Raw genomic sequence first — 57,671 nt, forward strand, 5'->3', positions numbered from 1 at the left:
ATTTTATCACCTAATTTCACACTTCGAGGCAAGTCTAAGTATGAAGGTTCTTTATATTTATATTTTAATATAAATTTGTTAACAATTTCTTCGTTTAAATATGGTTCTTTAAAAATAAGATTTAATTCTTTCAATTCATCTAAGTTTTTATTATCTTCTTTTTCTAATTCATTTTCTAATAAATTTAACAGTAATTTAAGCTTAGATTCTTCTAACTCAAAAGTTTTTGTTTTATCTTTTATATTTTCATTCATCATATAACACTCCTCTTCTATTTTGAATAATTCATTTCAATTTATGTAACAACTATCTTTTTTAGTGTCTATAGATATAGACTAGTTCATCATTTATGTTTTTATTATAATCATCTAAGACATTAATAAATAAATTAATAAAATTATCATCTAATAAATTTTTTATAGGCAAATAGAAATACGTAAATACTCTATACTCGTCATATTCGTTTGGATTATCCTCTTTCATTAATATGCCTAAATTTTTAATAGACTTTTTAAAATTATTTAGTTTATCAATATAAAATTCCTTTTCTTTAAATACACTTGCATCATTATATTTGTCCATATTTGCTATAAAATTTCGATAACATGGTATAAAGTCTTCGATAGATGCAAATTCAGCCATTTTTTCTTTTTCATATTTAACTGAGTATATTCTATTATTCAACATTATACTTTGTGAATCTTGTGTATATTTATCATATTTATATTTTAATATAAACTTCTCAACAATTTCTTCATTTGCATTTGGTTCTTTAAAAATAAGTTCTAGTTCTTTTAGCTCTTTATTATTTTCTTTTTTAGTAGACTCTAGTATAGACAAAAGTAATTTAATTTTAGATTCGTCTAATTTAAAAGTGAACATTTTTTCTTTTCTTCTTAATGTAGATTCTTTTACATTTCTTATCATATTTTATACCTCCATTTAATTTATATATTAATTATAACAACACTTGATGAACTATACTTGTCGCAAGTCAAAATTTTTCTATATATTATTTATATTTTCAAATTTAATACCTTTTAATTTTCCATCTTTTATAATAAAATAAATACCCTTTTCACTTAATTCTTTTGCTTCTTCTAAACTTATATTATTTATATCTTTTATATATCTTATCATATTTTATACCTCCTCATCGAAATAAGTGTTTATACAACTTCTTAAATCATCTATATTATCTAATGTTAAGTACCAGTCACCCATACAAGAAGGATAAAAGTAATATTTATTATCCTGTTTTATATAAACAATTGAACTTCCATCGCTTAGAAACACTTTAATGTTTCCATCGTTATTTAACTTATTAACCACATATGTTTTACTTGAATGACTTATATTGCTAGATAATTCTTTGTAAGTATTAATTGCTCTGTCCAATTCTTTTTTATTATCAAAGCTATAGTTCCAATCACCTAAGCAAGCAGGATAGAAATTATAAACTTTTTCTTTAGTATCATACAGAATTACACTTTCATCTTCCAACACTTCAATAACGCTATCTGTAGTCTCAACATAAAAATTATCTAATTCGGCAGCCTCAACTTTTTTTGCTCCAACAACTCCTGCAATAATTAAACCTAACAACATTCCTATAATTATACTTTTTAAATTTTTCATCTCAATAGCCTCCTAGTTTATAATTATGAACTCGTACAAGCTTGTATAAGCTCTTTGAATAACTTCTTAATGTATTTATACCTTTGCATTTTTATACTTTTTAAAATCCTTTTATCAAATTACTATCATTATCATTTAAGTTTTAGAATTATAGTAATTTGATAACTCATATATCCTATTAAAAATATAATTTTAAACACTTTATTACTTCATATTTTATATTAAAGATATGACACTCTTTTATATAAAACATAATCTTCATCTATATAAAAATCATCGTCATTAATCTCATCATCAACATATATCATTGTAAATGCTTCAAACAAATAACTTTCACTTTCTTGCATTGTCATATTATTAAATTCTTTTAAAACATTTTCTTTTAATTCTTCAATCATTAAATTAAATTTATTTTCTAATACTTTATAATTTTCCTCGTCATAATCTGTGTGTTGTAATTCATTTTGTATAGCTATAGTTTCATAAAGAATTGTATCATCATTATTGTAAAATAATTTATGGTCACTATTTGCTCTTATAACTCCTTCAAGAAATCTATCTTTATTACGAATATTTATATAATTATTATTGTAAAGACCAATTGAATAATTTTCTAATGAGTTTCTAAAATAATCTAGTGTTTGACTTACTATGTACATTTGATTTTCTTCATAATCTTTTCTTATATGCTCTCTTAACTTACTATTTGTTTTATAAACTCTTTTTAACTCTTCTCTATTTAAATCAATTATTTTTTTATTCATTTTTATACTCTCCTCATATTTTTTATTTTATATAATCTTCCAAATATTTAATTATAGTGTCCTCATATTCATAAATGTCTTTTATATCATAATCCTTCCAATCTCCATCTTTGGCACTATCTATGCTAATATATTTATACTCACCATTTGTTCTTACATATATATTAGTGTCATTATCCAGAATAATAAGAACACTATTACTTATTTCTCCACTCCATGTTTTTTCCAAACAAAGATATTCATTTATATTTACATAATCATCTTCTACCATGATTTTTTTTATTAGTTCAACTATTACATTTACCTTATTTTTAAATTCATTCATTTTTACACACTCCTAATATAATAATTTTCATTTCTTTATCAAACCAATATCATTATCAATTGATTTATAGTATTATATCTATAATGATGGTAGTTTGATAAACTGTTTATCTTATTAAAATCATTCTTTTATTTACTTATATGGAATTATTCCTCTGTCATTTGCTCTCACTATGCCATTGTCCCAGTCTGAGAAGAAAACATCTTCTATATGTTTAAATAATTCATTTTTATACTTAAAATAATTACCTTCAATTTGTATTGTATAATGATTCTTAGTTGTAACCATTTTATGTCTTGCTAATTCCTTACACGTCTTACCTCCTTTACCTTTTTCATAATCTTCCATTATTTGAACCACTGTCATTTTATTTCCCTCCAATTATATTAATTCATATATGCCATAACCATTATTTTTTGTATTATTTACTTCTTCAAGTATCCAAGATTGTACCATTGTCATATCTTTACCTTTTATTTTATTAGTATATGCTATTAAAGCATCTATATTTTTTTTATCCTTTTTTGCTTCTATTAAAACTTTCTTAGAATTACTATTTTGCCATGCTGATATTATCATTAATCAAACCTCCCTATTATATTAAAATTAATATTTTATTTAGTCTTGTTTAGTTATTATTGACTCCCAGTTATTTTGAATTTTAACTAACATATCGTAAAAATCTTCCATATCCACATTTTCTATACTTTCCTCATACTCTGTTAAGAGTTTACACATTTCATCATATACTATATTTTTCATCATCTCATACCCTCTCTGTATATTTTACCTATTAAAAGTTGAATTTTATTTATATCTCTTTTAATATTTTTTGATAATTACTATGAAGTAATATTGTTCTACATTTTTCATTATATGTTCTTATATAAACATCGCCATCTATTGTTAAAGTATCATAATCTTCGTATCCAATTTGATTTTGTCTAGTTAGTAAATTGTATATTTCTTTTCTTTTACACCATCCTGTTCCTATATAAAATAATTCTCTCTCTGTTTTAGAATTACTTTCTCTTTTACTTTTTTTGATATCTAACTTTTTAATTAATATATCATAGTCTATATCAAGATTAAGTTTTAATTTATAATGTCCTGTTTTTGATATAGTAAAAATTATCCAACTAGAGCTATCATATATTCTCCCATCACTTAAATTAATATTATTTATATTTCTTTTAATAAAACTATCAACCAATTTAAAAATTCTATTTTGTCTAGTATATTTTTTTACATTTCTTACAAGTATTTGGAAAACTGGATATCCTTCTTCATCATAAAATACAACTATTTTATTCATGTTATTACCTCCTATTATCTTAAAATTGGATTTTATACTATCAATAACTTTGATTGATTAACCAATCCATAGTTCTTTTAAAACCATTTTGGGCTTTTCGTTTATAAACTTCCTCAAAATTGTTTTCTATATTTTTAAACATATTAATATATTTTATATACTTATAAATTATGTCGATAGAAACAATTTCATAAAATAATTCGTTTTCTATTATGTATTTTACGCTATATAAATTGTATTCTTTTACATTTTCAAAGAACATTTTAGTTAGAGCTGATAGACTGTTATCCTCTTTTATACGTTTTATCATTTTTATTCTTTGTGCATTTCTCTGTAATGTATTCCCATCAAATTTCTTTGAAGATTTTATTATACTCATATTTAATACCCCCTAATTATTCCAATTATATATGTCTTCCATACTCTTTATTTTATCTATCATAGTATGTACTTCATTAAATTTAGTGATAGGTATATCCTCCCATTTTGTTACATCATATTTTGAAAATAATCTTGTCACTACAGTTCTGTAAATATAGCTATATGCATTAATATTATGCCCTTCCATTTCTGATAATTTTAGTTTTAATAATTTTGATAACATCATAGTATTTTTAGTTTTAAATCCTACCATATTTTTTATCTCTTCATATTGATTATTTTGTTTCTCATACTTCTTATCTAATTTATCCTCTATTTGATTGAACTTATCTTCTATTTTCTTCTCATTTTCGATTGATAATTGTTCAAACCCTGCCAACATGCCATTTAGCATCACTGGCATTAATACCTCTTTTATATTTTCACTATTAATATTGAATGAACCAGTTTTTCTTATACTTGGTAATACTCCATCTGTTACCCAATCTTGAAACTTCTCTGCCTTTTTCTTTTTAGACGCAAATATCAACTTATATACTCCACTTTCTGTTAAAAAATTTTCTCCTGTATTATGCAATTTTCTAAAGTCCTTATCTCGGACATTAGAGTTTCTTAACAATACTACTTGTTTATCATTCATTTTAGACAAATGATTTCTTGTTGCACTTTCACTTAATTCTAAACACTCTGCTACATGTCTTGGATTAAATAAAATCTTCCCATCAAATTCAAATATTTCTACTTCTTTACCTTCAAATACCATTAAATTATTCATATTAATCCTCCTATAAATTGACTATTTCTCTTCTTATATTATTTAAAATTCTTTATATTGAATTTTATTTTCATTATCTAAATACATCATATTATTAATATTTCGTATTAATTGATGTCTTAGTTCCTCTCCTTTTAAAGACCACTCTAAGCCGATTAAATTGCTCAGTCTAGTATTTAAAGAATTATAAGTTCCTGCTTCTCCTATTATTTTACCTTCTAAAAGGTCACATATATTTATTAAATCTGTTGCCGTCATATATTCAGAATAATTCATCATGTTACATCCTCCTTATAATTTATTAGCTTGTTTTAATAGTTCTAATTGATTACTAGTTCCATACTTTGAGATTTTTCATAAAACTTTTCCTTTTTTAAAACATCTAAATCTGTTTCTAATTCAAGAAATATAGTTATTGAAATTCTTTTTGATTTAGTTGGCATTTCCACTCCCTCGTCACCAGTGGTGAACTTCTTCATATTCTTATTATAGGTGAACTGGTGAACTATGTCAATGCTTTTTTATTATCTTTTTATTTTTTATATTTACACCATTTCACCACTGGTGTATAATACACTTAAGGTGAGGTGATGTTATGGCTACTCAAAAACCAAGGTTCACAATAACAGTTGATGACGAACTTTTAAAAGAAATTGATGATTTTAGGTTTGATAAAAGATTCTCTACAAGAACACAAGCCACTATTGAATTAATCAAATTAGGTTTAGAAAAATTAAATGCTGAAAAATGTAAAGAAACAAAAGAATAAGTCCTCTTTTGGGCTTATTCGCCTTCTGGTATACGAAGCGTTGTTTTCTCATATTTCAATCCAATCATCTCTGTTTGAATATTCTGTATTTAATTTTTAATGTTCAAAACTACTTAAAGCTTTTTCTAAAACTAGTATTACATTTTAATAATGTTTGAAATTAGGCACTTACATATATTTATTAGCTTGTTTCAATAACCCTAATTGATTACTAGTTCCATACTTCGAGATAACACTTTCCGTATTACTCCAATAGCTACTATCTAAATCTTTTTTAAACAACGATTTTATTTTGATTATTAATTTCTTCATAACTTATTCCCCTTTCAAATTTTTTATTGGAAGTGGCGTTTTTAAAGAACGCCCTAAAACTTTTTATTTAGTTATTTGATGATAGTATTAATAGAATATCTTTTCCATACTTGTCATAGTCAAAATATCTTTCAAGTACTTCTTTAGCTAAGTATTTAATATTTTCTGATTCTCCAATGTAAAGTTTAGCAAATTCAATAGTATCCATATTGTTGTAGTATTCTATTTCATCTCCATCTATATAGTCATCAATTATTCTGCTTTTGTAAGGCTCTAAATCTCTTGCAAAAGCTTCTAAATCAAAATAACAATAAAGGTTTTTCATTTTTATATCTCCCTTTCATTTGTTCTGTCCGAATGATTTGTTAAATTTTTTTATCTGTTTGGATATTTTTATTATAATGCATTCTGTCCGAATGAGTCAAGTGTTTTTTTGAGTAGATTTTACATCTACTCAGTTATTTTTTCTATTATTATTTTTTCCCCATCAAAAGTTAGTGTAACTTCCCTATCTAATTTAGTTATATCCATTTGTTTAATCCAATTAGTAGGAATTGTTATTCTATTTGTGACTGAACCTTTACTTGCAGTTCCTCCACTTGTAGTAAATAATACTTTTGCTTTTCTCTGTTCATACATTCATCGTACCTCCAATGATATTATTGTTTAATAATACCATACTAAAGAGTTATATAAAAGACACTCAATAGCTCAAGTATCTTTTTATGTACTACTATTTAACTGATTTAAGTTTTTTTAATTCTTTTAAGTCATTTAGATTACATGTTGTTGTGACTTGTACATCTCCTAAATCTTCTCTTATTTCTGTTATATTTTCAGCCGTTGCAATAGCTTGATTATATAAAATATCTTGTTTCTTTTCAATGACATCAAGTCTATTTTCAATACCATCAAATCGCCTGTCCATACTATCAAATCGCTTGTCCATACCATCTAGTCTAGTATTGATTCCTTTTATTTCTCCTTGCATCTCATTAATACTACTATCCATTTTCTGTAATAATTCTAGTATCTTATTTTCCATAATAACCACACTCCTTTTATTATTATAACATGAATGTAAGTACTATATTCAAGTACTTATTAAAACAATCAATAGATTACTCTAATAAATACTTGATGTGTTTTTGATAACGCAGTATCTCACAACTGCTATGTCATATTAAGTTTTCAATGTGCATTTTATGGTCGATTTTACGACTTTTATTTTTAAACTTTTCCTTTCTATGTTTTAATTATATAATATCGGTCGCTAATTGTCAACGATTTTACGATCGATATTATATAAAAATTATTCTTTTTCTTTTATATCTAGTAATTCCAAAGGGTTAATATTTAAAAAATTAATAATATTTTCTAATTCCTCAACCTTAAATTTTCTTTTACCAGATTCTTTGTCTTTGTATGTTGTAGTTGCCAAACCGATATAAGTAGCAAATTGTTGCATACTATAACCATGCTCTTCTCTTAATTCTTTTAGCCTCTCTAAATTCATTTTATACCCTCCAAGTATTATCATAGAATAATAATACCATACTAAGAGCTTATATAAAAGACACTCAATATTCAAGTGTCTTTTTATGTACTACTATTTAATTGATTTTAACTTTGCTATTTCATTCCAATTTTTAGATGTAGCCATTTCTACAAAGTTCATGTCATTTTTTAAAGTGTCTATTTTTTCGCTAACTTCTGTTATACCTTCCATATTTCTAGCAACTTGATTATAAGTTAAGTCTAGTTTATTTTTGATTTCTTCTTGTCCTTCTTTTAAATCGCTAAGTTGGTTTTCAATCCCATCAAAACGACCATCCATACTATCTAGTCTGTTTTCGATTCTGTCAAATCTACTATCCATTTTTTGTAATAATTCTAATATTTTTTCATCCATTAATACCACACTCCTACTTAATTGCTTTAAGTGTTGCTATGTCATTTAGATTATAATTAGTAATAGTTTCTATTTTATTAATGTCTAATTGCATAAGTTTTATACTTCTTTTTGTATCCTCTGTTTTTAAATCTAATTTTATTATATCGCCTTTTATTTCTTTTAAGTCGTCTTTAATTTCATTCTGTCCAACTTTCAAATCACTGATATCTTGTTTCATTCCTTTAATATCCTTTTGCATTTCTTGTAATAGCTCTAATATTTTTTCATCCATACCGTTCACACTCCTATATATTATTATAACATAATTTAAGTGTTATATTCTAACACTTACTAAAATAATCTAATATAAATAGCTTAAATTATCTTAGTAAATATTAGATAGTTTATAACCATATAGGTGTTAAGCAGTACAAACTATAATTTTAATGCTTAATCTTTAGTACTTTTGATAACGCAGTATCTCACAACTGCTATGTCGTATTAAATTGTATTGAGTGCCATTATAGGAGCAACCATTGTTGATACCTCAATTTTTTATAGGCTTTAACTGGAAACCTTTATTAATTTTATTTACTTAATATTATTTATAGCTTTAGAGATTTAAGAAGGTTCTTAACCTGTTACTTCATTTGAGAGGTGGCTCTGTGTTTTCTTGTTCTCTCTTGCTATGATTTAATTATACGACATTAAGAACAAAAAATCAAGTAAAAATGTTCTAAAAAATATAAAAAATATTGGAATTTACTCTAAATCAAGTAATTCCAATGGTTCTACATTTAAAAATTTTAAGATGTTTTCAACTTCTGAAATAGAAAATTCTCTTTTTCCTGCTTCTTTATAGCTATATGCTCTTTGAGATATATTTATATAAGTAGCAAATTGTTGTTGACTATATCCTCTTTCTATTCTTAATTCTTTTAATTTATCAAGTTTCATCTTATCACACCCTTTTTGTTGTATATATTATATAATATTTTAATAATAGAATTTTGTCAAACATGATATATAAAGAAAAGAAGTGGGAAAATGGTAATAGAAAAATAGATATAGATAAATTAGTTGAGTTGTCAAATATATACAATGTAAGTATAGATTATATATTGTGTAAAACAGATTTAAAAGAAAACATAAAACTTGAAGAAGAAGAAGTTAAACTATTAGATAATTATAGAGAGTTAGATAGTAAGAGTAAAACAATAGTACAAGAACAAATTAATACATTAAAGAAACTACTGTAAGCTAGATATATATGTCTAGCTTATTTTTTATATTCGATTCTAAAATTCAAAGGTACAAACATAAGACGAATGTATTACAATACCCTTAAAATGGATTTAAATAGCTTGTATTGTATATTATATTGTATAAATATACTATTATATAGTTCTTTCAAAAAATCCGATAGGTTACATACTTATATAAATATATATATCATTATGCAACCTGTCGGAAAAATCATAAAAATATAAAAGTACTTAACAAAATGTCAAGTACTTTTTATGTATTATTGTAATTTTATTTTTATTTCTTCTAACTGTTCCATATTTCTAGCTACTTGGTCAGTCGCTCCATTTAGCTTTCTATTAATCTTAATTACTCTAGTTTCTATTGCATTTAACTTAATGTCAACTACATCAAAGTTATCTTTAATAGAAGTTATTTCCTCAGCTGTTGAAATAGATTGATTATATAGTATATCTTGTTTCTTTTCAATACTATCAAATCTGGTATTCATATCTGTTTTTACTTCTTTTATTTCATTTTCAATTCCATTAAGTCTATTATCTATTTTCTGTAATAGTTCTAATATTTTTTCATTCATTCCTTTTATACTCCTACTTGATTGCTTTAAGTTTAGTTATATCTTTCCAATTGTCTATTGTAACAGTCTCTAAAGTATTTAGCTTGTTACTTATCTCTTGTATATTTTCTTTTGTTTCAGTCATATCACCTTGAACACGTGATATATCAAAAGACATTTTATCATGTTCTGCTTTGCTTACATCTGCTTTATGTTCTAGTGCTTTAAGAATTTGAGTATTCTCTTTTAATTGAGATTCTACTATATCAAATCTGTTGTTAGTTTCAACTTGTCCAGTTTTTAAGTCTTTAATATCATGCTCCATGCCATCAAGTCTAGTATTGATTCCTTTGATTTCACCTTGTATACCTTTGATGTTACCTTGCATTTCTTTGATACTGCCTTGCATTTCTTGTAATAATTCTAGTATCTTATTTTCCATCACGACCACGCTCCTATTTTATTATTATAACATAATTCTAATGTTATATTCAATCAATCGTAATATTCTAATCAACTCGTGTCATCGTAAGTATTCATTTGTCATATCTCCTTTTCATTTTATTTAGTTGATGATTATATAATACATTACTTTACAATATTTGTCAATATATTCTATGATATTTATATATTTTATTTAGTTATTGTTCATATAAAAATATTGCTTAACATGTTGATATTACTAGCTTACGAGTACATAATTGTGTGAAATATTTTTTATATCTACTATAATATGTAAATTTGATTGATGATTAAGAAAATAAATGTTAGTGTGATGAGTGATGTAATGATTGTGTGATAGTAGTAGATATGTCATGATTCTATAATGTCGTAATGTCATAATGTCGTAATGTCATAATGTAAGAGTTCTACTTCTACAAGCATTTTTATTTAACAATGAACACAAAAAAATAATAACTTATATCATCATCTTTAAAACAAGATGTATTATCATTTCTAATAAAAAGTATGATTTCGTACCTTTTCTTAGTTTTCAGCAAAGTAATTTCTTTTCTTAACATATATTAAAAACGTCGCATAATAAGATGATTATGCGACGTTAACACTAATTCAGCAAAAAAGGGGGCTATTTTCATACTTTGTTATCAAATAATAATCATTATCAGTTTATAGTCCTTTTTCTTCTACATCCCATTTTTAATTTACCCTTTAAAATAAGCACTTAGACAAAATTACACTCCTAACTTAAATTTTCAAACATACACTCCTAAGCAATCTTAAACCGTCTCCCACTACTGTAAAATAGTATTAATTCAATATTCATGTTTTACTATTCACAATAAAAAAATAGCATTATCTCTATTTTAAGACTATATTATAAGGTTAAAGCGTCAACAGGGGGTGTATGTTTTATTTTGGTTATATATAAACTATATAAAATACATATTTTTAACTGTAATTAAGTTATAATTATCATAAAATAATTTTAAATAGTGTATGTTTTAAATTTGAATATCTCAAAATCATATAGACAAAATTTTAATTCTATCAAGTTATCATTTTTTACTTAAAATTCAATACAATGCAAACAAAATATACTTCATGCAATTTATTCAAGATTAAAACATATAAATATGCCTATTTTATAGAAAAATATATAGTAATTCATATAATTTTTCATATCAATTTTCGTAGACACTATACTCCAGAGAGTCAATCTAAAATGATAAATTTTATAAAATAATTTTCAAATTTAGGGAGTGTATGTATGATTTTTATAAAAATTATTAATATTTAATATGCAATTGTATATTAATTGTATTAAAATTTATAATTAAATATAAAACAAATTGTAATATAATTTTCTTTACGATTGTAGTATATATAGTATTACAATTATAGTTTAATTGTATATATAATTTATATTAAATTTACATTGTAATTATATACCAATTGAAATATAATTAAACTAAATGAGCTATAAAAGGAGGGGATTTTTATAAAAAAGGATACTTATAATTTACAGATACCTATTCCAATAGAATTGGCTGATAAATTAAAATCACTAGCCGAAAAAGATGAAAGAAGCTTAAGATTGTATTGTAAAAGAGTACTACAATTACATGCAGATGAAATTTATAATAATAATATTGATATTGACGAAGCTAATACTAATAATCAAAATGAAACAGCTAAAAAAAGAAAAGTAGGAGCTTTAAAGCCACAAAAATAATTTAGGGGGATTTACTTATGAAAAAAGAAAAAGTAAAAGTTGCAGTAGACTTAGGTAATAGTATGCTTAATTCAGCAGCATATATTGAAAAAGAATTAATTTTAAAAAAGTTACCAAATAAACTTCAATTTGAAAAAACAATATCACCAAAAGCACGTGTTATGAAAAAAGATGGTAAGGTAATCTATCTAGGTGTGGGAGATTTAAATAATAATGTTCTTAAACATACTAGAAAAAATTTATTAGAACAAGTTTTAGTCATGATCCATGAAATATTTCCTGATGAGGATAGTCTTTCTGTGGAATTGATAACTGGATTACCACCAACTCAAATGTTTAATGAAAAATATTTGAAATTATTTCAAGATATTTTTATTCAACCTGGAGAGATAAAAATTACTATTGATGGAAAACAAAAAACCTTTGAAATACTTAATGTTGATGTTAAAGCAGAAGGATATTCAGGATTTATTTCACTCGTAGACAAGATTACTACTAAACAGAATATTTTAGGAATAGATGTTGGAGGCAGTACTACAGATTTATGTAACTATGAATATGATTACGAGGATGATATGTACTATCCTAATGTAACAGACACTATAGAAAAAGGAATTATAGACTTTGAAACAGCAATAGCAAATAAATTTAATAGTAAAAATGGTGCAGATATAAAAATAAGTCAAATAGATGTAATATTAAGAAATGATATTGATGTTATAGAGTATGAGGGTTCTAAATACAAATTAGATGATTATATTGATGCCATGTACCCTATTATTGATGATATGATTAATAAAATCACTAATAAATTTGGTCAGCTAGATGGATATTATGTTGTTGGTATTGGAGGGGGCTATAAAACATTTAATAAATATGCTAGTCAATTTATAAGTAAACAACTAGAAGTGGACGATGATTCTCGTTTCTATGCAAATGTAATTGGATACCTTGAACAATAATACTAAAAATATTTAATGAGAGCCATTTTAAGATGGTTGCATGCCCGTCCATGATAATTTATTCATATTCAGAAATAAAATCGCTTAAAATAGATTTAAAAAGGTCACTATCTCAGTGACCTTTTCTTATTTCTTTTGTTGTTTTTTTGTTATCTCTCTTGCTGTATTTGCAGTTTGTTTAATTTCTTCTTCTGACATAGAATATATCTCTATTTCAGTAAATCCACTTTCTTTTAATACTTGAACATCTTTTTCTTTTTGTGCTATAATATTGTTATTATAAATTTTGTTTAAAATTTTTTCTTTCATGTCACTTGTTGAAGGTGCTACTTCTTCAGGTGACTTTTCATTTTTTTTGTCATCTTTGTGATTATTATTTGTGTTATTTTTTATTTGTGATTTAGACATTACAATTTCATATACATTATTCTTATACAAATTGTCCTCATTTTGAATTCGATAAACTCTGATAAAACCTTTTTCTTTTAAAATCTTTAAATATTTATTTAGTGTTGACCTATTAACATTTAAATCTTTACAAATAGTTTCTATTGTTGGATGGCAATATTTCTTGTTACCTGTGTATGAAGCTAAATATGCATATATTGCTTTGCTTTGAATTGGAATTTCAGGATTTTTCATTAAGTATTTTGGCGATATCCCATACCCGTCAGACAAAATACTATCGTTTTCAATTTGAATATCAATTGAATCATTAGAGTTGAGTTTTAAGATATCAGTCATATTAATTCAATTTGTATTGATATTCAAATTTGCCTTTTTCCAAAACTCTGTTTACTTCAAGGTATCCATTCTCTTTTAATTCATTCCACGCCATCCTAAAAGAATGTCTTTTTACATCCAAATGTTCAAATAGAAATTTCTTAGAAAAACATGGGTCATCTTTAAAAAACAAAATTGTTCCATATAATCCTTTTGCTCTTAAACTTATGCTTGTATCTTCAAAAATATTTTTTTTCTTCGTATTCAAAATTTCAACCCCCTTTCGATAAGATTATTGTAATTTATTATTCGGGTTTTTTCAAGCCTTTTTTTCTTTTCTAAATAAATAAATACAAAAACAAAGATATTAAAACCTTGTTATTATTAATAGCCTATTCTGTCAACTGTCGAAAACATCAGCAGTCTATTTTTCCGACTATGGAAGTTTTAATATATCGGAATAATGTCTAAATTTCAATATTTTTTCGATTATTTACTCGATAACCTATTTTATCCTTGGTCGAAAAAACGTAACACGGATAAAAAATAATAAATTTAGATTTATACATGCAAATAAAAAGCAATCTGTGGATAAAATTATATGTTATCCACAGATTATTAACAGCTTATCAACAACTTATCAACAGTGAGATAAACTAAATAAAATACTAAATTGACAAAAATATTATAAAATGTTAATATATAATTATAGATAAAATAGAGATAATTATTAAATTAATAGGAGGAAATTTATATATGAAAAATAACTAACAACTAAATAAAATTAAAAATAAAAAATAAAATGGAGGTTGAGATATGAAGAAAATTAAAGAATACAAAAGGATGAAAGGACTAGAAAATGGTAAACAAAAATATAAAAATATTAAGAGAGGATTATAGTGAATTTTTAGATGACTGGAATATAATTGGGAAAAGAAATATGTATAAATGTCCAGAATGCCAATATCATGGTAATAAATGTGATAGACATAATAATGATGAGGGGGTGGCCTATGGCTTTAGTAAATGGCGATTTCAAAGGGAAAATAGATAATAAAAGTATTTGGAATTATATATCTAAATTGAATGCTAAATTAGAAACATTAGAAGAAAGAAAAGAGTTTATTAATGAGTTATTAAATTTAAAAGATATAGAAGGTCTTAAATTCAGCGATGATAAATTCTGGCAAGAAATATTTGATAGAGGAATATGTAAAGCTAATTTAAACACAACAGATGTATTATGGTCAAACACTAATATAAGTCATTTTTTAGAAAGACTAGGTACATATTTATTAGCAAAAGATAACAAAAACAAAGAAAAGGAAAATGTAAAAATATATACATCTTTAACAGAATTCAAAAGAATAACTCAGCAAGAAAAAAAGATACGAAAACATGGAGAAGTAGTAGAATACGAGAATGGAAATAACGAATATTCAAAAGGAAAACCAATAAGAATATTAAAAAATCAAAAAAATTTCAAATTAGCTCCAGATATAAAAATAACTAAAAAAGATAGAGTAAAGTATCCAGAAATAGAAAATTATTATAAGTATAAACAGTATTTATTAAATTTAAAAAATAGTAAAGAGCTTAGAGAAAAGTTAGCAAAAGATAAAAATATAAATAATAAAGAACTCAAAATTACAAAAGGTGGCGATGTTTATAAATTTGCATTGAGACAAATGGCTATGGTTACAGATGATATGTTACAAGTAAAATTACAAAAAGATAAAAATATAGTATGGAAAGCTCCATTAAAAGATAGTGGTAATAATAATATTATGGATTGTGATTTAATAGATTTGTTTGACCCAGTACATGTAAAAGCATTATTACAAATTCCTTACAATGAAAACTTAATAGATGAGATAGCATTAAGTAAGCAAGATATATTAAATAAAATAGAATTAACTGATACACAAAAAATTATATTGTCATCATGGGAGAAGGGAATTACTCAAAATGAAATAGCCAAGCAATTAGGTATAGCACAAAAAAATGTAAATTTACATATTGATAGAATAGTAAATAAATTTATAGATAAATATACTGAAATATATGAAGATGAATATTATTATGTTTATTTAGTAAAAGGAAAATATAAAAAATGTAGCAAATGTGGGGAAATCAAGCTAATACAAAGGTTTGATAGAAATGGAAAAGGAAGATACCGTTCAAACTGTAAAGATTGTAATAAATAAGTGGGGGAAAATAGGGTATAAAATCGGCTGGAAAAGACATTAATATATGTAGGGGTAATTAATATTTCTACAAATAAATAAAATGTATAATAAAAGTCGAGGAGAGATTGAGAATGAGAAAAAATGAGTACGTAAAATTATTTCGAGAGAAACTAAAAGAAGAAGGATTAGAATTAACACGAGAAAAAGTAGAAATGATATTAGATATATTCAAAGAATTAGTTGTAGATATATTTAAATCAGGTGAAGACGCTACTATAGGTGGATTTCTAAAAATAGGAAGAAAAGAGATAGAAGCATGTGAGAAAACACATACTTTACCAGGAAAAGAAGGAGAAAAATATATTGTACCAGCCAGTACTAAACCAACAGTTAAATTTATAACTTCTTTTGTAAAAGAACATATGATATTAAAATAGTTAATAACTAAATAAAATGCAAAACAAAATAGATAAGTCTTGCTTAGGCTTATCATTATGGAGATATAGGAGATTATTAATGGTTCGATTCCATTAATCTCCATTTTTAAATAAAAAGAAAGCACATGTCGTGAGATAGCAGTAAGTATTTCTTTTTCTTTTTATTAAGAAAGAGAGGATAAATGAAAAAAAAATATTTAAATGAAATATTTAAAAACAAAAAGTTTAATAAAAATAGCTTAATAATAAGCCCTACTGGTTCGGGTAAAACACATTATATTATTAACTATTTATGTAAGAATAAAAAAGTATTGTATTTATGCGATAATAGTAATTTAGAAGAACAAATATTATTAGAAAATAACACAAGGAGCTTAAAAAATAATTTACCTAAAAAGGGCTTTGAAAAAACAGATATAACTGTAATGACATATAAAGCATTTGGATACAAAATTAAATATGATTTAGATAACAAATACATAAATCAATTTGAATTAATAATAGCAGATGAAATACATAATCTTATTGATTATCAAACTTTTTCTAATGATGCAGATTTATCCCATGCAATCAGAGCATTAATGAAAAAATATAATAAAACAATAATATTAATGTTTACTGCTACGCCTTATTATATAAATGATTTAAAAAGCAGATATAATGATATAGGTAAATACTTTGATACAATTGATTACTCAACTAGTAAAGAAATTAAAAGATATATTAATAAAAGAGAATCATATATAAATCATATTTCTCAAATACAATTTCAATTGGATGAGTATAAACAATCATTTGAATATGCAGATATGAAATGTCTTATATATACAACAAGTATAAGTAACATGCAATTCATAGAACAAATGTGTATAGACAAAGGATTAAACCCAATATGTATATGGTCTAACAATAATAAAGATTATGAAATGACAGAAGAACAACTAAAAGTAAGAAAGTATTTAATAGAAAATGGAGAATTAAAATTTCCATATAATGTACTAATAATTAATAGAGCTACAGAAACAGGTGTTAACATATATGATAAAGATATGCAATTAGTCATAGTTAATACTACAAATTTAACTCAACAAGTTCAGGCTAGAGGTAGAGTAAGACATGATGTTGACTTATTAGTAGTTAGAACTGATGATGATAAAAAAGTAGATGTAATTACTATAAGAGATGAATACTTAAATCAATGGTTATTAAAAGTAGAACTAGAAAATTTAGTAAAAGAATATGGATTAAAAGATGACAGAGGAAGACTAATCTCAGTTAATAAATTTATTAATTATTTAAAAATACATTCTTATCAAATTGAAAAAATTAGAAAAAGAATAAACAAAAAGCAAGAAACATTATATAAAATAAATAAAATATAACTGTGCAAAAAATGGATGTTTTTGAATGAGGACATCCGAAAAATGCACACTCATACTATATGAATATAATAATAAATCACAAGGCTTTAGCCGAAGTGATACCAAAGAACGCTAGTGATGCGGTAGCTATTGCTAACGCCTTCACTCCGTTCAGTTGTTATCCTCAGCTAAAGCTTTCGGATTTATTATTTTTAATTTAATACATATGGGTTAAAAACCCCTTCATATGGTGACATATGATAGCAAACATAGAATATGCTAAAAGTTAATACAATTAGCAGAGATAGCTCATTTGAGAAGCTCTGGTGACTAATAATAGGTATCTTAAAATATAGGATGATGATGTCACTAAAATATTAAACTACAACGTGAAATTTGTGGGATAATTACTCACCATTTCAGAACTGGAAGAAAGCACATGTCGTGAGATAGCAGTAAGTCTTTCTTTTTCTTTTTATTAAATACTAAAAGGGAGATTTGATAAAATGAATGGTGAAAAACTTATAGAAAATAAAGAATTAAGAGATAGAAATATAGATAGAGTAGATGTATTGGAGCATGTAAAAGAAATATTGACTTTAGGAAATACGGATTTCAGTACAGTAGAACTTGTTTCTAATTATTATGAAGTTAAAGAATCTACAGTTCAAGAATGCATAAGATTAAACAAAGAGGAACTAAAGAATGATGGACTAAAGAAATATAAGAAAAATGAGATAATATCTATATTTAAACGAAATCCAATTAATTTGGAAAACGTAAAAAATGAAAGAACAAAATCAATAGTAACATTTAAAAACAATGAAAGTGTATCTATAAATAATACGGGATTAATTTTAATACCAAAAAGAGCAATTCTCAGAATAGGTATGTTGCTTAGAGATTCGGAAGTTGCTAAAGAAGTTAGAACTAGATTATTAGATATCATACATGATGCAGAAGAACAAACTAAAATTGTAGATGATGTAATAGAAGAAATTAGAACTGAACAAAATATAAGATAAGATATGCTTGAAGCGATAATTTCTGGCGACCATAATAAATTATCTGTACTACAGACTGAGCTAATAGGCTTGAAAAATAAAAGAATATCTCATTTAGAAGATGTTGTAACTAATTCAGTTACTATAACAGAAAGTAAAGCTGTTATTAATAAATGTATTAGGACAATATCCGTTAAAAAATTTAATTGTATGTTTGGTAAAGCATGGGATGAATTTTATAGATTCATTAATTATAAACTTGGCATTAATATTAGAAATCGAAAAGGTAAAGGATTAGCTAGATTTTCAGATGAAGAAATATTGGAAATGGAGAAGATAGCTAAAAGTTGGTTGGAGGAAAATGATATAGATTTTAAATTGGTAATATAATTTAAATTTGTTTTCAAAAGGGATATAGTTAAGGTGGTTAGAGTATTTGGTTCATACTGAAAGGTCATAGGTTCTATTCCTATTATTCCTACAATTAAACTAAATAATATTTAATAAGTATATTTAAAGAAAATTAGATGTGTTTAATTGGTAAAGCAACAGTCTCTAAAACTTTTGTATTATACTATGAAAGTTCGAGTCTTTTGCTTTGCCAAATATGGAGAGGTACTCAAGTGGTAAAGAGGATAGTTTGCTAAACTATTAGGTCAATTAATTTGATACGAGGGTTCAAATCCCTTCCTCTCTTCCAATAGAAAAAGTTTGTTGTTTTTAAATAATATTTTAATTAAAAGGGAGATGTTTTTATGGTTAAATATAATGTTCATAAAGCTTTAGCAGAAAAAAAGTTATTAGAAGATAAGATAGACAGATGTATTGATAATTTTAGAATTGTAGGTACTAAAAAAGGTTCTGATAAAAATGTATATGAAACAAAAACAAGCGTAGAAGATTTTAATGTAGAAGTTTCAAGTAAATACCAGCAAATAGAAGATTTAATATATAATTATAATGCATTAGATAAAGCAATTAATATCTCTAATGCTATAACAAATGTTCAAATTGGTAATAAAAATTATACAGTTTTAGAAGCAATAAAAAGAAAAAATAGTATAGAATTAGATAAATCTTTATTGAGACAAATGGTTAGTAATTATGATTGTATGATGTCTGAAGTAAATCGTAAAAATGAAGAGGTGCAAAGAAATACAGATAAAATGTTTGAGGAAAAAGAAAAAAGTAAAGATGGAGTGGAACTTATTTCATTTTATAAAAAACAACAGGAATGGTCTTTAGTAGACCCTTTAAAAGTAAGAGAGAAAATAGAAAAGTTAAGAGATGAAATAGAAGAATTTGAAAAAGAAGTTGATTTTGCATTGAGTACATCAAATGCACTTACAATTATAGATGTAGATTTAAAATAGCCTTTAATTAGGCTATTTTTTAATTTGCAGGTTAGGCGAATAACATAAATTATAAGTTCCCACTGATTTTGGGTTAAAAATCAAACTGCTTATATAAAAAGTGATGGGTACATACAAACAAAACGATTGTAATGTATAAAAGAGAACAATAGATATAAAGCTTAAAGTTAAAAATTCAAATGTAAAATCTCAAGGATAAAAGATTAAATTATTAAAATAGTAAAAATAAAATAAAAAAGTTATATAAAATCCTTGATAAATGCTAAATGCGTTAACTTATATTAGCTATTGTTAGCTACAAGGCTGCCTAATTTGCAAATAAATATATTCCCAGTAGAGTTATAAATAATATAAAAATAAAGGAGAAAATATATGAAGAATAATAAAGGAACAGTATTAGAAAAATGTGAAATAGTAAAACAAGAAGATGGTAGTTATAAATTTGTAGAACATTTAAAAGATGGAGACAATGAAGTATTACTTAGTGAACTTTTAGATAAATATACTGGTGATACAGATTTAAATATAACAATTAGATTAAGTGAAACAATAGTCAAATAAATCAATATTAGGCTATTTATTTTTTATTAATATTAGGGAGATATTATCACATTAAACTATAGCAGATAAAGAAGAAGAGTATGCTTTATCCTCTTCGTTATTATTTCAATGAATTTTCTATAATTCTTCTTATAGCTTTTTTGTCTTCCTTGTCTAGTCTCATATACATTTTTATTGTTTCTTTAATATCTTCATCAGAGTTAATTAAATCAATATATTCATCTAAAGATCTAAATTTTTCCTTTGGAATTTTAATTGATTCATATGAAGCTAAAGAATCAATGATTGATTGAATTTTTGTTTTGTCTGTATCAACTGAATAATTAGCTTTAGTATGACCTAGAAGATAATCTGTAGTGACATTAAAGTATTCAGCTAATTTAACTATAGATTCTGCTGGTGGTGTTCTTTGGTCATTTTCATACATGCCTATAGTACTTTGTGATACATTTAATATTTCAGCTAATTCATATTGCTTTAATCCAAACTTGACTCTAAGTTCTTTTAATCTTTCTCCGAACATTTTTTCACCTCCAAGTATCCTTATAGTTATTATATCACATAAAGTAATAAAATATTATACTTGACATTACTTTATGTGGAGTGTATTATAAAAATACAAATTACTTTAAGTGATAAAATTACTTTGAGTAATTAAAAAGAAGACTTACAAACTTTAGACAAAGAGTGAGGTTTCTTATAAAAAATACAAATGTCAATATAAGGAGGTTGGGTATGAGTATAATCAATACTGTAGGAAGATTTCAGGGGATACATTAGAAAAAAATGAGCAAAGAGTTGAAATGATAAGGTTTGTAAAACAAGATATTGATTTATCAGTTATAATTAATAAGTTTTTAGATAATGTAAGAGATTATAATTTGAAGAATGTGAGATACATAATAGAAAATGAGTTATTCTTTGAGAGAGTTTCTATTGATATCATATGTAGATATATGGATTTATTGAATAGATATGCTTATGTAGAAGGTGACTTTGAAGAAGTTTATAAATTGAAGGCAGAAGTAGGCTTTAGAAGGACTATGGATTGGTTATTTAGACAAGTACATTGATGTGTATATATTGTATAAAATAAAATGGTATAAATAAAGGATTTTAAATTCTAAATACATTAAAGTTAGGACTAAGAAGAAATGATAAAAACACATAGAGTTAAATTAAAATTAACTAAATCACAATTTGAACTAGTAAGAGAGAAGCAAAGGGAATCAGCAAATTGTTGGAATTACATAATTAATTTATCAAAAAATTACTACTTTGAACATAAACAATGGATTTCTAATTATGATATTCAAAAACTAATTAAAGGTAAATTTAATTTATCAGGACAAACAATTCAGGCTATATCAACAAAGTTTTGCGCTAATAGAAAGACTATTGCAGAACTTAGAAAAAAAGGTAACACTAAAGCCAAATATCCATATAAAGAAAAGAAGTTTTATATAATACCATTTAAGAACCAAGATATAAGGACTAATAAACAAGGTAATTTAAAAATAACATTAAGTGCAGGTAGATATTTAGAATTAAATTTCAATATTCCAAATATAAAAACTGCTGAAATAGTTTGGAGAAATGGATATTATTTATATTATACATTTGATGACAGAATCATTAATCCAACACCGAAAGGTAACAACACCATAGGTGTAGATTTAGGAGAAATACACTCAATAGCCAGTGTAACTAATGAAGGTATAGGACTTATAATATCTAATAGAGAAGGCAGAAGTATTAAGCAATTTAGAAATAAAATGTATGCTTATATTTCTAAAAGGTTAAGTAGATGTAAAACAGGTAGTAGACAATCAAGGAAGTTATGGAAATTAAAAAATGAAATAAGGACTAAGACAGATAATCAATTAATGAATTTATATCACCAAACAACGAAAAAGTTTATAGACTTTTGTGTAGAGCAACAAGTATGTGAAATAGTTTTAGGTGATATAAAAGGAATTGAAAAGAATACTAAGAAAAAGAAAAAACTAAATAGAGTAAATAGACAAAAAATATCTCAAATGGAGTATGGTCGCATTAAAGACTATATAAAATATAAAGCTAAAGAGCAAGGTATCGAAGTTAAGTTGGTTAAAGAAAACTACACTTCTCAAACTTGCCCAAAGTGTTCCAAAAAACACAAACCACAAGGTAGAACTTATAACTGTACTTGTGGCTATTCAACTCATAGAGATATAGTTGGTGCATGGAATATTCTAAATAAAAAACATAAATATAATTTAGTTGATTTTAAAATAAACCACAACCAACCAATTAATTTAAAAGTATCTACTATATAAGGTAGTAGTGGCGAAGACACCGTCCAAGTAGCTTGGCTTTGTAATCACCTCTGTTGTACTGTTTAAGTATAAATAAGTGAGTTAGTCACCAAGAATCCCCATAGATAAATCTAGGGGAGAGTGTCAAATAATTCTGTAAGATTAGAAAATAGAGAAAATATAGTTGAACAAATTATAGAAGTATCTGAAATACTTAGTGAATTTATATATGAACTATCTAAAGAAACTGATAAAATTATTGTTTATTCAGTAGGTGGAAATCATGATAGGGTTCTTCCTAAAAAAGATGAAAATTTAGATAAAGATAACTTCAATTTATTGATAGATGAATATATAAAGTTGAGAGTTAAGAATATAGATAATGTGATATTTCAGGAAAATATATATGATAATAACATTATAGTAACTAAAATATGTGGAAATACATGTTTTGGAGTACATGGAGATAAAGATAAAATGTCTACTGCAATTCCTAAATTAACATCTCTTATAAGAACAATTCCTGATTATGTCTTTATGGCTCATTTACATAATTGCAAAGAAGATACGTATGGGGAAAGTGAAATATGTGTAAATGGAAGTTTTTCTGGAACAGATACATATGCTAAGAATCTAAGATTAAGTTCATATGCAATGCAGAAATTTATGATATTCAATGAAGAAGGGAGAGTATGTACTTATAATATTAAGCTTAAATAGAGCTAATTATTAAAGGACTAATACGATAATATTCCATCATTATGATATGGTATTAGTCCTTTAATGGGCTAATTCAATCTCCCTTCTGAGGTCGGTTTCATGCTGACCTCTCTTTTTTTCATCTCAAAAGGAGAGTGATAAATTGGCTAGAAAAGGTAAAATTAAATGTTCTTGTTGTAGAGAAGAAAAGTCGGCAGCAAGAGATTTCTATAGTAGCTCCAGTAAGCTGCATAAGAATTTAGGTACTTTTCCTATTTGTAAAAATTGTGTTGAAAAATTATATGATGAATTGGTTTGCAAGTATAATGGTGATAAAAAAATAGCAGCAAAGAGACTATTTATAATGTTAGATGTTTACTATGATGAAGATTTGTATAATTTATGTGTTAACAAGGAAACTAAAGGAAAATCTAAATGGTTAGGCGAGTACATGAAGACTAAAGCAAATGCTAGATATGTAAGTAAATCAAGTCTCGATAATATTAATTCAAAAAATCCAATTGAAGATGATATTGATTCTGATTTTAAATTAAATAAAATAGAAACAAATAATGAGATGGTTGAAAGATGGGGTGCAGGATTAAAAAAAGAAGATTATATGTTCTTAGAGAGTAAATTTAATGAGTTTTCTATGGCATATCAATGTAAAAGACCTGCTGAAAAAATGTTGTTAGAACAAATTTCTAAATGTTTACTAAAGAGTGATGAAGCACTAAGAAATGGTGATGCTACAGGGTTTGAGAAAATGAATACCTTAATATCAAAACTTATGAATGATGCAAATATAAAACCTATTCAAGAGGCAAGTTTAGCAGAAAATGAGACTATTACATGGGGTACATGGATTGATAAAATAGAAAATTATAGACCAATAGGAGAGCCTTCAGAACAATTTAAAGATGTAGATAAAATAAAAACATATATTGATAAATGGTTTATAGGACAAATGAGAAAAGTGTTTGATTTAGCTAGTGAGGATAATCCAAATGATGACCAAGACTAGAAAATTAAATAATAACGAAATTAATTTAGATAAAAGTAAAGCTTTTGAAGAAGGAATAATTGAATGGACTAAGTTCTATAGAGAAAATCCACATAGATTTTGTATTGATTATTTTGGTCTTAATTTATATTTAGTTCAAATTATTCTTATATATATGTTTGATAAATGTAATTATGCAATGCTTATATGTGCCAGAGGTTTTGCAAAGAGCTGGATTGCTGCTGTATATGCATGTTGTAGAGCCGTTTTATATCCAAATTCTAAAATTGGTATAGCTGCATTTACTAAATCACAAGCAGAGCTTATTATACGGGAGAAGATAGAAAAAGAATTAGTAAAACAATCTCCTATGTTAGCTAGAGAAATAAAAAAAATAGAATATAACAACAAATTCTCTAAAGTTACATTTCACAATGGAAGCACTATAGAAGCTATAGTTTCAAATGAGCAATCAAGAGGTTTTCGTTTCAATATACTTATTGTAGATGAATTTAGATTAGTAAAAAAAGAAATACAAGATAGAATTCTTAAACCATTTTTAAATGTAAGTAGAAATCTAAAATTTAAAAAAGATGGAAAATATGAAGATTATCCTCCAGAACCTAATAAAGAATTGTATTTAAGTAGTGCATGGTTTAGGATGCATGAAGCATATGACAAATTTAAATTGTATGTGAAAGATATGGTAGATGGTAGAGATAAATTTGTACTTAATTGTAATTATAAACTTTCTCTTCATCATGGGATACTTGATAAGGAAAGAGCAGATGAAATGAAAAGAGAAATGGATGCCGTTTCTTGGATTATGGAGATGGAATCACTTTTCTTTGGGGAAAATGAAGATGCAATATTTAAATCATCTTATGTAAATCCATGTAGGACATTAAAAAATCCGTTTTATCCTCCAACAGATTTAGAAGTATTATCGGCTAAAAACGGAAAAATAAAGTGTAATTTACAAAAAAGAAAAGGTGAACTGAGAGTAATTTCAGCTGACATTGCTATTGCAGAAGGAGACAATAATGATAACTCAGTATATACATGTTGGAGATTATTGCCCGAGAAAGATTATTATGAAAGAATGGTTGTTCATATAGAATCTCATAATGGTATGAAGCCAGATAAACAAGCAATAAGATTAAAGCAACTGTTCTTTGATTTTGAAGCTGATTTCTTAGTTATAGATACTCAAGGAGTAGGGCAAAGTGTTTTATCTGATTTACTTAGGGTTAATTATGATGATACTAGAAATAAGGAATATAACGCATTCTCTCATGCTAATACAAATCATTTACATAATAATTTTATCACAAAAGAGAATTATCCAGTTATATTTGAAATTAAAGCATATGGACAAATAAATCATGATTGTATAATTGGGTTGCTTGATGTATTTCTAAAAAATAGAATAAAATTACCTATAAATGATGTAGAAGCAAATGATATGTTAAGTAGTACAGCTGGATATGCAAAGAAAAATTATACAGATCAAGCGAGAATGATATTGCCATATAAACAAACTACGCTACTTGTAAATGAATTAATTAACTTAGAAACTGTTAAAAATGATGGTCAAAAGTGGCTTAAAGTTAAAGAAAAAGGGAAAGCACGAAAAGATAGATATTCTTCTTTAGCATATGGAAATTATCTAGCAAATTTACTGGATATAGAATTAAAAAAGAGAAATAGTAAAGAAAATGGACAAATAATTTCATTCTGGTCAGGAGGTGGAAACCATAATAGAACTCAAAGGAGATAAAAAAGATTATACTTTAGAGCAAATAAAATACTTAAATGAGCAACTAAGACAAAGAAATTATGCAATGATAGAAAACACTATAAATCTATCAAATGAAATGTACAAGATAAGAAATATAAGTAGAGATCAAGTAAGAAAAGCTATGATAGACCCTTACAAAAATGTAGAATTACTACAAAAGGTTAGTCTTTTACTTAAAGAAACGTCTGGTACATATAAAAGAATTCTAAATATGATTTCAACCATGAATACATTTGACCATTATATAATACCAACAAACATTTCTAAATTTAAAGATAAAAATGATTATATCAATTCTTTTTTTAAATCAGCAACTCTTTTAAAAAAATATCAACTTAAACATATTTGTCCTTGGATAACTGAAAAAGTATTAGAACAAGGGGAAATATACTTATATAAAATTGAAGATTCAAAATGTATAATGATGCAACAAATACCAGCTTCTTATTGCACAATAACATCTAAAGTAAATGGGGTATTAAGGTATGGAATTGATTTAAGAAAAATAAATAGAAAGACTTTATCGGCATTTCCAGTAGAAGTTCAAGAAGCATATGAAAAATTGAATCATGGAATATTAAAAAAAGAAGACTTAATAGAAAATAAGTACTATGAACTAAGTGATAATGCTGTAGCGTTTAATATAGACATTGATTCAACAAAAGGAATACCATTTTTTAGCTTTTTATTTGATGATATCTTAGAACTTGAAGATATGAAAGATTTAAAAGGTTCTAATGCAATTATTGAAAGTATTAAGTTGATACATGGAAAAGTACCTTATGGTAAAGATGGCGAACCATTAGTCGCCTTTGATTTATTAAGTGCATACTACCATGATATAAAATCTAATTTACCAGCAGGGACATCTGTAGCAGTAACTCCACTAGATATGGAAGGGATTAATCTAAGTGATGGAAAATCAAAGATTAATGATTATGTTAAAGAAGCAAAAGAATTTATATTTGATAATGCGGGAATCAATACAGCTCTTTTCAACTCAGATAAAATAAACACAGAATCAATTGCAGATGGTGTTATAGCAGATAGTTTAATACCTATGAGGATTCAAAATGAGATAGAGACATGGATAAATTATGAATTAAATAAAAAGAACTCGTCTAAGGCATTTCAACTTTACTTTGTTGGTACAACTCATTTTAACCAATCTAAGATATCACAACAACTTAGAGAAAATATAAACAGTGTAGGAGATAGTAGACTAGTATATTTAGCTAGTACTGGAAAAGAGCCAATTGAAATTGCTAATTTATATAAAGCAGAACAATTAATGGAAATAGATGATTTATTACCAGTAAAACAAGCTTCATATACATTTTCAAATGCTGATGTTGGAAGACCTACTAATGAAGATAAAGGTGATGGTGGCACAAATGGAAATAAAGCAGATAGAAAAGATGAGAATAAATAATAAGCGATTTATTATTGCATTAACAGAAGAGAAGAAAAAATATCTAACTAATAGAGGCTTTTATTTTATTAATGAAAATAAGTGTGGTGAAGAATCATTTTATTTATTTGAAAATAAACCTACTGAAATACTTAATTTTAGTAAGGAAGATTTTAAAGATATAAGTTTTAGTGATGTAATGTTTATTTAAGGAGGTGAGAGGTTGAAAATAGTTAGTCTTCCATGTGGATTTGAGACATTTTCTAATGAAGAAGATGATAGAAAGTTAAATGTAAAATTAAAGATTTTGCATGAAGGTAAAAATTTAAATAAAACTAAGTTTGATTTGTCAACTATAAATGAAGCAGAATCAACTTTATCAGATATACCAATACTTGGATATATAAAATATGATGAAGAAGAAAATGTCATAGATTTTGATGAACACAATATGATAACTAAAGTTGTAAAAGATGATGATGGATATTCTATAGAGTATAAATTCTTAGAAAGACCACTTGGAGTTATTCCAAATAATACAGAGATAACTTATACAGAAGAAGATGGAAAGACATATCTAAATTGTACAGGACTTATATGGAAACACTATTCTAATTCAGCATATCAATTACTGACAGAGTCAAAGTCAAAAAGTGTAAGTATGGAAATAGTTATTGAAGATGGAGAAGTTGATAAGACTGATGGCTATTATAATATTAAGAAATTTAGTTTTTTAGGAATTACTATTTTGGGAGATGATGTTGCACCTGGAATTGAAGGAGCATCTATAAACACATATAGTAATTTTTCAAAATATAAAAAAGCAATTTATGATATTTGCAAAGAAATGTATTCGTTTAAAAGAAAGGAGGAAGATATATTGAGTACAAGTAAAAACTATGGACTATCAACAGAAAATATAAGAATTTCTATTAATAGTCAATTAAAAAATAAGATGGTTGAGGTTGAAGACCCTTACTGGGGAGGAAAATATACAACTAGAGAATATTATTTAAGAACTATTCTACCAGAAGAAAAAATTGCTATTTTAGAAGACAATATAAATTGTTGTAACTATTATGGTGTGCCATATTCTATGAATGGAGATGATGTTGTTTTAGATTATGAAAATAGAAAATCATACATAGAAGAATGGAGAGAGAAAAAAGAAGGGGAAGTTATAGAAACTTTTTCTAAAGAGGATACTTTAAAAGAATTAGTACTTGAAAAATTTAATGAAAAAGAAATTGAGATAAAAAATCTAACTGAAGAGTTGGAAGGTTTAAGAAAGTTCAAGGTTGACAAAGAAATGGAAGAGTATAAAGTAGAAGTCTCTAATGTTATTTCAGAATTTAATTCTTTAACAGAGGATGAAGTTGAGGTCTTTAAAGAATCTGCTATAAACAAAGAGCTATCTTTAGAGGAATTAAGAAAAGAGTTAAGTTTACTGGATTATGCTAAGTTAAAAGAAAACACAAAACAATTTAATTCTAATAAGGGGCTTATAATTGAAGAAGCAAAAATAAATTATTCATCTACATTAGAGGATGAGAATAAAAATACAAAATCATATGAACAAATATTAAAAAAACACTCAAATAAGTAGTGTTTATTTTTATAAAAAATGGAAAAGGAGATACAAAAATGGCAGATAAAGCGATATTAAATTGTGATATAGATAAATATCCAGATGTTGTAACAGCAAAGAATGGAAGTGATGTACTAGAAAATGGAGCAATAGTTGCATTAGGTGGCTTAGTTGATTCAGAGCTAGGAAACGATTGTTATAAAATAGAAAAATTATCAGAAGGGTGCAGATTTGGAATCTTAGATAGTGTTGCACTTCAATATGATGAAAGGTTAGATGAAAGAGATTATGAATTAAAAGCAAGTGAAATAGATAGAGTTAGATTACCTCATAAGGGATTATGCATGACTTTAGCTAAAAAGCATTTTGATGGTGTGGTAGCTGTTGGTGATGAATTAGAACTTAAGGCAGATACATATAAATTGACAAAAAAAACTACAGGTTCAGTAGTTGCAAGAGTTGAGGAATTGTATAACTTTAATGGACAAGAGTCTGTATATGTATCTTTTATGTAATAACAAATAGATGAACTGGAAACAGTTCTTTTTTTATGCAAAAAATGACTAATGAAAGGTGGAAAAAAGATGGCTATAGATATAATAGCATTAAAAGATTTATCAAATGATATATTAAATGGAAAAGTAAAAAATTATGCTCAATGCGAAGATGCATTAAGAAAAGAAATAATAGATATATGTGGAGGTAAATGGGGACAATATACGTTCTTTGAAAATAAGTATAAGATATTTCAAATATTATCTGAAACAATAACTGATAAAGTAAATAGATTAACCGAAGAAGCATTTTCAGATTTTTGTGATGTAGAAAATTTTGATTTAGGTAATAAAAAAGAATTTACAGTTAAAAATACTGATTTATTAAGAATTGCAAATATAGCTGAAGGTAAAAACAGTACAAGAAGACAAAGACTATTAGGTAAAAAAGTTCCTACATCTGCATTTAAATTGGCAATAGCTATATATGAAGAATTCGATAGATTTATAACTGGAAGAATAGACTGGTCTGAAATGGTAGATAGAGTATCGGCTACATTCCAACATCATATAGCAGAAGCAATAGCATCTACTATGGAGGGAGCTTACACATCCGTACATACTAATTTAAAAACTAGTGCTGCTTACTCAGATAAGGACTTAAAGAAAATAGTTAATAAAGTAAAAGGAGCTACTGGACAATCTGTAGCTATATATGGGACTCCAGAAGCAGTAGGAAATATTGAAGGTGTTGGGGCTGACTTAGATAAAGATGATAAGAGAAACTTTGGATATGTTAAAAATTTCAGTGGGACACCAGTAATAGAATTGCCTAACTATTATGATGTTGAAAGAGATAAATGGGCATTAAGCAATAATATTTTATATGTTATACCAAATGACGAAAAGATAATTAAATTAGGATTTGAAGGCGACACAATGATAATAGAAAATACCGATGGAACAGTTAGAGATGACCAACAAATAGAGATGTTTATGTCAAGAAAAATGCATCTAGGTGTTGTCGTAGCTTCTAAGTTTGGTATGTATAAAATACAATAACATTATAATTAGAAGGGAGATTAAAAATGGCTGGAAAAGTAAAAAAAGAAGTTTCAAATGAGATTGAACAAGCTAATGAAAATAAAATATTGCAAAAGAAAAGTTCAAGAAAAACATATAAACAATTGAGAAGCGAATTAAGGAAACTTAAAGACGAAATAGAAGTTGAAATAATGAACTTAGATACTGGTACTGTTCTTTATAGAGATAGAGATGAAAGACTTATATTTGAAATGAATAAAGCTGGAGAAAAAACTTTTATATTGTTATCTGATTTATATGAAATATCAAATAAACATAGAGGATATTTTGAAAACTATCTTATAACTATAGTTGATGTTGATAGTGATGATTATACAATTGAAGATATATTAGAATATTTGAATTTAAAAGACATATATGAGTATTTAGATGAATACGACTTAGATTACATAAATCATATATTATTAAAATTAGATAATGATAAGTTTGTTAATCTAGTTGAAAAGGCTAATTATGGATTAATAGAGTGCTTAGGTTCAAGAGTAATCGAATTATATAAAAAAGGTAAATTTGATTCTCATTATAAAGAACGTTTAATAGCTACTAGACTAGGTTTACAAAGTTTATTTGAGGATTAGGGTGGTGTACAACATCACCTATTTTATAAAAGGGAGGTGATGTTATGGCTACACCAATAAAAGAGATATATAAACAATTTCTTTCTCTAATAAATGATGAAGAGATGTTATTACTTGAAGAGGAAATAATTGAGGATATGATGTATTCATATCTTCAAAAGGCTACATTTGATTTTTTTGAATGTAAAAAAGATTTATCTATAATAGGACAAGAAGAGTCTTGTATTACAATTCCAATTGACCAGTCAGAATATGTTTTTAATCAAATTAATAAAAATTGTGATATTTATTTGATTGGTAAATCTACAAATAAAGAATATGAAATCAATATAGACTATACTATAGAATTTAAAGAAGAAAATTGTGTAATAACCTTTGAAACAGAAACAGAAGAAGAAATTTTATTTAAGAGTAAATATTTGGGTGAAATAGTTTCTGACCTTAATTTAGATGAAATAATTATATTAGCTTATGGAATGATGATTTGGTGGCTTCAACCTAAGATTCTTAGAGAAGAAAACTTAAAACAGATGTTGACTGATTCAGATTATAATACTAAGTCTGGTGCGAATATGTTAGCAAAACTTTGTTTATTAGAAGTTCAAATTAGAGAGCAACTGGCCAAATACAAGACAAGATATGTATACAAAGGTTTTAAAGGTTGGGATAAAATTGAATAGTTATATTAATAATTTTAAAAAAAGAATTGGGCTTGGATGTTCAACTCCTAAAGAAAAAAGAATATTACAACTAAGATTAAGTTTTAAGAAATATTTAAAAGAAACACCAACCTGTATTGAAGTACCCATAACTGATATAGATGAAGTTTGTATAACAGAAGATACTAAAAGAGCTGTAGTTGCAATTAATGATATAACTAATAATGATAAAAGGTCATTAGATGAAAAAAATCTATTAGTTGAATCTGATTTAAATGTAGATGTAGGTTGCTATCTTTTTTATGATAATTGTTATTGGTTGACTATCTTTAAAGAACATAAAGAAATGGACACATATAAGCATTTCATAATAAAAAGATGTAATCAATTCTTTAATTATAAATATAAAGGTCAGATGTATAAAATCCCTATAGCCGTTGAAAATTTAACTCTTTACTCAGATGGTATGGCAGATAATAAATATACTTCTGTCTCAGATACAAAAAGACAACTTTATTTTGGAAGTAATCATATAACTAAAACTATAGATATTGACACGAGGATAATGCTTACTAGTAAAACTGTATTTAGAGTTACTAGTATTAATGATTTTGAGTATAATGGCAGAGAAACAGGGGTAGATGGACTTATTAAAGCGATATGTTTACAAGATGCTTTAATTTCAAAAGATGATACAATAAATAATATTGCTTATAATGAGTTATCTGAAAATGATAATGTAGTTATACCTTTTGACAAAATAATAGGTGATGAATTTATAACCCTAGGAGAAGAAAATGAATACACTATAGACTACATGAGAGACGTTGAGTGGCTCTTAGACAAGCAGTATAGATTTTGTAATATAATTAATCAAGACGAGAAAACATGCACGTTACAGAGTGGCACATTGGCTAAGTACTCCGGATTAGAAATTTTATTATTAGCAAAAGACAAAGAAACAAATGAAACTATAGATACTAAAAAGATAACACTAAGGGGGTAGGTATATGAGTTTATATGGTTTTCCCTAACAAGTTAATTTCAAATATTGGAACAACTCTGATGTCAAATCAAGATTTCGCTAAATTTATGATTTATAATAACGAATCTCAAAAAGATATTTTATCTATGCCTGATATAAAAAATTCAGTTAAAAAGCTTAGAAATAAGAAAGTATTTTTTAATAGAAGAGTAGAAAAAGTTTTAAAAGAAGCAGATGTTTCAGTTTACATAACACTATCTGAATATAAGCCTTATAAAGATAGAAGTAGAATAATAAAAAGCACTAATATTGAAATTGGAGTAGTATGTCATGATGAATGTCAAGATACTTTTAACGGATTAAGAGATGCTGCATTAGTATGTTGCATAGTTGATATAATAACTGAAAATGAGGAAATAGCTGGTATAGGGAAAATAAAGCTAAAGGGTTGTTCTCCCATGTATAATCTAGATACAAGTTATAATGGATTTATTATAATAGTGTCTGCCGAAAGTTTTGGTGATATATAATGTTAGAAAATTATTATGTGACAGGACTTCCGATAAAATTAAGTGAAACTTTAGGAACTATATATCAACCAACTATTAGAGAACTTATTGAATTAAATATGGCTAATTTAGAAATAGTAAATCCTTTTTTAATACTCGAAAAGAGCTATTCTCAGCTATGTAATGAGGAATCATTTGAATTAAAGTGTAAATATGACACTATACCCATCTTAGATTTAATGATGTTAACATCAAGGAAAGACTCTTTAGAGAAAGTTGAATTACTTAGTGATAAGATAAAAAAATCTTTATCTATATTATATAAAACTGATATTAAAAATATTGAGTATATGAATAATATTAAAATCGGTATTTTAATTAAATTTGATGATAAAAAGAAAAATGCTTTTATAAGCAGAGAAGATTTTGGACTAGTATCAGATTTAATTTTAGAGATGTTTTGTATTGATAAAAAGAATTTATTTAAAGATGAGGAAGATAAGTGGATTGAAAATACTGGCTCTGAAAGAGAAAAACAGTTAATTGCATACTTTAAAGAGAAGGAAAGAAAGAAAAGAGAAAAGGAAGCATACCATTTATGTGATTATATAAACATAGTTCAAAATATAGATGGATATGTACCAATAGATGTGATTCTAAAAATGACTTATTGGCAGTTAATTAATGCTTATAAGACTAAGATACAATTTAAAAATTATGATGAAAGTTTGGGCTTTGCAAGGTCTTTCAAGTATCAAGTTGATGCAGATAAGATTAAGCATTGGTCTAAAGAAATAAAAATCCCAATTAGCATTGTTAGATGACAGTGCTATTTTTATGCAAAAATCAGGAAAATGAAAGGATGATTTTATAATATGAAAAGATTTGCAATAAAAGATGCAGGTAATGTAATAGTAAAAAATAAAGTAACAGGAGAAGTATTGTTTTATACTCAAGACTTGAATGCATTTAACTTTAAATTAGATTCAGAGTCAGTTTATGCAAAAGCAAAAGGTGCAAATACGATAGCCTTTGATGGAGCAATAACATCAAGTTTGACAATGGAACAAGAAGTAATACAGATGGCACAATTAGCAATGTTATTATCTTCTGATATAGATGAAAGAACTGCAAAAGTCGGAAAAAGAAAAGTATTAACATCTGATAGTACTAAGAAAGTTACTTTAGAAAATGTAAAACCAGTTACAAATAGTATATCTGTATATAGCGTAGAGAAGGATGGTATATCTATAATCAAGTCATTACAATTTACTTCAAGTGTTACAGGTGCTAATACTGAGATAACAGTATCTACTGCTGATTTCAATGCGGGAGATAATGTGGCAGTATTCTATTTAGAAGAAATACCAAAAGCAAAAGTTGTAAAGATAAAAGAAGAATCAACTGCTCCAAACTATGTTATAGAGGCAGAAGTAATGGCTAAAACTGCTGATGGTGAATATATGGTTTTATATATGACTATTCCAAATGCTAAAGCACAAAGAAGTATAGAATTAAATCTTACTGCTGAAAATCCATCTGGATTTAATATGACATTAGATGTTTTACCAGATGAAAATAAAGAATATGCTACATTTACATTCATAGGAGATGAAAATCTTAGCCCTACAAGAATGGCAAATATGTTAGGTGTTGAATTAATCGATGAAAAAGATACTAAATCTAAGAAATAGTGAAATGCCCTACTCTTAATTGAGTAGAGGTTATTTTTTTACGTTTAAATTTGGTTTTAATCGGATTTGAACTTAAAAAAATGAAAGAAGGTGATAAGTTGGTATTTTTAGATGATAAGTTTTTGTTTGACAATATTTCAAGTGAATCTATGAACATCAAGCTAGTTACTTTAGGTGATGATGAAATACTAAATGAGTATGGGTTGCCATATGAAGAAGCAATTAAATCTGATAATACTTTTAATAAAAATCCTTGTTACAGTGAAGATGAAACTACTGTTGAACCTATAACACTACAATTTTGTTTATGTAGTGAACATGGAGAGGCTTATGAGTGGGATGATTATACTTTAGAAAATATATGCAATTGGTTCTGGCAGAGAGAATTTAAACCATTCATATCCTTTGATAACATAGAAGAAATTTATTATTTGAAGGCAAGAAAAATAACAAAAAAGTATGACAAATCAAAACGAGGAATCCTAGAAATAGAGTTCCAACCATATACAAATTATGCATATAAAAATTTTCAAAAATCAATAACTGTTAAAGATACAAGGGAAATTAAACTAAATAATATATCTAATGTAGATGAAGAATATGCTCCAATAGTTGATATTGAGTGTTTAAAAGAAGGAGATATAACCATTAGAAATGATAGTATTAGTGATAATGAAGAAGATAGTTTAATAATAAGTGGATTAGAGTTAAATGAGAAAATAACAATAGATAATTTATACTATACTGTTTTAAATGACAATGGAGAGAATAGGTTTAATATTGTTAATAGAAAGTGGATTAGGTTAAGAAGAGGTGTAAATATATTGAAGTTTACTGGTAACTGTAAAGTTTCTATTAAGTGTAAATATCCAATAATAAAATAAGGGAGAGATAGATATGAATAAGATACAAGCAGATAAGTTAATACAAGATGAAGTTAGAGCTATAATAGCAATTGTAGATGAGAATGGTAAAGAGGAATATATAGAAGTTAGAAATCCTGATAATAAAACTAAGGAAGATATATTAAATAAAATATGGATTGGTATGGAAAATCCAGATTTAGCATTATCTCAAGAAGATATTCTTAAAATGTTGATTGATAAATTGACTAATATAGAATTAAATATTGAAATAGAAGATTTAGTAGATGGCAATATATCTAGTGAATTAGAAACTGTGATGTATTATATAGGTCAAATAGAGAATGAATTAACTGCATCCTTACTAATGAACACTGAGATTAAGTTAGGTCAGTTAAAAAATGATATATTACAAGATAGAGTACTCAAAGAGACTGAGGAAATTGAAAAAATTAATAATATCAAAGATAAGGTAGTGAATTAGATGGTATTTAAGTCTTTAGATGATTTAGTTGCTTATACAAAGAATAAAATTGCCGCATCTATGCCAGAAGTTGGGAAAGAAATGAAGGACATCATGAAGGAAGAAGTAAATAAACAAGTTTATTCTGGTTACACTCCAGTTGGTGAATGGAATCCTAATATTTGGAGAGGTAGGACAGGACAACTATTAGATGCTATAGATGTCACAGAACTCTCTTCTAATTCTGTCACTTCAGAGATACAAAATAATGGAAATTGGGTGGATGCATTTACACGTAATTCAGCATTTCCAATGGAAAGATTAGAAAAGGGGAAAGTCTGGGGTGTTGGCGGATATAGACCTCAAACAAATATAATGGAAGAGAGTAATTCTAAAGCACAAGAAAGAGTTCCTAAATGTTTTAAATCAACTATGAATGGACTGGGAGTGCCAGTAGAATAAATATTTTATCTTTGTCGAATTTTAACGGTTTGAACATAATATATTGACTGATATGATAAAATCATAGAATATTTTATGGGTAAATATATTATGTTTAAGAAAAAATTAATAACTGTAGTAATGAGTATAACTATGATTAGTATAGGAAGTTTTTCATATGCTCATTCAGGAAGAACCGATTCATCAGGAGGTCATTGTGATAACAAAAATAAGTCTTGTTTAGGAAGTTATCACTATCATTGTGGTGGATATCCAGGTCATTTACATAACAATGGGGTTTACCCTTATACTGGAGATGGAAATAGTTCTGGAACAATGATTTTAGTAAACAATGAAGAAAAGCAAAAGAAACCTGTTGGAGAAAAAGGATATAATCAAGGATACGAGGATGGTTATAAAGAAAACTATAGTTCACCAAGTTATAGTGGAGATTATAGCGATACATATGAATTAAAGTACTCATAAGGATATGAAAAAGGCAAGGCTAAATTAGAGGAAGAAGAAAAGGCAGATGAAGTGGCTGGATATAATTTAGGACTTACAGGTGCTAAACCTAATAATACTTATGAAAAAGAAGTTTTGAAAAGTGCTTATGATACTGGATATTCAACTGGATACAATGAATATAAGACTAAATGGAAATATAAATTTTACATCAACATATCAAAGTTTTATATAGAATAAGTTTATGGTTTTTTGAAATATGGATATATATGTAAGTTTATAGTATAATTAATTAGATTATACTATAAATAGGGGGAAAAGTAATTGGGGGATTTAATTTTAAAAAAGGATGTAGAAAATTTAAAATTACTTGATTCAATAATTCGTACAACGAATATACATTCTATTAAACCATATAAAAGTAAGGCAGGATATGAACCTATATTAAAAAAAGGATATATTGTTCAGTGTAATTTTACTGGTCTTGGTAATGAACTAGATTTTTTACATTTTGCGGTAGTTTGGAATTCAAGTTCTTGTGAAGAAACTATAAATATTTTACCATTAACAAGCAAAAAAAAAGAAAATTCTTTAAGAACGCTTTTTTTAGGTAAAATAGAAGGTTTTATAACAAAGGATGATAATAATAATTATGTTAATAAAAACAGTTATGTATATATAAGTAAGATGATGGAAGTGTCAAGAAAAAGAGTTAAGTTAATATATAAGCAAAATAATAATGGAAAATTTCAAAAAATGGATGAAAGATTAATTCCTCTTAGTATAGATGAAAAATATATAAAGCCCATCTCAGATTGTATAAAATTGTTTTATATTAATGAAGGTGATTACTTAGTCGATATTTTAATAAATATGAGAAGTGATTATTTTTTAGATATAGATGAATTAAAAGATAATAAGATATTAAATTTGGGATATAGATATATTGAACATTTCAAGGAACATACTATTGATGAAAAGAAAATAATTATATGTTTTATTGATGGAGAAAGATATTCTTTAGTAATGAGAAAGTTAAATGAATCAAATTGGAATAAGTTTAAATCTGAAAATCATAGAAGATTATATGATTCAGTGATATATACAAAAAACAATATTGAAAGAAGAAAATACATAATTTTGAGTTTATTTTCAAATAATAATATCAAAGTTAATGAATCAAAAAAAATAATAAAAAACATATTTAAAGAAGATTGATTTATAGTATGTTGTATGTTATAATATAAGTGTCCAGATGGATGGTTTAGATTATTTTCAGCCTAGATAGGCGGTTTAGAATTATTAATAATGAAATTTTAAAAGATACTTTCTTTGAGAGGGTATCTTTTTTTATTGGGAAAATGTGAACTCGTATATACCTTTCTAAGGCTTTATATAAGTGACTGCTTGTATATTTATACATTTATTGCTTAAAACTGAATATATAAGGTTGATTTTAATTAGTATTATGTTAGGAAGATTTCGTTTGATTTATAGTAATTACAACGATGACAGAAGTGTGACAGTGATAATTATGTTTAAAAAATATTTATTAATTGAGGAGGAAATATGAGTAAATATAAAAGTAAGCTAATACAAGCAACACCTGAATTATCAGGCAAAGATGCTGAATTATTTATAAGGCAAGTATTTAGTAAGCCAAGTCAAAAGGAAATAGAAAGAAATGAAAGACTTTTAAAGATAATAAATAAGAGAAGATAGAGATGCATATTTTAACAGAAGAACAAATAGAAGAAATATATGATAAAGAAATAGGAAAATAAATGCAAAATTAAACCTCCATAAAAATTGACTTAATTGCTATAATGTGGTATCATGTAAGTACAATTATTAAATACGTTTCACAATGTACGGCTGAAACATTGTCATGTTACAAAGATGCTTCACAATGTGCAATAAAAAACATTGTTTTAAGTAGAGATTATTGAATTTAAGTATATAATATGGTATACTTAAATTACTAATAATGTTGAGTGTTTCACCACTTTAAGCGTGAATTTTAATGTAGGGTGTTTAGCCGCCTTAAGAGCTTGTTTAATGTTGAGTGTTTCACCACTTTAAGCGTGAATTTTAATGGAAAATAGATAAGGTTAATTCCTTATCTTTTCTTATGTTATGGAGGATTGCAATGGATGGGCTAGGATTTTATACTGTAGACAGAGACTATTTGGAGTTTCTAAGGAAAGCTGAGATAAATAAAAGAGGTTTTACTAAAATTCCAAATTATGAATACAATAAAAATGATAAATTTGTATGTGGAGTAGTATTTAATATTGATAAATTTAATTACTATGCACCTATATCTTCATATAAAATAAAACAAAAGGAAAATATATTAATTAAAGATAAAAAAGGAGATGTTAAATCTTCTATAAGATTTAATTATATGTTTCCAGTTCCCAGACATTGTTTAAAATATAAGGATATATCTAAGGAAGACGATGTTGGATATAGAACTTTATTAAATATAGAATATCAATTTTGTTTAAAAAATATAGAAAAAATATTAAATTTAGCAAAAAGGACATATACTAAAGTTACAAAAAAGCTTAGTCCTCAACTTGTTATCAATAGCTGTGACTTTAAATTATTAGAGGAAAAATACGAAGAGTATGAAGTGTTACAAGAAGTGGCACTTACAAGTTTAGCAGATAATGAATAGAAAATTAGGAAGTCTACTTAAAGTAGGCTTTTTATTATTCCTTTTTATGTTATAATTCAATGATGACATGGGTATGAGATGTTTAAATGTATAGGTGGGTGGCAAAACGGCATATACCTTATTTGAATTTTAGAGGTGTTTCTAAATTGACAACACCTCTCGGCATAATAATTTTCCATTGTGGAAAATAAAAATGTGTCTATTATGTACATGTGTTGAAATTATAATGTTATTTCACTATATATTATTTTATTTTGAAAACTATAAGGAAACATTAGAAATGATAACACATTCCTAAAATGGGGATATGGTAAGATTATAAAAGGGGGGTAGGTGAAATACCGACTCTTAAAGTAAAAAAATAAATTCCATAAAATAAAAGTGTGTCCATGATGGACACATGTTGAAATTTCAATATTGGACTAGTGTGGTACAAAAAAGAGGTATATATTAATCATCCTCTTTTAATCGTTCATATGCATTACCTATCATTCTCTCTATAGCTTTTCTATCCATTTCATCTAGTTGTATATATTTTTTAAGAACTTCTTTGACTTCATCATTGCAATCAGTGTTTTCTAACAATTTATTTATGTCTTCTAAAGATTCAATGTCTTTTTCTTCATCAACTATATCATAGATGGAAGTATCTTCGCATACAATTGATGGCATACCAGGTATATTTGCATTGACTGAATAACTAGTTTTATTGAAACCTAGAAGATAATCTGTAGTGACATTAAAGTATTCAGCTAGTTTAACTATCAATTCTGGAGAAGGTGTTCTTTTCCCTTGCTCATAAAATCCATAGGCACTTGTTGTGACACCAATACTATTAGCTACTTCTTTTTGTGTGAGTTTTTTTAAATCTCGTAAGTATTTTAGTTTCTCTGAAATTGAATTCATTTAATCACCTCTAATACAATTATACAACTATTGGTTGTTAAAGTAAATAAAAAAACATTGACAACAACAAATAGATGATATAATATGTAATTATAAACAACAAATAGATGAGAAAATTCAACTATATGTTGTTTGAATAAGGATAAAATAAGGGGCTATTCTCCCCACCAAGTTTGAATAGCCCCTTATGATATATAATCAATATTACTTATAATTATATATCATTTCCTTATAGAAAATACAACTTATAAGGAGACATTAATTATGGAAATAATTAATCAAAGAGTGGAACAAATATTAGTAAAAGAGTTTGATTTAAAACATGGTATATCTGAAGTAGTATTTCACGACATCAGCCAAGACAAAATTATTAAGCAGATTGAATTTCCTCAAATTGATTGATTAGAAAAAATGATTAGAAAAATTTGGAAAATGCATTGACTTTTGAGTTCCTAAACTATATAATTCAATTATAGAACTCAAAAGTGAGGTGATGATATGAGTCCTAAAAAAATGGGAAGACCTGTTGTTGGAAGCCCTAAAGTAAATGATATTAAGGTTAGAGTGGATAATGAAACTAATGAAAAATTAGAAGAGTATTGCAAAAAAAATAACCTTACAAAAGCAGAGGCTATACGTCAGGGAATCCATTTACTTTTACAAAAATAAAACAAAAGTAGCCCACGCACCGACCAAAGCAAACGGACTACTTTATACAAGAAGTTATTCTCTATGAAATATTCTATCATAGAGTGATACTTCTTACAATGAATTTGAGGAGGATTTTATATGATGAATAATTTACAGATATTTAAAAATGAAGATTTTGGAGAAATAAGAACAATAGATATAGATAATGAGGCTTGGTTTGTAGGCAAGGATGTAGCAGAGTCATTAGGATATTCTAATACAAGAGAAGCATTGAGAACACATATTGACAGTGAAGATATAGCCGATGTCGTGATTTACGACGGCAGCCAAAATAGAAATATGAAAATAATAAATGAAAGTGGATTGTATTCTTTGATATTTGGTAGTAAATTACCGAATGCTAAAAAATTTAAAAACTGGGTTACAAGAGAAGTATTACCAAGTATAAGAAAAACTGGTTCATATGATATAAACAACTTAGAAGAAAGAGTAACTCCCATGATATTAAATGGTATACTTGCTGGGATTAAACAAGTTGCAATAGAAAATGATAAGAAAATAGATAATAGATTTAATCAAATAGAAGATAAATTAGATAAGAAATATGAAAAACAAGATAAACAGTTCCAAGAAATGAAAAATATGATAGGTTTCAAAGCTAAGAACACAAGAATGTTGTCAAAGTTATTAAAGATAAAACTATCAGAATTAAAAGGATATGATGTTAATGCTTATAATTATGACTATAGAACCACAGTAATGAGACTATTTTCAATATATAATGTTGAGAAATGGGAAGACATACCTATTGCTAAGTTTAATGAGGTTCATGCTATGATAGATGGAATAGAAAGTATAGATGATGTATACACTTGGAACAATTAGGGTGGTGACTATTTATGTGTGTAATTAAAACAGTTCACAAATTTGATGGGGATACACTGCAAAGAAATTCAAAAAGGGTTGAGATGATAAGGAATGTTAAAGACGATAGTAATTTGATGATTATAATTAAAAGATTTTTAGATAGTGTGAAAGATTACAATTTGAAGAATGTGAGATACATAATAGAAAATGAGTTATTCTTTGAGAGAGTTTCTGTTCAGACGATATGTAGATATATAGATACATTGAATAGGTATACTGATATAGAATGTAGATTTGAAGAAGCTTATATATTAAAAGCAGAAAATGGTTTCAGAAGAACTATGGATTATTTGGTTAGACAAACATATTGATGGAGAAGTTAAAAATATTAAGGCAGCTTATATCTAGCTGTCTTTTTTGTATAGAATGAAAAAGTTTATTATAACAGATAGTTATTATTTTATTAGTGTGTTACCAAGAATGAATTCCTCTTATCTAATATTTATTACAAATAATCATATTTTTATCTAATGAATGATTTTATATTTTAGTGTATATTGGTATATTTTACCATTTATACTTGATATAATAAAAAATAGAAACTATTTAAATAGAATTAGGGGAATTGTATGGAAAAGTATCTTTTTAATCAAAAACTATTAAAAGAAAAATATAATATGGAAATAGACTTAGACTTATATGACTATAAACAAAGACGATTAATTTTAGAAAAATGGAGAGATATAATTGATAATAAATCTATTGATAAATTAAATGAAATTCAGCTTAAGGAAATATTTGTATCGGATATTTTAAACAAAGTTCTTAGGTATAAAAGTCTTACGGACAATATAATGGATTATAATATAAAACCAGAAGAAAAAACTAAGATTGATGGAACAAGAGCTGACATTGTACTAGGTTATTTTTCTAATGAAGAAAGTGACTATAGAGTAGCAATAGAATTAAAAAAACCAACAACTAATTTAGATGCAAAACAACTAAGAAAAAACAATCATAATACACCAGTAGAACAAGGGTTTTCTTACTTGCCTAAATATGGAAGAAATTGCACATGGCTTATTGTCTCTAACTTCAAGGAAATTAGATTGTATAATGCTAATGATGCTACAGAGTATGAATTTTTTTCTATTAAAGAGATATATGAAAAAGATGATGTATTTAAAAAATTTTTATATCTTTTGTCATCTAAATCTTTAATCACCAAACATGGAAAATCTAGGGTTGAGACACTTTGGGAAGAGAATATAAAGCAAGAGGAAGCTATAGAAAAAGGCTTTTATGACCTATATAAAAATACTAGATTAAATTTATTTAATGATATACTTTTAAATAATAAAGACATTTTGGATGTAAGAACTTGTTTGACAAAGACACAAAAAATATTAGATAGAGTTATATTTGTTTGTTTTGCAGAACATAAAGGATTAATATCAGAGAATATATTTGAAACATGTATTCAAGTAGGGAAGAAAAGTATATCTAGGTTTGGAGTCTGGGAACAAGTAAAGGGTCTGTTTGAATCTATAGATTTAGGTAATCAGGAAAAGGGCATAAATCAATTTAATGGAGGCTTATTTGCAGAAGATAATATTTTGAATAATCTAAAAATACCAAATAAATGTTTAGAGAATTTATACAAGTTATCTTTATATGATTTTAACAGTGATTTAAATGAAAATATATTAGGGCATATATTTGAAAAATCTATATCTGACTTAGAAGAACTAAAACTAGAAATAAATCAAGTTAATATTAAGAAAAAAGATAGTAAGAGAAACAAAGATGGGATATTTTATACTCCCAAATACATAACGAAATATATTGTTAATAACACTATAAGAAGATATTTAGATGAGAAGAAAAAAGAATTAGGCGAGGATAAGCTTCCAGAACTAAAAGAAGAAGATTATGAAACAGTTGTGGTTGGTAGGAATATACAACATAAACGTGTACAAGTTGTAGAATATAAAACTGATAAAATTCAAAAATATATAAACTTTTGGAAAAGTTATAGAGACGTTGTAAAAAATATAAAAATTTTAGACCCAGCTTGTGGAAGTGGAGCTTTTTTGAATGAGGCTTTTTCTATGTTAAAAAAAGAAGCTGAATCAGTAAATGAAATACTTCGTGATTTAACTGATGGTGAGATATCATTTTTTGACTTAGATGCTAATATATTAAAAAATAATTTATATGGAGTTGATTTAAATGAAGAATCTGTGGAAATAACTAAATTGTCTTTATGGCTTAAAACAGCTAACAAGTATAGTTTATTAACTAGCTTAGATAATAATATAAAATGTGGAAATTCTATTATTGATAACAAAGAGGTCGATTGTGCTAAAGCTTTTGATTGGAATGTTGAATTTGAAGATGTAATGAAGTCAGGAGGGTTTGATATTATAATTGGAAATCCCCCATATGTTTCAACTAAAATGATTCCAGAAAACCATAGAGAATATTATTGGAAAAAATATAAGGATTTACTAATTAGCGAAATGGATTTGTATGAGTTGTTTTTATATGAGTTTTGTGAAAATAAATTAAAGCAAAATGGATTTTTGGGATTTATAACACCTAATACGTACTTTACAAATAAAAGCTTTGAAAATTTAAGAAAATATTTACTTAAAAATGTATGTGTTGATACTATTTTAGACTTTCCATATAGATTTTTTCCTTTTGAAGATGTAAACAAGGAAACCGCCATAATTATAATTAATAAAAAACTGCCGAATATTAAAAATAATATAAATTTTATAAGTATAAATAAAGAAAATATGAAAAAGATTAAGATTTTCAATAGTAATACATACAACTCTGAAAATAAAATTACTATAAAAAGTATTATAAATGATTTGGATAATAAAATTGTTATACAAAGCAACCCAATAATATTAAAAATACTCAAATGTAAGCATAAATTAGGGGATTATTTAAATTTACATAAAGGTTGGATGAGTGTTCCTAATAAAACAATTTGTGATGGAATTATATATGATAAAAAAATATTAAGTAGTAATGATATAAAAGATAATAACCAATTAAATGGAATTTTAAATAAATGTTTGGAAGGTAAGGATATACATAGATACTATATTGATAAAGTAGATAAATTTGTAAATATTGAAAACATGGATGACAAAACTATGAGGTGGCACAAATCACCTAAGATAATAACACAAAGAATAGTTGGTCAAAATCAAAATAAGATAATTGCAACAGTAGATATTGAAGGTACTATAATATTCCCTAGTGGAAATATCATAAATTTAATTAAAGAAGATAATTTGGAAGATATATATTTTTATATAGGAGTTATAAATTCTAGTTTAATAAATTACTTTTATAATAAATTTTATGGAGAATCAAATACTAACTTGACAGCAGATGCAGTAAAAAATATACCAGTACCAAATTTAAAAAATGTTGATAAATCAATTGTTATAAATAATAGTAAAATACTAATAAATAAATATGGTAAATTATACTTATACACTAATAAATTTTTGAAAAATGTATTTAAGATATTGAGCATAGATAATAATCCATCTAATAAATTATATAATTTTTATTTATTAGATTTTGATGAATTTTACAATGAACTTAGCAAAAAAAAGAAGCTTTATTTTAAGAATATTGATGAGTTAGAGGAATATTTTAATAAGTACAAAGATGCTATTAATAGAATCATATACGATATAAATGTATGCGAAAATACAATCAATACTTTTGTATATGATTTGTATGGTATAACTGAGCTAGAAAGTAAATCTATAGAAGATATATGTAAGACAACAAAAGACACTGTGGTTACAAGTTTAACTTATTAATAAAGATTTGGAGGTCACTTTCCTTTTGTAGTATAAATTTTCCTTTAGAATTGATATAATTAATGTATCAGAATATAGGGGGGATATTATGTATGCATTAATATTTATTTTAGTTGTTGTTGGCACATTTGCAGTATCAGTTTTTATATCAAATGTAATAAATGATGCGAAAGAAAAAGAAGCTAGATTAGAGAGAATAGCAGAAAGAAATAGAGAAAAAACAAAGGTGGAAAAAGCTATACAAAAAAATATTTCAATGGCTAAATGTCAAGCTTTTGGTAATTCAAACAGTGACAGTGTGATATTAAGTAATAATGGAAAAATATCTATCATTCATGCTGGATTTAAGACAGCAGTTAAAAAAAATATAGAAGATTTAGTAAGCATTAAGTTTAACATGCAAGTTAGTGAAAAAAATCAGATGAGGATAATATCTATAGTTCCTACATATGATAAATATACTTTTGTAGAAAAAATATATTTAACTTTGATATTTGAACTTAATACTTATGAAGTATTTTATATTCCACAATATAAAAATATAAATAATGCAGATATTCAAGAAAAAATAAAAGAAATGGAAAGATTTAAATTAGTTGTAGAGAATGAAGCAGCTAAATTTAAAAATGCTAAAATAGAAAGCAATAATGATATAAAAAAAGATGATGATATATCAAAAATTTCAAATTCATTAAAAGAATTACAGAGTTTGAAAGACCAAGAGATATTAACAGAAGAAGAATTTAATGAAAAGAAAAAAGTATTATTAGAGAAAATTAAATAAAAATATTAAGACAGTATATTAACTGTCTTTTTTTATGCTTTAAAAAAGGAGTTGGTTGAATGGCAGAAGAATTTAAAATTAAGACCAGTATAGAACTTGATGATAAAAAAGCTAGGAAACAATTAGCATCACTGAAGACATCTGCAAAAGAAAATAATGTCGAATAGCAATGGTTTTCCTGAATGTATATTCTTGATATAATTGAAGTATCAGAATATAAGGAGGATGTTATGTTTAAGAAGATATTATTAATTGGGATTATAAGTATATTAGGGTTTGGTATTGTGGGATGTAGTGATAGCAATGAAGATACAAATGAAGATATTTATTACTCAGAAAAAAAAATGCATGATAATCCAAATGAAAATGCTTTTAAGGATGGAATAGCAAGAGTTAAACTAAATGGGAAATATGGATATATAGATAAAAAGGGTAATACTGTAATAGAACCAGAATTTGATTATCTTGGATATTTTTTTGATGGATTAGCTGTTTGCCAATTTGGGACTGGAGATAATAAAAAATATGGATATATAAATGAAAAGGGAGACATAGTTATTAATCCTCAATATGATTTAGCATTAGATTTTAGTGAAGGATTAGCTGTAGTTGAATTAGATGGAAAAGATAAGTATATAGATACAAAAGGTGATATTATAATAGATATTAAAAATGAGCAAAGTTTTTCATTTAGCAACGGATTAGCTAGAGTTCGAGTAAATAATAGATATGGTTTTATAAATAAAGAAGGTAAGTTTGTGATAGAACCTAAATATGAGTCAGCAGAAAATTTTTATGAAGATTTTGCTGCTGTGCGAGTGAATGATAAATATGGTTGTATTGATAAAGAAGGAAATTTTATAATAGAACCGAAGTATGACTCTTTAATGAGTTTTTATGGTGGTTTAGCTTCTGCATACAAAGAGGGTTCATACTTTACTATAGATAAAAATGAAAATGTAATTTCAAAAGAATCATTACGAATACCATATACTAAATCAGAAAATTTATTTGTATTTCAAAGTAAAAACAATAAATATGGAGCAATAAATAGAGAAGGAAAAGTAATTATTAAGCCTCAATTTCAAAAATTATATAACTTCAGTGAAGACTTAGCAGTGGCTTATATTGGAGATAAATGGGGGTATATAGATAAAACAGGTAAGATAGTTATAAAGCCTCAATTTGAAAGTGCATGTGCATTTAAAGAAGGATTGGCATTTGTATGTATAAATGATAAATGGGGAGTTATAAACAAGAATGGTGAAATAGTTATTAAACCTAAATATGAGAATATAGCTAGAGTATATAGTTAAATTATTAAGACAGTCAATTGACTGTCTTTTTTTATGCAAAAAAAGGAGTGTGATTTAATGTCGGAGTTTAAAATTAGAACCAGTATAGAGCTAGATGATTCTAAAGCTAAAAAACAAATGGCAACTTTGCAGGAATCAACTAAAGGAAAACCTATTAAATTAGATGTACAGATGAACACTTCATCTTTAAATAATTTAAAGCAATTAGAAGCAGTATTAACTAAAATTAATGCTTTAAGTGCAAAGACTCAAAATAGTTTATTTGGAGGAAAGTCATTTAATAATTCTGGTATAAGTAAAGCTTCTAGCCAATTTGCTAAATTACAAAGAGATGCTACGAATTTACAAAGTAAATTAGCTTCATTAGGAAAATCTGGGTATGTAGATACATCTAAATTAAAAGCATTATCAAGTGATTTAAAGAAAATACAAAATTTAAATTTTAAAAGTATGAATAGTAGTGGAATGAACGCTGCTATATCAGGAATGGAATCATTAAAAAATAAATATAAAGAATTAGAATCAGCTACTAAACAATCTAAATTCAATGCTAAGTTTGATATAAATACATCAAAAGCACAAGCTGATTTGGATAAATTAAGACAAAAGGCATTAGAATTAGGTCAATCAACTTCTGGAATTGATAAGCTTGAAGCTAAATTAAAAGAACTTTCTAATTTACCAATGGATAAAAAGGCTAATGAATTAGCTAGAATAAAGTCACAAATAAGTGGTATGAAATCTAGTTTCTCAGGTTTGAACTCTAGCCTAAAAACCACAAATGGATTTTTTCAAAATTTATATTCTAGTATGAGTACCTTTACGCTTGGAAACATGATTGGTATGGGTATGATGAGTTTTGCTAGAAATATAAAGACAACAATTGTAGAGTTAGATAGTAGTTTTAGAGATTTGATGAAAGTTGCTCCAGATAATTTTCGAGGAACAACAGAGGATTTAAATTCACTTAGAGATTCAGCAATTGAAGCTGGGGTAAGTGTTGCTCGTTCAAGTACGGACATAATACAGGGAACTGCTAAGGCACTTCAAACTGGTATAAAAGATATGAATGATGCGATGGAATATGCTACAAAATCAGCACAATTTGCAAATGTTTCAGATTTATCGTCAGAAGATGCAAATACATATTTGACATCAATAATGTCTGCATATGGTGGGGTGGCCAATAGTTTAAAACCTCTTCGTACTGAATTACAAGGTGCAGGAAAAGATTATAATAATCTAACAAAGTTCTCAGACCTTGCCAATTATGCTGGAAATAATTTTGCTGTTACAACAGGCGATTAAAATTAGTCGCACTATATAGTAATATATAGTTAAAAACTCCTTTAAGTGCTGGAAACTCCTGTTAGGCTTTTAGTACCAAGTGTAACAATCTAAAAGATAGGGACAATCAGCAGCCAAGACTCAAATAGAGTAAGGTTCAACGACTAGGTTATAAACCGTACATATCAAGCTATTGGATATGGAAATAGGGGGCATCCTTAAAGGATGAAGATATAGTCTCATCTATATGGAAACATATAGCAGTTCGTAAGAGAACGAATTGAGTGTAGCGAACTTAATTGAAGATAAATGGTAGGTGCAGCATTACAAAGAAGTGCAAGTGTATTAGCTGGATTTGGAACTTCAATGGAAGATTCAATTGCATTAGTAGTTGGAATGCAGGAAAGCACACAAAATGCAGAAAAGACAGGTACAGCTTTAAAAAGTATTGCAGTGAACCTAGCAGGAGTAAAGGCTTCAGCGAAGGAAGGAACATTAGAGGCTAATAAAACAAATAAAGCATTCAAACAACTAGCAAATATAGATATTTGGAATAAACAGACTGGTGAAATAAAAGGAACAATGGATGTTCTAGGTGAGTTAAATACAAAATGGAAAGACCTCAATGATGACCAAAGAAATGGTATCGCTGAGGCAGCAGCTGGAAAATATCACATAAATAGTTTTGTTGCCCTAATGAACAACTGGAAACATGTCATAGCCTATCAGGAACAGTACAAACAGGGGTTAATGGTAGGTTCAAGTGACAAGGAAAATAAAAGATTCGTAGATAGTGCAGAAGGAAAGATGATACAGCTATCTGAAGGATTAAAGAAATTAGTAACAACAACAATATCTACTGATATGTTTAAAGGAGTATTAGATGTTGCTATTTCCTTTGTAAATGTTTTAGATAAAATTGTCAGTGGATTTGAAAAAATAGGAATGAGCATTCCTTTAGCTGTAGGTTCAATTGGTGGACTATTTGCAACGATTAAAGGATTAGGCACAACAGGAGCAATACCTAATTACTTTGCTAACACTATGAATAAATTAATACCAGTAGATACTAAAGATACTGAAAAAGCTATAAAATCATATGTTAATTCTCAAGCCAAATTAAATAATTATCAGAAACAAGGTTTATTGCCAATTGTTAATTATAATAAAGAATTGGGAAAAATGTCAAATAGTTACAACAAACTTTCCACTAATACTGAAAGAGTAATATCTTCAAATAATAAAATGAATCAATCTTCAGTAAAAGGGGTTAAGGCTAGTAAAGAAACTGCTAATGCTATGAAAGAAAATGCACGTTCTCTTTACATGATAAATTCAGCTTCCAAAGATGTTAATAAACTTAATAATGATACTAAAAGAAATTTACCAGTTGTCAATTATAATAAAGAAACAGGAAAAATGGTAAATGACTACAATAAATTATATATTAGTGGTCAAAAAGTTGCTTCAGTAAATAATAAAGTAAATGAATCTTCAATGAAGGGAATTAAGGCTAGTAAAGAAACTGCCAATTCAATGAAACAAAGTGCCGAAGCTATGAAACAAAATGCTGATGCAAGAAAAGAAAGTATTCGTTCGCTTTATGCAGTCAATTCAGCATCTAAAAAAACAGGTGAAAGTGCTAATTCAGCTTCAAAAGGTGTAAATGAACTTAATGATGGAATGAAAAGAAGTATGGTTGGTAGTTTACTTGCAAATACAGGTGTAACTTTATTAAATGGTGCATTTTTAGGACTTGCAACAGCAGGTATATCTACTGCTGTAAAAATGATAGATGAATATGTCCGTAGAAATGAAATAGCTAAGGAACAAGCAGAAGAAAGAATTCAAGTTGCTCAAGATGAAATAAATGGATATAAAAATCAAAAAGATGGTTTGAAAAGTATTCAAAAAGAATATGACACATTGTATAATAAATCAAATAAGACTCCAGAAGAATTAGAAAGGTATAAAGCATTAACAAAAGAAATAGCAGAAATGATGCCTGAATTAGTTGTAGGAACTGATAATGATGGAAATGCTATTTTAAATATGCGTGGAGATGTTAGTGACTTAATTTCTGATTTAGATGAAGCTATAGCCAGAAAAGAAGCTTTAATGGCTGGTGATAAAGAAGAGGCTGGTAAAATTGCATTAGATGAATTAAATGAGAAGGATACTGGAAGAGTTAGAAAACAAGGTGTCAATGGATTCTTTGACCAAGTAGTTAATTATAAAGATGCAAAAGAGAAACTTGCAGGTATTCAAAATGAAACGAATTCAAAAATTGTAGAGACTGAATCAAAGATGAATAAAGCTCTCTTAATGGCTCAAACTGAAAATGATGGGCAGAGAGAAAAAGCGTTAGCAGAATATCAAAAATACTATGAAGAAAGACAAAAAATAGTTGATAGTGGAGAAAGTGAATATCAAAGTAAACTTAATGAAATTCAGAAAAAATCAAATGAAGCAGGAGTAGGAATATTTGCTGGTATAAAATCTGATATTTCATTTTCTGATTTTACTTCAAAAATTCAAAGTGAAATACTATCTCTTCAAGGTTCATTAGATTTTTCTGATTTTACAAGAGAGGAATTTCCAAAAATACAAAATGCAATAATGGCATTGGGTTCATCTGGAATTGATTTATCAAATTTTAAAAAATCATTAGATGAAACAAATAAAGCTTTTCAAAGTGGTCAAATTAGTGTTGGAGATTATAATAAAAAGATAGATGAACTAGCTAAGTTAGCATCTGATGGTACTGGTTATGATGTTGATTTTTGGAAAGATATGCTTGATGGAATAACGCAGGGTTCATATGAAGCTTCAAGAGGAGTAGAATCCTTTTTAAAATCTTTTAATAAAACAGATAACGATTTAAGAAATGGCGATTCTATGGCTAAAACACTTAAACGTCAATTTGAAGCTGTCAATAATACTTTAGAAGACATGATGAGTCCAAATCTAACAAAAGATATGGTTGAAAAGTATTCTCAAAATAAAAACCTTCCAAAAGAAATCAGTAAGATGTTAAGTAATTTTTCTATAGATGAAATTACTGGTGATGAACAAGCCTTTGCAATAAAAGTAATGTATGCTTTTCAACAAGGAGATACTAAAGAAGCAAGACAAGCATTAGAAAAAATTAATGAAGAATTAAAGGCTAAAGGTTTAGATAAAATAGATATAGATGCTTTATTTAATGATAAAGAAGCTGTTGAAGAAATAGGAGCTTTTGAAACTAGATTAAATCAATTTAAAGATAAAGATATTGCTATTAAAATAAAAGATAATACTAATATAAAATCTGTTAAAGAATTAGACATTCTTGATGAGCAATTAAACAAATTTAAAGATAAAGATACTAAATTAAATTTTATAGCTGATTGTGGTCAAGCATTTGAAGGTGTTAATTCTTTAGATGAAGCTATAAAAAATATTCCACTTAAAAATCTTGTAAAATATGATATAGATGTTAGTAATGATAAAAAACTTCAACAAATGAAAAATGACTATGAGTCCTTACCTAAAGATGCAAAATATATAATTGATACTGAAGTCATTGGTCAAGAACACGTAGGCAAAGTCAAAGATATGATAGAAAAACTTCCTACAAATAGAGAAATGACTCTCAAATTTATGGAAGAAAATAAAGATGTAATTGAAGATGCAAAAGACTATCAGGATATTTTTGATAATCTTGCTAAAAATCCTGATGTAGCATTGAAATATGGAATAAAAATAGAAGGTATAGAAGAGTTTGAAAAAGTGAAAGGATTATTTGATAGTATAACAGATAAGAATTTACAGAAAAAATTTGCAAATTTTTCTATACAGTATCCAGATAATATTGATGTTATAAAATCTTTATTTGATAATGCACCATCTGGTAAAAAAGAAGCCACTTTAAGTTTCATGATAGAAAATGCAGATAAACTTCAAATGGTGCAAGAATTATTTGATAAAGCTCCAGACGAGCAAAAGGAAGCTGTTATTAATTTTGTTGTAAATAATTTAGATAAACTAAATTTAATAGAACAGCTTTATAATGATTTTCCTGAAAACAAAGACATTATAACTAATCTCATAGTAAATAATCCAGATGCCTTAGATGAAGTTAAAAATTTAAATGATTTAGACTTAGATAAAGATGTAAAAATAAATATAATAAAATCACTAACTAATGGAGATGTTAATTCATTAATTGCTGAAATAGAAAAATTACCTCCTGAAAAACAAGTTAAGGTAATTGCAGCAGTTGAAGGAGCTATGAATAGTATAAATAGTGTTGATAAAAAAACACTAAAGGACAAATTAGCTAAATTAAAAGCTGACGCAACAGACGCACTAAATAAACATAATCAAATTAATAATAAAAAGGTAAAAGATAAAAAAACAAAAATAACAGCAACAGATAACGCTACTCCTACAATAGCTAGTGTAAAAACTGGTTTAGATGGAATAAAAAATAAATCTGTAACTGTGACTATAACAGAGATATGGAAAAAAGTAACCAATTTTTTTACTGGAGGCGGGGGAAATAATTCTAATAAAAATAATACTGAACATACCTCTGTTACTAGAGGAACTCCAATTCCAGCTAATCTATCAACTAAACCTAGAACTTCAGAACCAGCACCAATAAGTGACGAAACTCCTGTAACAAAACCATCCTTATTCTCAAGAGCAGTATCAAGAGCCACAACACCAATAAAAACCCTTACAGAAAAATTCTCTCGTATAACTAAAACTCCAAAAATAGCCTTAGATACAAAATCTATTGATGCAGCAGTAAAATATAGCATTGAGCTATTAAAAGAATTGGAAAATGCGATATCTAAAGTTACAGATAGAATCTCTCTTTTAGATAAAAAAATGAAATATGCAAGTGGAGCAGATAATCTCAAATATCTTGAAGAGCAAAATTCTTTATATAAAGAAGAGTTAACATTATTAGACCAGAAAGACAAAGCACTTAATACCCAAAAGAATAGATTGAAAGATAGACTTAAAAAAGATTACAACTATAGCTTTTCAGGTGATGAAAATCTAACTAGCTATGAAGAGAAGTTAATTGCATTAGAAAAGGAATTAGAAAAGTTAGATAAGCAATCAGAGAGCGATAAGGGTAGTAAAAAAAGTGAAGAACGTAAAAAGAAGATAGAAGAAGAAAAAAAAGTAGTTGAGGAATATTTAAAAATTGCTTTTACAGAGATACCAAAAGTTGCAGATGCTCAGCAAGAGGTAAAAAATGCTTTAATAGAATCAACTAGAGCAGCAGAAGAATTTAAAAAAGAATTAAAAGAGATTGGACAGGAAGCTGCTTTAACATCTGCACAAAAACATGTTACTGAAATACAGAATGAAATAGACTTGATAGACATTCTCATGAAAAACGCTGAAGGTGATGAAAAGTTAGATTTAATTGAGAAGAAAAAAGAATTATTAGCTAAACAAGCTAAAGAAATTAAAGATGTTATAAAAGTATATGAAGATACTGCAAAAGATTTAAGAGAGGGATTATCAAAAGAAGGGTTTGAATTTTCTGCTGATGGTAAAAGCATAAAGAATTATGAACAACAGTTAAAAATGCTAAAAAATGAATTAGACGCAGATAAGTATAAAGAAGTAGCTGAAAATGCTCAGAAATATTTAGATTTACTTCTTAAGGATTTACCTGATGCCAATAATCAAATCCAACAAAATAAAGAAGAAATTGAAGCATTAAATAAAGAGATTAAAGATGCTTATAAAGAACAACTTAAAGAAGCTCAAAGTCTACAAGAGAAAATTAGAGACATGTATAAAAAAGAGCTTGAAGAAAGACTTAAAGAGATAGACAAAGAAACTAAAGCTAAAATTGATTCTCTTAAAAAGCAACAAGATGCTTACAATGATTCTCGAAAAGAAGCTAAATTTAAAGATGAACTAAAAGAACAACAAGATGTTATTGATAAATTAAGAAAGAAAGAAGAATCACTTAAAAGAGATACAACTTTATCTGGTCAAAAGCAACTTCAAGAGATACAAAAGCAAATAAAAGAAGAACAGAAGAAACTTGAAGAATTAAATCAAGACCACATTGATGACCAAGTTAATGATATGTATGATAAAGAAGCTGACAGATTACAAGAAGAAGCAGATAAATTAAAAGAAGAGTTGGAGAAAAAATACTCAGATGAAAACTTAGTTGATTTAATTAATCAGGCTATTTCAAGTGGTAAGTTTGTAGGTTTAGATGGAGAAGTTAAAAAACTCCAAGATGCTATCATTGAATACATAAACAAATATGAAGACGGTATGTTGGCAATGGGTTCTGTTACTAAACAAGAATGGCTTGATACGCTAAAAGAAGGAAAAGAGACATTAGAAGATATTAATGGCATATTAGATGAATTAGATTTAAGTAAATTTGCTATGCCTAATTATACACCACCTTCAAATTCTCGCTCAAGAAGTGCGTCTCCAACATCATCAGTTAACTTCAATTCACCATTTTTTGTTGTGCAAGGAAATGTAACTAAAGATACTATGAAAGATTTAGAAAAGTTTGGTAGAGATTTAGAGAATAGAGTATATAGAAAAATAGTAGAAAATATTAAATCATAATAAAGGGAGTAAAATTGATGGAAATAAATTTCAATAAAATAGAAGAAAATATGTTAAAAGAATTAAGTGAAAAATATAAAAACCTAGATAGTGAGAATTATACAACTGAATTTGCATTAGGTATTCGTGAATCTGCAATAAAAGAATCTGTTAGAGTGATTAAGGAATATCATGAAGAATTAATAAAGCTATTAAATATAAAATAAATATAATTTATTGTCATTACTAACAATATTGACGATTATGACCATATTAGGGTATAATAGTAATATAAATGATATAAATTTACATCATAAGGACATAAAAAAAAGAGACTACAACTATTTGCTCTAGGGTGTCTCTTCATAAATAAGCTAAGTATTAATTAGAGGAAGAATCACCTGAAGTGCCATTCGGGTGATTCTTGATTTTTTGCAACGTTTTTCTAAACTCATATATTTCTTTAAAGAGTCTATTCAAATTCTGAACCAATTTAATCAAACCGATTATTATGGCCGTGAAAGCTGTGATTATCGTTAGCAAACAAATCAGATATTTCATAATATCACCTCCCCTCTTGATGTGACTTGGGAGGCTTATGTACATGAAGATTCACCCTAATAGTTTTTTATGCAGTCTCTAAAAATATTATACCATAAATTACCAATATGTTAAATTTAATATTATATTGTCTACAATTGTAAAAGAATATTGTGTTCTAAGAAGTTATTCTATTAATAGTATAGCTTTTTATTTTTCAATGGAGATAATGACAACATTGACTATTGTGATAATATTGGAGTATAATAGTAATATAAATGATATAAATTTATATCATAAAGACATAAAAAAGAGACTACAAACTATTTGCTGTAG

74 protein-coding genes and 1 tRNA gene (1 of these 75 only partly in view) are annotated in these 57,671 nt (G+C 26.4%); 47 read left to right on the forward strand and 28 right to left on the reverse strand.

Annotated features, from left to right (window positions below; all coding sequences use genetic code 11):
- The 14 genes from IR152_RS10935 to IR152_RS10995 form a co-directional block, all read right to left on the reverse strand.
- Window positions 1-257, reverse strand: the start of a protein-coding gene (locus IR152_RS10935) for a hypothetical protein (RefSeq protein WP_227451903.1). 346 nt of this gene lie to the left of the window's left edge; the window shows 257 of its 603 coding nt (coding positions 1-257); the start codon lies at window positions 255-257; the stop codon falls past the left edge of the window.
- Between the two features lie 58 nt (window positions 258-315).
- The gene (locus IR152_RS10940) at window positions 316-927 is read right to left on the reverse strand and encodes a hypothetical protein (RefSeq protein WP_227451904.1); all 612 of its coding nucleotides are present in this window, start codon (window positions 925-927) and stop codon (window positions 316-318) included.
- A 78-nt stretch (window positions 928-1,005) separates the two neighbouring features.
- Window positions 1,006-1,140 carry a hypothetical protein gene (locus IR152_RS20035; protein ID WP_255624755.1) on the reverse strand — a complete coding sequence of 45 codons (135 nt, stop codon included), beginning with the start codon at window positions 1,138-1,140 and terminating at the stop codon, window positions 1,006-1,008.
- A gap of 3 nt (window positions 1,141-1,143) precedes the next feature.
- A complete protein-coding gene (locus tag IR152_RS10945; protein WP_227451909.1) occupies window positions 1,144-1,638 on the reverse strand; it encodes a hypothetical protein in 495 nt (164 codons plus the stop codon).
- Between the two features lie 221 nt (window positions 1,639-1,859).
- On the reverse strand, window positions 1,860-2,402 hold the full coding sequence (locus IR152_RS10950; RefSeq protein WP_227451911.1) for a hypothetical protein: 543 nt from the start codon (window positions 2,400-2,402) through the stop codon (window positions 1,860-1,862).
- A 22-nt stretch (window positions 2,403-2,424) separates the two neighbouring features.
- Window positions 2,425-2,727, reverse strand: coding sequence for a hypothetical protein (locus IR152_RS10955; protein ID WP_227451913.1), 303 nt, complete (start codon window positions 2,725-2,727; stop codon window positions 2,425-2,427).
- Window positions 2,728-2,859: 132 nt separating this feature from the next.
- Window positions 2,860-3,093, reverse strand: a complete 234-nt coding sequence (locus IR152_RS10960; RefSeq protein WP_227451915.1) for a hypothetical protein — start codon at window positions 3,091-3,093, stop codon at window positions 2,860-2,862.
- 15 nt (window positions 3,094-3,108) lie between these two features.
- The gene (locus IR152_RS10965) at window positions 3,109-3,306 is read right to left on the reverse strand and encodes a hypothetical protein (RefSeq protein WP_227451917.1); all 198 of its coding nucleotides are present in this window, start codon (window positions 3,304-3,306) and stop codon (window positions 3,109-3,111) included.
- Window positions 3,307-3,345: 39 nt separating this feature from the next.
- Window positions 3,346-3,492 (reverse strand): hypothetical protein, encoded by a 147-nt coding sequence (locus IR152_RS10970; RefSeq protein ID WP_227451919.1) that lies wholly within the window; start codon window positions 3,490-3,492, stop codon window positions 3,346-3,348.
- Between the two features lie 46 nt (window positions 3,493-3,538).
- Window positions 3,539-4,042, reverse strand: coding sequence for a hypothetical protein (locus IR152_RS10975; RefSeq protein WP_227451921.1), 504 nt, complete (start codon window positions 4,040-4,042; stop codon window positions 3,539-3,541).
- A 40-nt stretch (window positions 4,043-4,082) separates the two neighbouring features.
- Entirely contained in the window at window positions 4,083-4,421 is a 339-nt protein-coding gene (locus tag IR152_RS10980) for a hypothetical protein (protein WP_227451923.1), read from the reverse strand.
- Window positions 4,422-4,433: 12 nt separating this feature from the next.
- On the reverse strand, window positions 4,434-5,198 hold the full coding sequence (locus IR152_RS10985) for a BRO family protein (protein ID WP_227451926.1): 765 nt from the start codon (window positions 5,196-5,198) through the stop codon (window positions 4,434-4,436).
- 42 nt (window positions 5,199-5,240) lie between these two features.
- Window positions 5,241-5,477 carry a hypothetical protein gene (locus IR152_RS10990; RefSeq protein ID WP_227451928.1) on the reverse strand — a complete coding sequence of 79 codons (237 nt, stop codon included), beginning with the start codon at window positions 5,475-5,477 and terminating at the stop codon, window positions 5,241-5,243.
- Window positions 5,478-5,518: 41 nt separating this feature from the next.
- A complete protein-coding gene (locus tag IR152_RS10995; RefSeq protein WP_227451930.1) occupies window positions 5,519-5,677 on the reverse strand; it encodes a hypothetical protein in 159 nt (52 codons plus the stop codon).
- Window positions 5,678-5,793: 116 nt separating this feature from the next.
- Here IR152_RS10995 and IR152_RS11000 point away from each other — a divergent pair, with 116 nt between their 5' ends.
- Window positions 5,794-5,967: a hypothetical protein gene (locus IR152_RS11000; protein ID WP_015994367.1), complete on the forward strand. Its 174-nt coding sequence runs from the start codon at window positions 5,794-5,796 to the stop codon at window positions 5,965-5,967.
- Between the two features lie 168 nt (window positions 5,968-6,135).
- Here IR152_RS11000 and IR152_RS11005 read toward each other — a convergent pair whose 3' ends face one another.
- The 8 genes from IR152_RS11005 to IR152_RS11040 form a co-directional block, all read right to left on the reverse strand.
- Window positions 6,136-6,279 carry a hypothetical protein gene (locus IR152_RS11005; protein ID WP_227451932.1) on the reverse strand — a complete coding sequence of 48 codons (144 nt, stop codon included), beginning with the start codon at window positions 6,277-6,279 and terminating at the stop codon, window positions 6,136-6,138.
- A gap of 67 nt (window positions 6,280-6,346) precedes the next feature.
- Window positions 6,347-6,604, reverse strand: a complete 258-nt coding sequence (locus tag IR152_RS11010; protein ID WP_227451934.1) for a hypothetical protein — start codon at window positions 6,602-6,604, stop codon at window positions 6,347-6,349.
- A gap of 125 nt (window positions 6,605-6,729) precedes the next feature.
- Complete coding sequence (locus IR152_RS11015; RefSeq protein ID WP_167640929.1) at window positions 6,730-6,918, reverse strand: AbrB/MazE/SpoVT family DNA-binding domain-containing protein; 189 nt, start codon at window positions 6,916-6,918, stop codon at window positions 6,730-6,732.
- Between the two features lie 94 nt (window positions 6,919-7,012).
- Window positions 7,013-7,324 carry a hypothetical protein gene (locus IR152_RS11020; protein WP_227451936.1) on the reverse strand — a complete coding sequence of 104 codons (312 nt, stop codon included), beginning with the start codon at window positions 7,322-7,324 and terminating at the stop codon, window positions 7,013-7,015.
- A 267-nt stretch (window positions 7,325-7,591) separates the two neighbouring features.
- Entirely contained in the window at window positions 7,592-7,795 is a 204-nt protein-coding gene (locus tag IR152_RS11025; RefSeq protein ID WP_227451938.1) for a helix-turn-helix domain-containing protein, read from the reverse strand.
- Window positions 7,796-7,888: 93 nt separating this feature from the next.
- Window positions 7,889-8,191 (reverse strand): hypothetical protein, encoded by a 303-nt coding sequence (locus IR152_RS11030; protein WP_227451940.1) that lies wholly within the window; start codon window positions 8,189-8,191, stop codon window positions 7,889-7,891.
- 13 nt (window positions 8,192-8,204) lie between these two features.
- Window positions 8,205-8,465, reverse strand: coding sequence for a hypothetical protein (locus IR152_RS11035; RefSeq protein WP_227451942.1), 261 nt, complete (start codon window positions 8,463-8,465; stop codon window positions 8,205-8,207).
- A 470-nt stretch (window positions 8,466-8,935) separates the two neighbouring features.
- Complete coding sequence (locus IR152_RS11040; RefSeq protein ID WP_021373110.1) at window positions 8,936-9,130, reverse strand: helix-turn-helix transcriptional regulator; 195 nt, start codon at window positions 9,128-9,130, stop codon at window positions 8,936-8,938.
- A gap of 62 nt (window positions 9,131-9,192) precedes the next feature.
- On the opposite strand from IR152_RS11040, the gene IR152_RS11045 reads away from it, so the two are divergent.
- Window positions 9,193-9,432, forward strand: coding sequence for a helix-turn-helix domain-containing protein (locus tag IR152_RS11045; protein WP_227451944.1), 240 nt, complete (start codon window positions 9,193-9,195; stop codon window positions 9,430-9,432).
- Between the two features lie 266 nt (window positions 9,433-9,698).
- Here the strand turns inward: IR152_RS11045 and IR152_RS11050 are convergent, their stop codons facing one another.
- Together IR152_RS11050 and IR152_RS11055 are read right to left on the reverse strand one after the other, a co-directional pair.
- Window positions 9,699-10,016 (reverse strand): hypothetical protein, encoded by a 318-nt coding sequence (locus IR152_RS11050; RefSeq protein ID WP_227451946.1) that lies wholly within the window; start codon window positions 10,014-10,016, stop codon window positions 9,699-9,701.
- Between the two features lie 13 nt (window positions 10,017-10,029).
- The gene (locus IR152_RS11055; protein WP_227451948.1) at window positions 10,030-10,437 is read right to left on the reverse strand and encodes a hypothetical protein; all 408 of its coding nucleotides are present in this window, start codon (window positions 10,435-10,437) and stop codon (window positions 10,030-10,032) included.
- Window positions 10,438-12,000: 1,563 nt separating this feature from the next.
- Here IR152_RS11055 and IR152_RS11060 point away from each other — a divergent pair.
- Together IR152_RS11060 and IR152_RS11065 are read left to right on the forward strand one after the other, a co-directional pair.
- A complete protein-coding gene (locus IR152_RS11060; protein WP_227451950.1) occupies window positions 12,001-12,189 on the forward strand; it encodes a hypothetical protein in 189 nt (62 codons plus the stop codon).
- 17 nt (window positions 12,190-12,206) lie between these two features.
- A complete protein-coding gene (locus IR152_RS11065) occupies window positions 12,207-13,151 on the forward strand; it encodes a plasmid segregation protein ParM domain-containing protein (RefSeq protein ID WP_227451951.1) in 945 nt (314 codons plus the stop codon).
- Between the two features lie 126 nt (window positions 13,152-13,277).
- Here IR152_RS11065 and IR152_RS11070 read toward each other — a convergent pair whose 3' ends face one another.
- Window positions 13,278-13,895 carry a helix-turn-helix domain-containing protein gene (locus tag IR152_RS11070; protein WP_227451952.1) on the reverse strand — a complete coding sequence of 206 codons (618 nt, stop codon included), beginning with the start codon at window positions 13,893-13,895 and terminating at the stop codon, window positions 13,278-13,280.
- Window position 13,896: 1 nt separating this feature from the next.
- On the reverse strand, window positions 13,897-14,142 hold the full coding sequence (locus tag IR152_RS11075) for a hypothetical protein (protein WP_227451953.1): 246 nt from the start codon (window positions 14,140-14,142) through the stop codon (window positions 13,897-13,899).
- A 591-nt stretch (window positions 14,143-14,733) separates the two neighbouring features.
- On the opposite strand from IR152_RS11075, the gene IR152_RS11080 reads away from it, so the two are divergent.
- The 9 genes from IR152_RS11080 (at window position 14,734) to IR152_RS11120 (ending at window position 20,799) form a co-directional block, all read left to right on the forward strand.
- Entirely contained in the window at window positions 14,734-14,928 is a 195-nt protein-coding gene (locus IR152_RS11080; RefSeq protein ID WP_227451954.1) for a hypothetical protein, read from the forward strand.
- Complete coding sequence (locus IR152_RS11085; RefSeq protein ID WP_227451956.1) at window positions 14,888-16,081, forward strand: LuxR C-terminal-related transcriptional regulator; 1,194 nt, start codon at window positions 14,888-14,890, stop codon at window positions 16,079-16,081. Before IR152_RS11080 ends, IR152_RS11085 begins: the two co-directional genes overlap by 41 nt.
- Before the next feature lie 113 nt (window positions 16,082-16,194).
- The gene (locus IR152_RS11090) at window positions 16,195-16,500 is read left to right on the forward strand and encodes an HU family DNA-binding protein (protein ID WP_227451958.1); all 306 of its coding nucleotides are present in this window, start codon (window positions 16,195-16,197) and stop codon (window positions 16,498-16,500) included.
- Window positions 16,501-16,682: 182 nt separating this feature from the next.
- A complete protein-coding gene (locus IR152_RS11095) occupies window positions 16,683-17,882 on the forward strand; it encodes a DEAD/DEAH box helicase (protein WP_107612859.1) in 1,200 nt (399 codons plus the stop codon).
- A 485-nt stretch (window positions 17,883-18,367) separates the two neighbouring features.
- A complete protein-coding gene (locus tag IR152_RS11100; RefSeq protein WP_227451960.1) occupies window positions 18,368-18,886 on the forward strand; it encodes a hypothetical protein in 519 nt (172 codons plus the stop codon).
- 3 nt (window positions 18,887-18,889) lie between these two features.
- The gene (locus tag IR152_RS11105) at window positions 18,890-19,255 is read left to right on the forward strand and encodes a hypothetical protein (RefSeq protein WP_227451963.1); all 366 of its coding nucleotides are present in this window, start codon (window positions 18,890-18,892) and stop codon (window positions 19,253-19,255) included.
- 219 nt (window positions 19,256-19,474) lie between these two features.
- Window positions 19,475-19,565, forward strand: a tRNA-Ser gene (locus tag IR152_RS11110).
- A 55-nt stretch (window positions 19,566-19,620) separates the two neighbouring features.
- Complete coding sequence (locus IR152_RS11115) at window positions 19,621-20,238, forward strand: hypothetical protein (RefSeq protein ID WP_227451965.1); 618 nt, start codon at window positions 19,621-19,623, stop codon at window positions 20,236-20,238.
- Between the two features lie 372 nt (window positions 20,239-20,610).
- On the forward strand, window positions 20,611-20,799 hold the full coding sequence (locus IR152_RS11120) for a hypothetical protein (RefSeq protein ID WP_227451968.1): 189 nt from the start codon (window positions 20,611-20,613) through the stop codon (window positions 20,797-20,799).
- 100 nt (window positions 20,800-20,899) lie between these two features.
- Here the strand turns inward: IR152_RS11120 and IR152_RS11125 are convergent, their stop codons facing one another.
- Entirely contained in the window at window positions 20,900-21,322 is a 423-nt protein-coding gene (locus IR152_RS11125) for a helix-turn-helix domain-containing protein (RefSeq protein WP_227451970.1), read from the reverse strand.
- A gap of 280 nt (window positions 21,323-21,602) precedes the next feature.
- Here IR152_RS11125 and IR152_RS11130 point away from each other — a divergent pair, with 280 nt between their 5' ends.
- The 24 genes from IR152_RS11130 to IR152_RS11245 all read left to right on the forward strand — a co-directional run bounded on the left by IR152_RS11130 (window position 21,603) and on the right by IR152_RS11245 (window position 40,536).
- On the forward strand, window positions 21,603-21,872 hold the full coding sequence (locus IR152_RS11130; RefSeq protein WP_227451972.1) for a hypothetical protein: 270 nt from the start codon (window positions 21,603-21,605) through the stop codon (window positions 21,870-21,872).
- An 81-nt stretch (window positions 21,873-21,953) separates the two neighbouring features.
- On the forward strand, window positions 21,954-23,117 hold the full coding sequence (locus IR152_RS11135) for a transposase (RefSeq protein WP_227451973.1): 1,164 nt from the start codon (window positions 21,954-21,956) through the stop codon (window positions 23,115-23,117).
- Between the two features lie 120 nt (window positions 23,118-23,237).
- Window positions 23,238-23,816 carry a hypothetical protein gene (locus IR152_RS11140; RefSeq protein WP_227451974.1) on the forward strand — a complete coding sequence of 193 codons (579 nt, stop codon included), beginning with the start codon at window positions 23,238-23,240 and terminating at the stop codon, window positions 23,814-23,816.
- Window positions 23,817-23,958: 142 nt separating this feature from the next.
- Entirely contained in the window at window positions 23,959-24,819 is an 861-nt protein-coding gene (locus tag IR152_RS11145) for a hypothetical protein (protein ID WP_227451975.1), read from the forward strand.
- Window positions 24,803-26,578, forward strand: coding sequence for a terminase large subunit (locus tag IR152_RS11150; protein WP_227451976.1), 1,776 nt, complete (start codon window positions 24,803-24,805; stop codon window positions 26,576-26,578). The genes IR152_RS11145 and IR152_RS11150 overlap by 17 nt, the downstream gene beginning before the upstream one ends.
- On the forward strand, window positions 26,547-28,031 hold the full coding sequence (locus IR152_RS11155; protein WP_227451977.1) for a hypothetical protein: 1,485 nt from the start codon (window positions 26,547-26,549) through the stop codon (window positions 28,029-28,031). The genes IR152_RS11150 and IR152_RS11155 overlap by 32 nt, the downstream gene beginning before the upstream one ends.
- Window positions 27,994-28,221, forward strand: coding sequence for a hypothetical protein (locus IR152_RS11160; RefSeq protein WP_227451978.1), 228 nt, complete (start codon window positions 27,994-27,996; stop codon window positions 28,219-28,221). The genes IR152_RS11155 and IR152_RS11160 overlap by 38 nt, the downstream gene beginning before the upstream one ends.
- 12 nt (window positions 28,222-28,233) lie before the next feature.
- A complete protein-coding gene (locus IR152_RS11165; RefSeq protein WP_227451980.1) occupies window positions 28,234-29,616 on the forward strand; it encodes a hypothetical protein in 1,383 nt (460 codons plus the stop codon).
- 38 nt (window positions 29,617-29,654) lie between these two features.
- Window positions 29,655-30,113 (forward strand): hypothetical protein, encoded by a 459-nt coding sequence (locus IR152_RS11170; RefSeq protein WP_227451982.1) that lies wholly within the window; start codon window positions 29,655-29,657, stop codon window positions 30,111-30,113.
- Window positions 30,114-30,182: 69 nt separating this feature from the next.
- A complete protein-coding gene (locus IR152_RS11175; RefSeq protein ID WP_227451984.1) occupies window positions 30,183-31,154 on the forward strand; it encodes a hypothetical protein in 972 nt (323 codons plus the stop codon).
- A gap of 26 nt (window positions 31,155-31,180) precedes the next feature.
- On the forward strand, window positions 31,181-31,774 hold the full coding sequence (locus IR152_RS11180; RefSeq protein ID WP_227451986.1) for a hypothetical protein: 594 nt from the start codon (window positions 31,181-31,183) through the stop codon (window positions 31,772-31,774).
- 44 nt (window positions 31,775-31,818) lie between these two features.
- Window positions 31,819-32,454 (forward strand): hypothetical protein, encoded by a 636-nt coding sequence (locus tag IR152_RS11185; protein ID WP_227451987.1) that lies wholly within the window; start codon window positions 31,819-31,821, stop codon window positions 32,452-32,454.
- On the forward strand, window positions 32,414-33,439 hold the full coding sequence (locus IR152_RS11190) for a hypothetical protein (protein WP_227451990.1): 1,026 nt from the start codon (window positions 32,414-32,416) through the stop codon (window positions 33,437-33,439). Before IR152_RS11185 ends, IR152_RS11190 begins: the two co-directional genes overlap by 41 nt.
- A 59-nt stretch (window positions 33,440-33,498) precedes the next feature.
- The gene (locus tag IR152_RS11195) at window positions 33,499-33,948 is read left to right on the forward strand and encodes a hypothetical protein (RefSeq protein WP_227451991.1); all 450 of its coding nucleotides are present in this window, start codon (window positions 33,499-33,501) and stop codon (window positions 33,946-33,948) included.
- Complete coding sequence (locus IR152_RS11200; protein ID WP_227451993.1) at window positions 33,948-34,751, forward strand: hypothetical protein; 804 nt, start codon at window positions 33,948-33,950, stop codon at window positions 34,749-34,751. The genes IR152_RS11195 and IR152_RS11200 overlap by 1 nt, the downstream gene beginning before the upstream one ends.
- Before the next feature lie 51 nt (window positions 34,752-34,802).
- The gene (locus IR152_RS11205; RefSeq protein ID WP_227451995.1) at window positions 34,803-35,621 is read left to right on the forward strand and encodes a hypothetical protein; all 819 of its coding nucleotides are present in this window, start codon (window positions 34,803-34,805) and stop codon (window positions 35,619-35,621) included.
- Window positions 35,622-35,671: 50 nt separating this feature from the next.
- Window positions 35,672-36,505: a phage tail domain-containing protein gene (locus IR152_RS11210; RefSeq protein ID WP_227451997.1), complete on the forward strand. Its 834-nt coding sequence runs from the start codon at window positions 35,672-35,674 to the stop codon at window positions 36,503-36,505.
- A gap of 13 nt (window positions 36,506-36,518) precedes the next feature.
- Window positions 36,519-36,968, forward strand: coding sequence for a hypothetical protein (locus tag IR152_RS11215; protein WP_227451998.1), 450 nt, complete (start codon window positions 36,519-36,521; stop codon window positions 36,966-36,968).
- Window positions 36,969-37,409 carry a hypothetical protein gene (locus tag IR152_RS11220; protein ID WP_227451999.1) on the forward strand — a complete coding sequence of 147 codons (441 nt, stop codon included), beginning with the start codon at window positions 36,969-36,971 and terminating at the stop codon, window positions 37,407-37,409. It begins immediately after the preceding gene.
- 90 nt (window positions 37,410-37,499) lie between these two features.
- Window positions 37,500-37,874: a YHYH domain-containing protein gene (locus IR152_RS20465; RefSeq protein WP_413927492.1), complete on the forward strand. Its 375-nt coding sequence runs from the start codon at window positions 37,500-37,502 to the stop codon at window positions 37,872-37,874.
- A gap of 51 nt (window positions 37,875-37,925) precedes the next feature.
- Window positions 37,926-38,093 (forward strand): hypothetical protein, encoded by a 168-nt coding sequence (locus IR152_RS11230; RefSeq protein ID WP_165478407.1) that lies wholly within the window; start codon window positions 37,926-37,928, stop codon window positions 38,091-38,093.
- Window positions 38,094-38,177: 84 nt separating this feature from the next.
- Window positions 38,178-39,071: a type II toxin-antitoxin system PemK/MazF family toxin gene (locus tag IR152_RS11235; RefSeq protein WP_074145057.1), complete on the forward strand. Its 894-nt coding sequence runs from the start codon at window positions 38,178-38,180 to the stop codon at window positions 39,069-39,071.
- A gap of 351 nt (window positions 39,072-39,422) precedes the next feature.
- Window positions 39,423-39,575, forward strand: coding sequence for a hypothetical protein (locus tag IR152_RS11240; RefSeq protein WP_227452000.1), 153 nt, complete (start codon window positions 39,423-39,425; stop codon window positions 39,573-39,575).
- Window positions 39,576-40,002: 427 nt separating this feature from the next.
- On the forward strand, window positions 40,003-40,536 hold the full coding sequence (locus tag IR152_RS11245) for a type III toxin-antitoxin system ToxN/AbiQ family toxin (RefSeq protein ID WP_227452001.1): 534 nt from the start codon (window positions 40,003-40,005) through the stop codon (window positions 40,534-40,536).
- A gap of 450 nt (window positions 40,537-40,986) precedes the next feature.
- Here IR152_RS11245 and IR152_RS11250 read toward each other — a convergent pair whose 3' ends face one another.
- Window positions 40,987-41,442, reverse strand: coding sequence for a helix-turn-helix domain-containing protein (locus IR152_RS11250; protein WP_227452003.1), 456 nt, complete (start codon window positions 41,440-41,442; stop codon window positions 40,987-40,989).
- Between the two features lie 264 nt (window positions 41,443-41,706).
- On the opposite strand from IR152_RS11250, the gene IR152_RS11255 reads away from it, so the two are divergent.
- The 10 genes from IR152_RS11255 to IR152_RS11300 all read left to right on the forward strand — a co-directional run bounded on the left by IR152_RS11255 (window position 41,707) and on the right by IR152_RS11300 (window position 57,022).
- Window positions 41,707-41,844, forward strand: coding sequence for a hypothetical protein (locus IR152_RS11255; RefSeq protein ID WP_227452005.1), 138 nt, complete (start codon window positions 41,707-41,709; stop codon window positions 41,842-41,844).
- Window positions 41,845-41,940: 96 nt separating this feature from the next.
- Window positions 41,941-42,111, forward strand: coding sequence for a RepB family protein (locus IR152_RS11260; protein WP_227452012.1), 171 nt, complete (start codon window positions 41,941-41,943; stop codon window positions 42,109-42,111).
- A gap of 120 nt (window positions 42,112-42,231) precedes the next feature.
- Entirely contained in the window at window positions 42,232-42,978 is a 747-nt protein-coding gene (locus IR152_RS11265) for a Bro-N domain-containing protein (protein ID WP_227452013.1), read from the forward strand.
- Window positions 42,979-42,992: 14 nt separating this feature from the next.
- Window positions 42,993-43,331 (forward strand): hypothetical protein, encoded by a 339-nt coding sequence (locus tag IR152_RS11270; protein ID WP_227452014.1) that lies wholly within the window; start codon window positions 42,993-42,995, stop codon window positions 43,329-43,331.
- 258 nt (window positions 43,332-43,589) lie between these two features.
- A complete protein-coding gene (locus IR152_RS11275; protein ID WP_227452016.1) occupies window positions 43,590-46,817 on the forward strand; it encodes an Eco57I restriction-modification methylase domain-containing protein in 3,228 nt (1,075 codons plus the stop codon).
- An 88-nt stretch (window positions 46,818-46,905) separates the two neighbouring features.
- Complete coding sequence (locus tag IR152_RS11280; protein WP_165479453.1) at window positions 46,906-47,601, forward strand: SHOCT domain-containing protein; 696 nt, start codon at window positions 46,906-46,908, stop codon at window positions 47,599-47,601.
- 230 nt (window positions 47,602-47,831) lie between these two features.
- Window positions 47,832-48,917, forward strand: a complete 1,086-nt coding sequence (locus IR152_RS11285) for a WG repeat-containing protein (protein ID WP_227452018.1) — start codon at window positions 47,832-47,834, stop codon at window positions 48,915-48,917.
- A 57-nt stretch (window positions 48,918-48,974) separates the two neighbouring features.
- On the forward strand, window positions 48,975-50,225 hold the full coding sequence (locus IR152_RS11290; RefSeq protein ID WP_227452020.1) for a hypothetical protein: 1,251 nt from the start codon (window positions 48,975-48,977) through the stop codon (window positions 50,223-50,225).
- A gap of 288 nt (window positions 50,226-50,513) precedes the next feature.
- A complete protein-coding gene (locus IR152_RS11295; protein WP_227452022.1) occupies window positions 50,514-56,816 on the forward strand; it encodes a phage tail tape measure protein in 6,303 nt (2,100 codons plus the stop codon).
- Window positions 56,817-56,833: 17 nt separating this feature from the next.
- Window positions 56,834-57,022: a hypothetical protein gene (locus IR152_RS11300; protein ID WP_227452024.1), complete on the forward strand. Its 189-nt coding sequence runs from the start codon at window positions 56,834-56,836 to the stop codon at window positions 57,020-57,022.
- Window positions 57,023-57,671: the final 649 nt, after the last annotated feature.

Source organism: Clostridioides sp. ES-S-0108-01, assembly GCF_020662285.1.
Taxonomy (GTDB): Bacteria; Bacillota; Clostridia; order Peptostreptococcales; family Peptostreptococcaceae; genus Clostridioides.

Bases quoted from the DNA above. Each gene is read 5' to 3' on its own strand.
- IR152_RS11025 (WP_227451938.1), bottom strand. From the start codon at position 7,795: ATGAATTTAGAGAGGCTAAAAGAATTAAGAGAAGAGCATGGTTATAGT.
- IR152_RS11270 (WP_227452014.1), top strand. From the start codon at position 42,993: ATGTGTGTAATTAAAACAGTTCACAAATTTGATGGGGATACACTGCAA.
- IR152_RS11125 (WP_227451970.1), bottom strand. From the start codon at position 21,322: ATGTTCGGAGAAAGATTAAAAGAACTTAGAGTCAAGTTTGGATTAAAG.
- IR152_RS11265 (WP_227452013.1), top strand. From the start codon at position 42,232: ATGATGAATAATTTACAGATATTTAAAAATGAAGATTTTGGAGAAATA.
- IR152_RS11120 (WP_227451968.1), top strand. From the start codon at position 20,611: ATGAAGAATAATAAAGGAACAGTATTAGAAAAATGTGAAATAGTAAAA.
- IR152_RS11175 (WP_227451984.1), top strand. From the start codon at position 30,183: ATGGCTATAGATATAATAGCATTAAAAGATTTATCAAATGATATATTA.
- IR152_RS11160 (WP_227451978.1), top strand. From the start codon at position 27,994: ATGGAAATAAAGCAGATAGAAAAGATGAGAATAAATAATAAGCGATTT.
- IR152_RS11255 (WP_227452005.1), top strand. From the start codon at position 41,707: ATGGAAATAATTAATCAAAGAGTGGAACAAATATTAGTAAAAGAGTTT.
- IR152_RS11300 (WP_227452024.1), top strand. From the start codon at position 56,834: ATGGAAATAAATTTCAATAAAATAGAAGAAAATATGTTAAAAGAATTA.
- IR152_RS11180 (WP_227451986.1), top strand. From the start codon at position 31,181: ATGGCTGGAAAAGTAAAAAAAGAAGTTTCAAATGAGATTGAACAAGCT.
- IR152_RS11280 (WP_165479453.1), top strand. From the start codon at position 46,906: ATGTATGCATTAATATTTATTTTAGTTGTTGTTGGCACATTTGCAGTA.
- IR152_RS11085 (WP_227451956.1), top strand. From the start codon at position 14,888: ATGGCTTTAGTAAATGGCGATTTCAAAGGGAAAATAGATAATAAAAGT.
- IR152_RS11240 (WP_227452000.1), top strand. From the start codon at position 39,423: ATGAGTAAATATAAAAGTAAGCTAATACAAGCAACACCTGAATTATCA.
- IR152_RS10955 (WP_227451913.1), bottom strand. From the start codon at position 2,727: ATGAATGAATTTAAAAATAAGGTAAATGTAATAGTTGAACTAATAAAA.
- IR152_RS20035 (WP_255624755.1), bottom strand. From the start codon at position 1,140: ATGATAAGATATATAAAAGATATAAATAATATAAGTTTAGAAGAAGCA.
- IR152_RS10975 (WP_227451921.1), bottom strand. From the start codon at position 4,042: ATGAATAAAATAGTTGTATTTTATGATGAAGAAGGATATCCAGTTTTC.
- IR152_RS11000 (WP_015994367.1), top strand. From the start codon at position 5,794: ATGGCTACTCAAAAACCAAGGTTCACAATAACAGTTGATGACGAACTT.
- IR152_RS11150 (WP_227451976.1), top strand. From the start codon at position 24,803: ATGATGACCAAGACTAGAAAATTAAATAATAACGAAATTAATTTAGAT.
- IR152_RS11095 (WP_107612859.1), top strand. From the start codon at position 16,683: ATGAAAAAAAAATATTTAAATGAAATATTTAAAAACAAAAAGTTTAAT.
- IR152_RS10990 (WP_227451928.1), bottom strand. From the start codon at position 5,477: ATGATGAATTATTCTGAATATATGACGGCAACAGATTTAATAAATATA.
- IR152_RS11245 (WP_227452001.1), top strand. From the start codon at position 40,003: ATGGATGGGCTAGGATTTTATACTGTAGACAGAGACTATTTGGAGTTT.
- IR152_RS11115 (WP_227451965.1), top strand. From the start codon at position 19,621: ATGGTTAAATATAATGTTCATAAAGCTTTAGCAGAAAAAAAGTTATTA.
- IR152_RS10970 (WP_227451919.1), bottom strand. From the start codon at position 3,492: ATGATGAAAAATATAGTATATGATGAAATGTGTAAACTCTTAACAGAG.
- IR152_RS11090 (WP_227451958.1), top strand. From the start codon at position 16,195: ATGAGAAAAAATGAGTACGTAAAATTATTTCGAGAGAAACTAAAAGAA.
- IR152_RS11030 (WP_227451940.1), bottom strand. From the start codon at position 8,191: ATGGATGAAAAAATATTAGAATTATTACAAAAAATGGATAGTAGATTT.
- IR152_RS11070 (WP_227451952.1), bottom strand. From the start codon at position 13,895: ATGACTGATATCTTAAAACTCAACTCTAATGATTCAATTGATATTCAA.
- IR152_RS11200 (WP_227451993.1), top strand. From the start codon at position 33,948: ATGTTAGAAAATTATTATGTGACAGGACTTCCGATAAAATTAAGTGAA.
- IR152_RS10985 (WP_227451926.1), bottom strand. From the start codon at position 5,198: ATGAATAATTTAATGGTATTTGAAGGTAAAGAAGTAGAAATATTTGAA.
- IR152_RS11285 (WP_227452018.1), top strand. From the start codon at position 47,832: ATGTTTAAGAAGATATTATTAATTGGGATTATAAGTATATTAGGGTTT.
- IR152_RS10940 (WP_227451904.1), bottom strand. From the start codon at position 927: ATGATAAGAAATGTAAAAGAATCTACATTAAGAAGAAAAGAAAAAATG.
- IR152_RS11220 (WP_227451999.1), top strand. From the start codon at position 36,969: ATGGTATTTAAGTCTTTAGATGATTTAGTTGCTTATACAAAGAATAAA.
- IR152_RS11185 (WP_227451987.1), top strand. From the start codon at position 31,819: ATGGCTACACCAATAAAAGAGATATATAAACAATTTCTTTCTCTAATA.
- IR152_RS11195 (WP_227451991.1), top strand. From the start codon at position 33,499: ATGTCAAATCAAGATTTCGCTAAATTTATGATTTATAATAACGAATCT.
- IR152_RS11190 (WP_227451990.1), top strand. From the start codon at position 32,414: ATGTATACAAAGGTTTTAAAGGTTGGGATAAAATTGAATAGTTATATT.
- IR152_RS11275 (WP_227452016.1), top strand. From the start codon at position 43,590: ATGGAAAAGTATCTTTTTAATCAAAAACTATTAAAAGAAAAATATAAT.
- IR152_RS11015 (WP_167640929.1), bottom strand. From the start codon at position 6,918: ATGTATGAACAGAGAAAAGCAAAAGTATTATTTACTACAAGTGGAGGA.
- IR152_RS11040 (WP_021373110.1), bottom strand. From the start codon at position 9,130: ATGAAACTTGATAAATTAAAAGAATTAAGAATAGAAAGAGGATATAGT.
- IR152_RS11035 (WP_227451942.1), bottom strand. From the start codon at position 8,465: ATGGATGAAAAAATATTAGAGCTATTACAAGAAATGCAAAAGGATATT.
- IR152_RS10950 (WP_227451911.1), bottom strand. From the start codon at position 2,402: ATGAATAAAAAAATAATTGATTTAAATAGAGAAGAGTTAAAAAGAGTT.
- IR152_RS11055 (WP_227451948.1), bottom strand. From the start codon at position 10,437: ATGGAAAATAAGATACTAGAATTATTACAAGAAATGCAAGGCAGTATC.
- IR152_RS11295 (WP_227452022.1), top strand. From the start codon at position 50,514: ATGGTAGGTGCAGCATTACAAAGAAGTGCAAGTGTATTAGCTGGATTT.
- IR152_RS11045 (WP_227451944.1), top strand. From the start codon at position 9,193: ATGATATATAAAGAAAAGAAGTGGGAAAATGGTAATAGAAAAATAGAT.
- IR152_RS11170 (WP_227451982.1), top strand. From the start codon at position 29,655: ATGGCAGATAAAGCGATATTAAATTGTGATATAGATAAATATCCAGAT.
- IR152_RS11250 (WP_227452003.1), bottom strand. From the start codon at position 41,442: ATGAATTCAATTTCAGAGAAACTAAAATACTTACGAGATTTAAAAAAA.
- IR152_RS20465 (WP_413927492.1), top strand. From the start codon at position 37,500: ATGTTTAAGAAAAAATTAATAACTGTAGTAATGAGTATAACTATGATT.
- IR152_RS11130 (WP_227451972.1), top strand. From the start codon at position 21,603: ATGATAAGGTTTGTAAAACAAGATATTGATTTATCAGTTATAATTAAT.
- IR152_RS11080 (WP_227451954.1), top strand. From the start codon at position 14,734: ATGGTAAACAAAAATATAAAAATATTAAGAGAGGATTATAGTGAATTT.
- IR152_RS11290 (WP_227452020.1), top strand. From the start codon at position 48,975: ATGTCGGAGTTTAAAATTAGAACCAGTATAGAGCTAGATGATTCTAAA.
- IR152_RS10980 (WP_227451923.1), bottom strand. From the start codon at position 4,421: ATGAGTATAATAAAATCTTCAAAGAAATTTGATGGGAATACATTACAG.
- IR152_RS11005 (WP_227451932.1), bottom strand. From the start codon at position 6,279: ATGAAGAAATTAATAATCAAAATAAAATCGTTGTTTAAAAAAGATTTA.
- IR152_RS11010 (WP_227451934.1), bottom strand. From the start codon at position 6,604: ATGAAAAACCTTTATTGTTATTTTGATTTAGAAGCTTTTGCAAGAGAT.
- IR152_RS11215 (WP_227451998.1), top strand. From the start codon at position 36,519: ATGAATAAGATACAAGCAGATAAGTTAATACAAGATGAAGTTAGAGCT.
- IR152_RS11135 (WP_227451973.1), top strand. From the start codon at position 21,954: ATGATAAAAACACATAGAGTTAAATTAAAATTAACTAAATCACAATTT.
- IR152_RS11205 (WP_227451995.1), top strand. From the start codon at position 34,803: ATGAAAAGATTTGCAATAAAAGATGCAGGTAATGTAATAGTAAAAAAT.
- IR152_RS11050 (WP_227451946.1), bottom strand. From the start codon at position 10,016: ATGAATGAAAAAATATTAGAACTATTACAGAAAATAGATAATAGACTT.
- IR152_RS10960 (WP_227451915.1), bottom strand. From the start codon at position 3,093: ATGACAGTGGTTCAAATAATGGAAGATTATGAAAAAGGTAAAGGAGGT.
- IR152_RS11105 (WP_227451963.1), top strand. From the start codon at position 18,890: ATGCTTGAAGCGATAATTTCTGGCGACCATAATAAATTATCTGTACTA.
- IR152_RS10945 (WP_227451909.1), bottom strand. From the start codon at position 1,638: ATGAAAAATTTAAAAAGTATAATTATAGGAATGTTGTTAGGTTTAATT.
- IR152_RS11100 (WP_227451960.1), top strand. From the start codon at position 18,368: ATGAATGGTGAAAAACTTATAGAAAATAAAGAATTAAGAGATAGAAAT.
- IR152_RS11065 (WP_227451951.1), top strand. From the start codon at position 12,207: ATGAAAAAAGAAAAAGTAAAAGTTGCAGTAGACTTAGGTAATAGTATG.
- IR152_RS11020 (WP_227451936.1), bottom strand. From the start codon at position 7,324: ATGGAAAATAAGATACTAGAATTATTACAGAAAATGGATAGTAGTATT.
- IR152_RS10995 (WP_227451930.1), bottom strand. From the start codon at position 5,677: ATGAAGAAGTTCACCACTGGTGACGAGGGAGTGGAAATGCCAACTAAA.
- IR152_RS11260 (WP_227452012.1), top strand. From the start codon at position 41,941: ATGAGTCCTAAAAAAATGGGAAGACCTGTTGTTGGAAGCCCTAAAGTA.
- IR152_RS10965 (WP_227451917.1), bottom strand. From the start codon at position 3,306: ATGATAATATCAGCATGGCAAAATAGTAATTCTAAGAAAGTTTTAATA.